The 57139-nt window shown below is 64.2% G+C and carries 55 protein-coding genes, 1 tRNA gene and 1 pseudogene (2 of these 57 cut by a window edge); 27 read left to right on the top strand and 30 right to left on the bottom strand.

Annotated elements, in window-relative coordinates; translation table 11 throughout:
- On the bottom strand, positions 1–1079 hold the 5' portion of the coding sequence (locus tag GH660_RS16490) for an MFS transporter (RefSeq protein ID WP_153147856.1). 223 nt of this gene lie to the left of the window's left edge; the window shows 1079 of its 1302 coding nt (coding positions 1–1079); it begins with the start codon at positions 1077–1079; its stop codon lies beyond the left edge, outside the window.
- Positions 1080–1324: 245 nt separating this feature from the next.
- On the opposite strand from GH660_RS16490, the gene GH660_RS16485 reads away from it, so the two are divergent.
- The gene (locus GH660_RS16485) at positions 1325–2248 is read left to right on the top strand and encodes a LysR family transcriptional regulator (protein ID WP_153147855.1); all 924 of its coding nucleotides are present in this window, start codon (positions 1325–1327) and stop codon (positions 2246–2248) included.
- 2 nt (positions 2249–2250) lie between these two features.
- Here GH660_RS16485 and GH660_RS16480 read toward each other — a convergent pair whose 3' ends face one another.
- Positions 2251–3165, bottom strand: a complete 915-nt coding sequence (locus GH660_RS16480; protein ID WP_153147854.1) for a LysR family transcriptional regulator — start codon at positions 3163–3165, stop codon at positions 2251–2253.
- Between the two features lie 99 nt (positions 3166–3264).
- Here GH660_RS16480 and GH660_RS16475 point away from each other — a divergent pair, with 99 nt between their 5' ends.
- The 8 genes from GH660_RS16475 to GH660_RS16440 all read left to right on the top strand — a co-directional run bounded on the left by GH660_RS16475 (position 3265) and on the right by GH660_RS16440 (position 7849).
- Positions 3265–4356: a tartrate dehydrogenase gene (locus GH660_RS16475; RefSeq protein ID WP_153147853.1), complete on the top strand. Its 1092-nt coding sequence runs from the start codon at positions 3265–3267 to the stop codon at positions 4354–4356.
- A gap of 24 nt (positions 4357–4380) precedes the next feature.
- Positions 4381–5154, top strand: coding sequence for a sulfite exporter TauE/SafE family protein (locus GH660_RS16470; protein ID WP_153147852.1), 774 nt, complete (start codon positions 4381–4383; stop codon positions 5152–5154).
- Between the two features lie 224 nt (positions 5155–5378).
- The gene (locus GH660_RS16465) at positions 5379–5723 is read left to right on the top strand and encodes an arsenate reductase (protein ID WP_153147851.1); all 345 of its coding nucleotides are present in this window, start codon (positions 5379–5381) and stop codon (positions 5721–5723) included.
- Positions 5720–6598 (top strand): Hsp33 family molecular chaperone HslO, encoded by an 879-nt coding sequence (locus tag GH660_RS16460; protein WP_153147850.1) that lies wholly within the window; start codon positions 5720–5722, stop codon positions 6596–6598. The genes GH660_RS16465 and GH660_RS16460 overlap by 4 nt, the downstream gene beginning before the upstream one ends.
- Positions 6523–6915, top strand: coding sequence for a YkgJ family cysteine cluster protein (locus GH660_RS16455; RefSeq protein ID WP_368666124.1), 393 nt, complete (start codon positions 6523–6525; stop codon positions 6913–6915). Before GH660_RS16460 ends, GH660_RS16455 begins: the two co-directional genes overlap by 76 nt.
- A complete protein-coding gene (locus GH660_RS16450) occupies positions 6912–7109 on the top strand; it encodes a hypothetical protein (RefSeq protein WP_153147848.1) in 198 nt (65 codons plus the stop codon). Before GH660_RS16455 ends, GH660_RS16450 begins: the two co-directional genes overlap by 4 nt.
- 19 nt (positions 7110–7128) lie before the next feature.
- Positions 7129–7383: a hypothetical protein gene (locus GH660_RS16445; protein ID WP_153147847.1), complete on the top strand. Its 255-nt coding sequence runs from the start codon at positions 7129–7131 to the stop codon at positions 7381–7383.
- Positions 7384–7411: 28 nt separating this feature from the next.
- Complete coding sequence (locus GH660_RS16440) at positions 7412–7849, top strand: hypothetical protein (protein WP_153147846.1); 438 nt, start codon at positions 7412–7414, stop codon at positions 7847–7849.
- A 13-nt stretch (positions 7850–7862) separates the two neighbouring features.
- Here GH660_RS16440 and GH660_RS16435 read toward each other — a convergent pair whose 3' ends face one another.
- The 4 genes from GH660_RS16435 to ccoG form a co-directional block, all read right to left on the bottom strand.
- Positions 7863–9257: an FAD-binding oxidoreductase gene (locus GH660_RS16435; RefSeq protein ID WP_153147845.1), complete on the bottom strand. Its 1395-nt coding sequence runs from the start codon at positions 9255–9257 to the stop codon at positions 7863–7865.
- Between the two features lie 7 nt (positions 9258–9264).
- Positions 9265–10134 (bottom strand): patatin-like phospholipase family protein, encoded by an 870-nt coding sequence (locus GH660_RS16430; RefSeq protein ID WP_153147844.1) that lies wholly within the window; start codon positions 10132–10134, stop codon positions 9265–9267.
- 7 nt (positions 10135–10141) lie between these two features.
- A complete protein-coding gene (gene rimO / locus GH660_RS16425; protein ID WP_153147843.1) occupies positions 10142–11473 on the bottom strand; it encodes a 30S ribosomal protein S12 methylthiotransferase RimO in 1332 nt (443 codons plus the stop codon).
- Between the two features lie 190 nt (positions 11474–11663).
- Positions 11664–13076, bottom strand: coding sequence for a cytochrome c oxidase accessory protein CcoG (gene ccoG / locus GH660_RS16420; protein WP_153147842.1), 1413 nt, complete (start codon positions 13074–13076; stop codon positions 11664–11666).
- Positions 13077–13416: 340 nt separating this feature from the next.
- Here ccoG and GH660_RS16415 point away from each other — a divergent pair, with 340 nt between their 5' ends.
- A complete protein-coding gene (locus tag GH660_RS16415; RefSeq protein WP_153147841.1) occupies positions 13417–14727 on the top strand; it encodes a sigma-54-dependent Fis family transcriptional regulator in 1311 nt (436 codons plus the stop codon).
- A gap of 42 nt (positions 14728–14769) precedes the next feature.
- Here the strand turns inward: GH660_RS16415 and GH660_RS16410 are convergent.
- The 12 genes from GH660_RS16410 to acs form a co-directional block, all read right to left on the bottom strand.
- A tRNA-Ser gene (locus GH660_RS16410) sits at positions 14770–14860 on the bottom strand.
- A 35-nt stretch (positions 14861–14895) separates the two neighbouring features.
- Positions 14896–15165 (bottom strand): hypothetical protein, encoded by a 270-nt coding sequence (locus GH660_RS16405; protein ID WP_153147840.1) that lies wholly within the window; start codon positions 15163–15165, stop codon positions 14896–14898.
- A gap of 9 nt (positions 15166–15174) precedes the next feature.
- Positions 15175–15420, bottom strand: coding sequence for a DUF4212 domain-containing protein (locus GH660_RS16400; RefSeq protein ID WP_153147839.1), 246 nt, complete (start codon positions 15418–15420; stop codon positions 15175–15177).
- Positions 15420–17462, bottom strand: coding sequence for a sodium:solute symporter family protein (locus GH660_RS16395; protein ID WP_153147838.1), 2043 nt, complete (start codon positions 17460–17462; stop codon positions 15420–15422). The genes GH660_RS16400 and GH660_RS16395 overlap by 1 nt, the downstream gene beginning before the upstream one ends.
- A gap of 9 nt (positions 17463–17471) precedes the next feature.
- Positions 17472–18143: a hypothetical protein gene (locus GH660_RS16390; RefSeq protein ID WP_153147837.1), complete on the bottom strand. Its 672-nt coding sequence runs from the start codon at positions 18141–18143 to the stop codon at positions 17472–17474.
- Entirely contained in the window at positions 18143–20062 is a 1920-nt protein-coding gene (locus tag GH660_RS16385) for a DUF294 nucleotidyltransferase-like domain-containing protein (RefSeq protein ID WP_153147902.1), read from the bottom strand. The genes GH660_RS16390 and GH660_RS16385 overlap by 1 nt, the downstream gene beginning before the upstream one ends.
- A gap of 52 nt (positions 20063–20114) precedes the next feature.
- Entirely contained in the window at positions 20115–21176 is a 1062-nt protein-coding gene (locus tag GH660_RS16380) for a DUF294 nucleotidyltransferase-like domain-containing protein (RefSeq protein ID WP_153147836.1), read from the bottom strand.
- A gap of 1 nt (position 21177) precedes the next feature.
- The gene (locus GH660_RS16375; protein ID WP_153147835.1) at positions 21178–23337 is read right to left on the bottom strand and encodes an exonuclease domain-containing protein; all 2160 of its coding nucleotides are present in this window, start codon (positions 23335–23337) and stop codon (positions 21178–21180) included.
- A gap of 61 nt (positions 23338–23398) precedes the next feature.
- Positions 23399–23767, bottom strand: coding sequence for a response regulator transcription factor (locus GH660_RS16370; RefSeq protein ID WP_153147834.1), 369 nt, complete (start codon positions 23765–23767; stop codon positions 23399–23401).
- Positions 23768–23784: 17 nt separating this feature from the next.
- A complete protein-coding gene (locus tag GH660_RS16365; RefSeq protein ID WP_228276537.1) occupies positions 23785–26496 on the bottom strand; it encodes a sensor histidine kinase in 2712 nt (903 codons plus the stop codon).
- Positions 26497–26691, bottom strand: coding sequence for a hypothetical protein (locus tag GH660_RS16360; protein WP_153147833.1), 195 nt, complete (start codon positions 26689–26691; stop codon positions 26497–26499). It lies immediately after the preceding gene.
- Positions 26692–26897: 206 nt separating this feature from the next.
- Positions 26898–28862, bottom strand: a complete 1965-nt coding sequence (gene acs / locus GH660_RS16355) for an acetate--CoA ligase (RefSeq protein WP_153147832.1) — start codon at positions 28860–28862, stop codon at positions 26898–26900.
- Between the two features lie 252 nt (positions 28863–29114).
- Between acs and GH660_RS16350 the strand changes: the two genes are divergently transcribed.
- Entirely contained in the window at positions 29115–29651 is a 537-nt protein-coding gene (locus GH660_RS16350) for a TIGR00645 family protein (RefSeq protein ID WP_153147831.1), read from the top strand.
- Between the two features lie 13 nt (positions 29652–29664).
- The gene (locus tag GH660_RS16345) at positions 29665–31185 is read left to right on the top strand and encodes a fumarate hydratase (RefSeq protein ID WP_153147830.1); all 1521 of its coding nucleotides are present in this window, start codon (positions 29665–29667) and stop codon (positions 31183–31185) included.
- Between the two features lie 117 nt (positions 31186–31302).
- Here GH660_RS16345 and GH660_RS16340 read toward each other — a convergent pair whose 3' ends face one another.
- Positions 31303–31737 carry a glycine zipper 2TM domain-containing protein gene (locus GH660_RS16340; protein WP_153147829.1) on the bottom strand — a complete coding sequence of 145 codons (435 nt, stop codon included), beginning with the start codon at positions 31735–31737 and terminating at the stop codon, positions 31303–31305.
- Positions 31738–31903: 166 nt separating this feature from the next.
- On the opposite strand from GH660_RS16340, the gene GH660_RS16335 reads away from it, so the two are divergent.
- On the top strand, positions 31904–32680 hold the full coding sequence (locus GH660_RS16335; protein ID WP_153147828.1) for a hypothetical protein: 777 nt from the start codon (positions 31904–31906) through the stop codon (positions 32678–32680).
- A 41-nt stretch (positions 32681–32721) separates the two neighbouring features.
- On the opposite strand, the gene GH660_RS16330 is transcribed toward GH660_RS16335, so the two are convergent.
- A complete protein-coding gene (locus GH660_RS16330) occupies positions 32722–33327 on the bottom strand; it encodes a hypothetical protein (protein WP_153147827.1) in 606 nt (201 codons plus the stop codon).
- A gap of 252 nt (positions 33328–33579) precedes the next feature.
- On the opposite strand from GH660_RS16330, the gene GH660_RS16325 reads away from it, so the two are divergent.
- From GH660_RS16325 to GH660_RS16280, 10 genes are all read left to right on the top strand, one after another.
- Positions 33580–33846, top strand: coding sequence for a hypothetical protein (locus GH660_RS16325; RefSeq protein ID WP_153147826.1), 267 nt, complete (start codon positions 33580–33582; stop codon positions 33844–33846).
- A 233-nt stretch (positions 33847–34079) separates the two neighbouring features.
- Positions 34080–35255 (top strand): PQQ-dependent sugar dehydrogenase, encoded by a 1176-nt coding sequence (locus GH660_RS16320; RefSeq protein ID WP_153147825.1) that lies wholly within the window; start codon positions 34080–34082, stop codon positions 35253–35255.
- 294 nt (positions 35256–35549) lie between these two features.
- Positions 35550–37220, top strand: a complete 1671-nt coding sequence (ilvB, locus tag GH660_RS16315) for an acetolactate synthase large subunit (protein ID WP_153147824.1) — start codon at positions 35550–35552, stop codon at positions 37218–37220.
- 2 nt (positions 37221–37222) lie between these two features.
- A complete protein-coding gene (gene ilvN, locus GH660_RS16310; protein ID WP_153147823.1) occupies positions 37223–37534 on the top strand; it encodes an acetolactate synthase small subunit in 312 nt (103 codons plus the stop codon).
- A 111-nt stretch (positions 37535–37645) separates the two neighbouring features.
- Complete coding sequence (locus tag GH660_RS16305) at positions 37646–39070, top strand: nodulation protein NfeD (protein WP_153147822.1); 1425 nt, start codon at positions 37646–37648, stop codon at positions 39068–39070.
- Positions 39067–39843, top strand: coding sequence for a slipin family protein (locus GH660_RS16300; RefSeq protein WP_153147821.1), 777 nt, complete (start codon positions 39067–39069; stop codon positions 39841–39843). The genes GH660_RS16305 and GH660_RS16300 overlap by 4 nt, the downstream gene beginning before the upstream one ends.
- Before the next feature lie 94 nt (positions 39844–39937).
- Positions 39938–40765 carry a 1,4-dihydroxy-2-naphthoyl-CoA synthase gene (gene menB / locus GH660_RS16295; RefSeq protein ID WP_153147820.1) on the top strand — a complete coding sequence of 276 codons (828 nt, stop codon included), beginning with the start codon at positions 39938–39940 and terminating at the stop codon, positions 40763–40765.
- Positions 40762–41721, top strand: a complete 960-nt coding sequence (locus tag GH660_RS16290; protein WP_228276536.1) for an o-succinylbenzoate synthase — start codon at positions 40762–40764, stop codon at positions 41719–41721. The genes menB and GH660_RS16290 overlap by 4 nt, the downstream gene beginning before the upstream one ends.
- A 207-nt stretch (positions 41722–41928) precedes the next feature.
- Positions 41929–42312, top strand: coding sequence for a hypothetical protein (locus GH660_RS16285; protein WP_153147818.1), 384 nt, complete (start codon positions 41929–41931; stop codon positions 42310–42312).
- 163 nt (positions 42313–42475) lie between these two features.
- Positions 42476–42721 carry a hypothetical protein gene (locus tag GH660_RS16280; RefSeq protein ID WP_153147817.1) on the top strand — a complete coding sequence of 82 codons (246 nt, stop codon included), beginning with the start codon at positions 42476–42478 and terminating at the stop codon, positions 42719–42721.
- Positions 42722–42833: 112 nt separating this feature from the next.
- Here the strand turns inward: GH660_RS16280 and GH660_RS16275 are convergent, their stop codons facing one another.
- The 5 genes from GH660_RS16275 to GH660_RS16255 all read right to left on the bottom strand — a co-directional run bounded on the left by GH660_RS16275 (position 42834) and on the right by GH660_RS16255 (position 47925).
- Entirely contained in the window at positions 42834–43199 is a 366-nt protein-coding gene (locus GH660_RS16275; RefSeq protein WP_153147816.1) for a hypothetical protein, read from the bottom strand.
- Complete coding sequence (locus GH660_RS16270) at positions 43196–43903, bottom strand: SDR family oxidoreductase (RefSeq protein ID WP_153147815.1); 708 nt, start codon at positions 43901–43903, stop codon at positions 43196–43198. Before GH660_RS16270 ends, GH660_RS16275 begins: the two co-directional genes overlap by 4 nt.
- Before the next feature lie 178 nt (positions 43904–44081).
- A complete protein-coding gene (locus tag GH660_RS16265; protein ID WP_153147814.1) occupies positions 44082–44510 on the bottom strand; it encodes a hypothetical protein in 429 nt (142 codons plus the stop codon).
- A gap of 189 nt (positions 44511–44699) precedes the next feature.
- Positions 44700–45320 (bottom strand): response regulator transcription factor, encoded by a 621-nt coding sequence (locus GH660_RS16260; RefSeq protein ID WP_255478848.1) that lies wholly within the window; start codon positions 45318–45320, stop codon positions 44700–44702.
- Positions 45310–47925, bottom strand: a complete 2616-nt coding sequence (locus tag GH660_RS16255; protein WP_153147812.1) for a PAS domain S-box protein — start codon at positions 47923–47925, stop codon at positions 45310–45312. Before GH660_RS16255 ends, GH660_RS16260 begins: the two co-directional genes overlap by 11 nt.
- A gap of 103 nt (positions 47926–48028) precedes the next feature.
- Here GH660_RS16255 and GH660_RS16250 point away from each other — a divergent pair, with 103 nt between their 5' ends.
- The 4 genes from GH660_RS16250 to ppk1 all read left to right on the top strand — a co-directional run bounded on the left by GH660_RS16250 (position 48029) and on the right by ppk1 (position 53222).
- The gene (locus GH660_RS16250) at positions 48029–48253 is read left to right on the top strand and encodes a hypothetical protein (protein ID WP_153147811.1); all 225 of its coding nucleotides are present in this window, start codon (positions 48029–48031) and stop codon (positions 48251–48253) included.
- Between the two features lie 202 nt (positions 48254–48455).
- A complete protein-coding gene (locus tag GH660_RS16245) occupies positions 48456–49721 on the top strand; it encodes an AMP-binding protein (RefSeq protein ID WP_153147810.1) in 1266 nt (421 codons plus the stop codon).
- On the top strand, positions 49718–51052 hold the full coding sequence (locus GH660_RS16240) for an isochorismate synthase MenF (RefSeq protein ID WP_153147809.1): 1335 nt from the start codon (positions 49718–49720) through the stop codon (positions 51050–51052). Before GH660_RS16245 ends, GH660_RS16240 begins: the two co-directional genes overlap by 4 nt.
- Positions 51053–51137: 85 nt before the next feature.
- Complete coding sequence (gene ppk1, locus GH660_RS16235; protein WP_153147808.1) at positions 51138–53222, top strand: polyphosphate kinase 1; 2085 nt, start codon at positions 51138–51140, stop codon at positions 53220–53222.
- An 85-nt stretch (positions 53223–53307) separates the two neighbouring features.
- Here ppk1 and GH660_RS16230 read toward each other — a convergent pair whose 3' ends face one another.
- The 5 genes and pseudogenes from GH660_RS16230 to GH660_RS16210 all read right to left on the bottom strand — a co-directional run.
- The gene (locus GH660_RS16230) at positions 53308–53904 is read right to left on the bottom strand and encodes a GNAT family N-acetyltransferase (protein WP_153147807.1); all 597 of its coding nucleotides are present in this window, start codon (positions 53902–53904) and stop codon (positions 53308–53310) included.
- 70 nt (positions 53905–53974) lie between these two features.
- Positions 53975–54219, bottom strand: a pseudogene (locus GH660_RS18075) (transposase); the annotation flags it as partial.
- Positions 54220–54318: 99 nt separating this feature from the next.
- Positions 54319–55386, bottom strand: a complete 1068-nt coding sequence (locus GH660_RS16220) for an ATP-grasp domain-containing protein (RefSeq protein WP_153147805.1) — start codon at positions 55384–55386, stop codon at positions 54319–54321.
- 241 nt (positions 55387–55627) lie between these two features.
- Complete coding sequence (locus GH660_RS16215) at positions 55628–56761, bottom strand: sugar-transfer associated ATP-grasp domain-containing protein (protein WP_153147804.1); 1134 nt, start codon at positions 56759–56761, stop codon at positions 55628–55630.
- A gap of 56 nt (positions 56762–56817) precedes the next feature.
- Positions 56818–57139, bottom strand: partial view of a GNAT family N-acetyltransferase gene (locus GH660_RS16210; RefSeq protein WP_153147803.1) — the 3' portion only. The gene runs 617 nt beyond the window's last position; only the last 322 of its 939 coding nucleotides appear in the window; the start codon falls outside the window, past its right edge — the gene reads right to left on this strand; the stop codon is at positions 56818–56820.

The raw sequence follows: 57139 nt of genomic DNA, 5'->3' as shown, positions 1-57139 counted from the left end.
GACAGGAACATGGTCGGCATGCTCCACAGGGGCGGCTTGGCGCAGCTGATACCGACATTGACGATGGTCAGGGCGGCAATCAGGCCGATGATGCTGTTGGCAGCTGCGGCCACCACGAGGCCGGTCGCCGCGGCAACACAAGCCAGGACAACGTGCCAGGTACGCTCGCCGGTACGGTCCGAATGACGTGACCACAGGACCATGGCGATGACCGAGACAATCGGCGGGATCGCATTCAGGAAGCCGACCGTCATCGATGACACGCCCAACTGCTTGATGATCTGCGGCGCCCAGATGCCGAGGGTGTAAAGGCCGGCCGAGGTGCCGAAGTAGATCATCGCCAGCGCCAGCACACGGGGATTGGCCAGGCCGCTCAGGATGCTGTGCTTGGCGTTGCTTCCCTTGCTGGCGACTTCCTTGTTCATTGCATTGACCAGCCAGGTACGCTCATCGTCCTTGAGCCACTTGGCCTGTTCCGGCTTGTCGGTCATGTAGAAGAAGACGACCACGCCGAGGATCAGGGCCGGAATCGCTTCGAGAATGAACATCCACTGCCAGCCGGCCATGCCCATGACCCCGTTCATCTCGAGCAGCGCGGCGGAAATCGGCGAACCGAGCGCGGTGGAAATCGGTGCCGCCGCCATGAAGAAGGCGGTCACGCCGGCACGGTGACGGGCCGGGAACCAATAGCTGAGATACAGGATGATGCCGGGGAAGAAGCCAGCCTCGGCCGCCCCGAGCAGGAAGCGCATCACGTAGAAGCTGGTCGGTCCCTCGACGAAGGCCATGCCGGCTGAAATGATGCCCCAGGTCACCATCACCCTGGCAATCCAGAGGCGCGCCCCGACCTTGTGCAGGATGATGTTGGAGGGCACCTCGAACAGGAAGTAACCCCAGAAAAAGATGCCTGCACCGAACCCGAGTATCGACGCGGTGAAGCCCAGATCTTCCTTCATCGTCAGGGCGGCAAAGCCGATATTGACCCGGTCGATGTAGGCAATGAAGTACAACAGCATGATGAAGGGCACGATGCGCCAGGTGATACGGCGCAAGGTGCGTTTTTCAATATCCAGTTCCATTGAGCGTCTCCTCTCTTTTGACGATTACCAACCGATGCCGGTAGCGCCGATGTCTCTACCGCCACTCGACCCGGCCCGGCGGGCCTTGGCCATTTCCACCGTCTTCTGCGGCTCTTTCGCTTTTTCGATCCTTCGTCCCGAAAAGCGCTGTTCTCCATGGGGGTGTAGCGTGGAGCGGAGGTTAAAACCTTTGGAAAAAATATGAATCGATGTAAAGTTAAAACATCATTGCAAAAAACTTACTAATGAACACCGACTCGGAACTCGCCTTCTTCTGTCTTCTGGTCAAACAGGGGAGCCTCGCAGCCACCGCGCGGGAACTGAACCTGACCCCGCCGGCGGTTTCCCGGCGCCTGTCACAACTGGAGGAACGTCTCGGCGTGCGGCTCCTCAATCGGACAACCCGCCGGATCAGCCTCACCAGCGAAGGCGAGGTCTATTTCGCGAATGCGTTGCGCATCCTGAGCGACATCGACGAAATGGAGCGTCTGGTATCAAGCAGCCGCGCTGCCCCGAAAGGGTTGTTGCGGGTCAATGCGCCGCTTGGCTTTGGTCGTTCCTACATCGGCCCGGCCATCTCGGCGTTCACGAAAACCTACCCGGACGTCGAGGTACAACTCCACCTTACCGACCGTCCGGTCAGCCTCCCGGATGAAGCGATCGACGTTTCGATCCGCTTTGGCGACATGCCCGACTCACGGCTGATTGCCAAGAAGATCGCCGCCAACCGGCGGCTCCTGTGCGCATCGCCGACATACCTGCGCACGGCCGGCCATCCCGCCCATCCCCATGAGCTCACGCAACATCAGTGCATCGTGCTGCGACAAAATGAAGCCGCCTATGGCAATTGGCGACTGAGCCGCGGGAAGCAAACGGAAACCGTCAAGGTGCATGGAAAGTTGAGCACCAATGACGGGGAAGTCGCCCTCAACTGGGCTTTGGAGGGGCATGGCATCCTGATGCGCGCCGAGTGGGATGTCGCCAAGTATCTGCGGAGTGGCCGACTGGTGCAGGTTCTGGCGGATTACGACACGCCGCCCGCCGATGTCTATGCGGTATACCTGGAACGACTGAACCTTTCCGCCAAGGTTGCCTATTTTGTCGAACACCTGCGCAACTATCTGAGCCAGCATGCGGACAGTCCGAGCCAGAACCGCTCGAACTGGTAGCGCTACAGGCGTTCGTTCATCCCGGTCTGGTCGAACCATTGCTCAAGAAATTCGACGCAGACCTTGACCTTGGCGGATACCGATAGCCGGGAAGGATAGACAGCCCAGACGTCCGCCTGCTGGAAGTACTGCGGCAATACCGGCAGCAGCGCACCGGCCTCGATCTCACGGGAGATGTCCCAGGTCGAGCGCAGAATGATGCCGTGACCGTCGATGGCCCACTGGCGGACAATTTCCCCGTTGTTGGCCGAGAGCGGCCCGCTGACCTTGATGGCGACGAGGCCTTCCGGCCCCTCCAGTTCCCAACGTCCGAAATCCTGGTCGCGCTCGCGGATCGGAATGCAGCGATGCGCCTTCAGGTCCTCCAGCGATTGCGGCATCCCGAATCGTTCGACATAGGACGGCGCGGCACACAGCACCCGCCGATTGCGGGCAATCCGGCGCTTGATGACGTTCCCCTCGTGCACATGGCCGATCCGGATGTCGAGTTGAAAGCCTTCATCGACGAGATCGACGAGGCGGTCGAACAGTTCGACTTGGATCTCGAGTTGCGGGAATTGCCGCGCCAACGCGGAGAGGGCAGGTGCCAGACGACTGCGCCCAAAGCCGGTGCTGCTGCAAATCCGCAGGAGTCCGCTCGGCGCCGCCTTTTCCCGGGAGATCGCTTCTCCCATCAGGTCGACGTCCTCGAGGATGCGTTGCGCCCATTGATGGACGATCTCGCCCTGCGCCGTCAGAAAGACGTTGCGCGTCGTCCGATGGAACAGCCTTTCCTGGACCGCCGCCTCAAGCAACGCAATCCGCTTGCTGACCACGGCCTTGGAAACCCCAAGTTCGCGGGCGGTTTCGGCAAAACTGCGGTTGCGTGCAACGACACAAAACAGGCGGAGATCGTCGAGTTGGGGCCGAATATTCACGAATCGTATCCACGGAATTCACATTTGAATGGATTGTAAATATTTTCGTGACCGCTAAGCTAGCCGAACCAACATTCGCGCATTGCAGGGGAGATCGACATGAAGCACAAAATCGCGGTGATCGCCGGCGACGGGATCGGCAAGGAAGTCATGCCCGAGGGTCTGCGCGTCCTTGACGTGGCGATGCGCAAATTCGACCTTGATCTGGAATTCACGACCTTCGCGTGGGCGAATTGCGATTACTACCTCGAACACGGCAGGATGATGCCGGACGACTGGTTCGAGCAGCTAAGGCGCTTTGACGCCATCTACTTCGGCGCCGTCGGCTGGCCCGCCACCGTGCCGGACCACGTCTCGCTCTGGGGCTCGCTACTCAAGTTCCGCCGCGATTTCGACCAGTACGCCAATGTGCGCCCGGTTCGCCTGATGCCGGGCGTTCCCTGCCCGCTGGCCAACCGCAAGGTGGGCGACATCGACTTCTTCGTCATCCGCGAAAACACGGAAGGGGAATACTCCTCGGTCGGCGGCCGGATTTTCGAAGGGACGGACCGCGAAACGGTGATTCAGGAGTCGATCTTCACGCGCAAGGGAACCGATCGCATCCTGAAATTTGCCTTCGATCTGGCCCGACAGCGGCCGAAAAAGCACCTGACGGCGGCGACCAAGTCAAACGGCATCGCGATCAGCATGCCCTACTGGGACGAGCGTCTGGCCGCCATGGCCGAGCACTACCCCGACGTCCGCTGGGACAAGTACCACATCGACATCCTGAGCGCCCGCTTCGTGCTCAGCCCGGAGCGCTTCGATGTCGTCGTGGCCTCCAATCTCTTCGGCGACATCCTTTCCGACCTGGGGCCTGCCTGCACTGGCACGATCGGCATTGCCCCATCCGCCAATCTCAATCCCGAGCGCACCTTCCCTTCCCTCTTCGAACCGGTGCATGGCTCGGCACCGGACATTTACGGCCAAGGCATCGCCAATCCCATCGCCATGATCTGGTCCGGGGCCATGATGCTCGACTTCCTCGGGAATGGCGATGCCAGATACAAGGCAGCCCATGATGCGATGATGAAAGCGATCGAGGAAGTGCTCATCAACGGCCCGCGAACACCCGACATGGGCGGGAGCGCCACGACAAGCGAGTCGGGAAAGGCGATTGCCAAGGCGCTGGAATCGCTTGCTCCCCAGTAAACGTCGCATCCGGAAAGCCTGACAATGCATCTGCCGGCGATCGTCGATCTTCTGACCATGCTCATGCTGGGCGCCGCACTGGGCTTTTTTGGCGGCCTGTTCGGTATTGGCGGCGGGATTATTGCAATCCCCTTTCTCGGGCTTGTTCTCGGGATGGAGCAAGCGCTGGCGCAGGGAACCTCGCTGGCCATGATGGTTCCCATCCTGGTCGTCGGCTGGTGGCGATACACTCGTCGGCATCCCGTTCCCTGGCGAACCGCCATCCAGATCGGACTGCTTGCCTCGGTAACGACCTTGTTGGTGGCCTACCTGGCCACGAGCTTGAATCCAAATGTATTGCGTACCGTGTTCAGCATATTTCTCCTCGGTCTGGCGCTCCGCATGCTGGCTGGGCGGAAGAAGCCCGTTTCGGAGGAAACGGCCAGCCGCCTGAGCCCTCGACTGATGCCTGCTGTCGGCATTCTGGGTGGCGCCTGCATGGGGCTTCTGGGGGTTGGCGGTGGGCTGGTGGCAACGCCCATCTTCACGAGTCTTTTCGGTCAACGGCAAACCGTCGCTCAAAGTCTTTCTCTGGCGCTGGTCACGCCTTGCTCGCTTGTCGCCCTGATTACCTACGGCAGCGCCCGGCACGTAGACTGGTCCGTTGGCCTCCCCTTGGCGATCGGAGGGCTTCTTACCGTCTCAGCTGGCGTGGCATTGGCTCACCGACTGCCGGAACGAACCATGAAGACCACCTTCGCGTGGATGATCCTGGGCACGTCCATCTGGCTGCTACTGAAACCGATTCTCCAAAAATAGCACCCGCTCATGCGCGTTCGCAGGGCAGGATATTGGCACTGGAGGCATTCAACTGTAGGCAACGCGATGCGCTCCTGTGCTGTGCGGTCATAGTGGTTCCGGAGAGCGGCAGTTTGCTCAAAAAAAGCCGCATTCCTGGAACACGCCGTCAAGCCGCTGAGGGCACAACCGTGTCCCCGGCTACAATAACCTCTTCCAGCAAGAACCATCCAATCACTACCAAAATGACCAAACTCTACGGCATCAAGAACTGCGACACGATGAAGAAGGCCATGACCTGGCTCAGCGACAACGGCGTCGCCTACGAATTCGTCGATTACAAGAAGGCCGGTGTCGCCGAGGCCAACCTGCCCGACTGGGCGGCACGCGCCGGCTGGGAGAAGCTGCTCAACACGCGCGGCCTGATGTGGAAGAAGCTGAGCGATGAGGAGCGTTCTGCGGTCGACGCGCCAAAAGCCCTCAAATTGATGGCGCAGTATCCGGCGCTGATCAAGCGGCCGGTGCTCGACACCGGCAGCAAGCTGCTGGTCGGCTTCGCCCCCGAAACCTACGCCGCCGAACTCAAATGAGCGGCAGCAGCGTCCGCCGTTTCCTCTTCGAGCACCTCGACATCCGCGGCGCCATCGTTCACCTCGGCGATTCCTGGCAGCAAATGCAGGTCGACCGCAACTACCAGCCGACGGTCGCCCAACTGCTCGGCGAGACTGCCGCCGTCACCGCGCTGATCGCCGCCCAGCTCAAGCAACCCGGGCGCCTGACGCTGCAGTTGCGTGGCAACGGCCCGATCCAGCTGCTGGTCATGGACTGCAACGAGCAGCTGCAGATGCGCGGCATGGCGCGCAGCAACCCGGTCGTCCTGCCGGCGCCGGTGCCGGCGCTGCTCGGCGCCGACCAGGGCGGCCAGCTGATGCTCAGCCTCGACCAGCCGAACGCCCGCCACCCCTACCAGAGCTTCGTCCCGCTGGTCGGTGACAGCATCGCGGCGATTTTCGAACACTACCTCGAACAGTCCGAACAACAGCCCTCGCGCCTGTTCGTGAGCGCCGGCCCGAGGGCCGCCGCCTGCCTGTTCCTGCAGAAGATGCCGGAGGCCGACGCCCGCGACGCCGATGGCTGGCACCGCATCACCCAGCTCGCCGCCACCGTCAAGCCGGGCGAACTGCTCGAGCTCGACGCCGAGGCCCTGCTCGGCCGCCTCTTCCATGAGGACATGGCGAGCCACGGCGTGCGCGTCTACGACCCGGCGCCGGTGGTCTACCACTGCCCGGAGGACTGGACCAAGGTGCGCGACATGATCCGCAGCCTGGGCCGCGAGGATGCCGAGACGATCCTGCGTGAGCACGGCGAGATCCTGATCCGCGACGACATCTGCAACCACGAATACCGCTTCAGCGCCGAGGACGTCGCCGAGCTGTTTTCCGACGCCGGCCGGACGCTGCACTGAAACCGCACCCGAACGCGGCTGACCCCGCCGCCGGCAACGATGCGGCGGTTTCCTGCGACACCTGCGCCGCCTGCTGCTGCCGCCTGGAAGTCATGCTGACCGGCGACGACGACGTTCCTGCCCGCTTCACTGCCGAGGATCGCTGGGGCGGCTGGGTGCTGCGGCGGCTCGCCGACGGCTGGTGCGCGGCGCTCGATCGCAATACCATGCGGTGCACCATCTACGCGCGCCGCCCCTTCATCTGCCGCGACTACCGGATGGGTGGCGACGACTGCCGCGCCGAACGGACCCTCTACCTTGCCGGACCGACTCCATGACCTACGAAGAGCACCTCGACGAAGTGACCACGCTGATCACCGAGAAGTACGACGCTACCGACCAGGCGGCCATCGCCATGGTGATGCGCGCCCAGGCCGACGATTTCTTCAGCGGGCACGACGACGATCCTTCGATCTGCACGCTGGAGCGCGCCCATCAGGATGCGCGGGCGGTGTTCCGGCAATACCGCTAGGCGCCGGGAGGAAGAAATCATGCGTTCGACCCGTGCCACGGCGGCGGTCGCCCGGCTCAACAAGCGCAGCGAGGGGCGAAATTACCTGATGGTGATGACCGGCAGCGGTCTGTTCCTGCTGCGCGAGCGGGTGGATGGCAGCGACCGCGAAGTCTCGCCGGCGCTGCCGCTCGACGAATTCGTGGCCTTCGTCGACGCCCAGGGTCCGCAGCCGGCGCCCCGCATCACAAAAAACGACGCGGCCTTCGCCCGGCAGCTGGCCCGCAAGCGCTGAATCGCCGACACCCGACCCGGAGGCCACGATGCAATTCGAATATTTCCAGCAGATCCTGGTGGCGCTGATTCCCCTCTGCATCACGGTGATTCTGCATGGCTTCGGCATGGATGTCGTGCGCCGCAGCTTCAAGCGCTTCGGGCTGCCGATGCTTGAGGCGAAGGCGCACCCGGCGGCGCGCTCGGCGCTGATGGTCGGGATCGTCGCCATCATGCTGGTCACTCATTTCGCGGAAGTCATTGTCTGGGCGGCGTTCTACGTTCAGGCCGGCATGATTGGCAGCGTCCGCGAAGCCATGTTCTACTCGATGGAGTACTACACCACGCTGGCGGTCAACGTGCATAGCCTGTCCGGCCACTGGACGGGCTTCGGCGGCTTCGAGGCGATGACCGGCATGCTGATGTTCGGCTGGTCGACGGCGGTGCTTGCCGCCGTGGTCCAGCGGATGCATTCCATCGACCACTGACGGCCAGCCGCGACTAGAGGATCTTGCCCGGATTCATCAGCCCGCGCGGGTCGAGCGCCTGCTTGAGGGTGCGCATCAGGGCGATCTCGACCGGACTCTTGTAACGCAGCAATTCCTCGCGCTTGAGCTGGCCGATGCCATGCTCGGCGGAAATCGACCCGCCCAGGGCGTCGACCGCGTCATGCACCAGGCGATTGACCGCCGGCTGCGCGGCGATGAAGGCGGCGTTGTCCTGCGCATCGGGTTTCGACAGGTTGTAATGCAGGTTGCCGTCGCCGACATGGCCGAAGGCGACGACGCGGATGCCGGAAAAGGCGGCCGCCAGCGCCGCGTCGGCGCGCGCCAGGAACTCGGGAATGCGCGACACCGGCACCGCGATGTCGTGCTTGATGCTGATGCCCTCGATCTTCTGCGCTTCCGAAATGTTCTCGCGCAGCGACCACAGCTTCGCGGCCTGGGCCTGCGAGCGGGCGACGACGCCGTCATCCGCCTCGCCGCGTTCCAGCCGCTCCGTCAGCCAGCCCTCGACGGCGGTTGGGTCGGCCGCGGAGAACTCGGCCAGCACGTACCACGGGCTGGCGGCGCCCGGCCGCGCGGCGCCGGGGATGTGCCGGAGCACCAGCCCGAGCGCGGTTTCGGAGACCAGCTCGAAGGCGGTGAGATGCGCGTCGAACGCGGTTTTTGCCCGATTCAGGAGGTCGACCGCAGCTGCCGGCGTCGCGACGTTGAGCCAGCAGGTGGTCTGCGTTTTCGGCAGCGGGAAGAGCTTCAACACCGCCGCGGTGATGATGCCGAGCGTGCCTTCGGCGCCGATGAACAGCTGCTTGAGGTCGTAGCCGGTGTTGTCCTTGCGCAGGCCGCGCAGGCCGTTCCAGACTTCGCCGTCGGGCAGGACGACTTCGAGGCCGAGCGTCAGGTCGCGCGTGTTGCCGTAGCGCAGCACCTGGACGCCGCCGGCGTTGGTCGACAGATTGCCGCCGATCTGGCACGTGCCTTCGGAGGCGAGCGCCAGCGGGAACAGGCGGTCGGCGGCACGCGCGGCGTCCTGCACCGCCGCCAGCGTGCACCCGGCCTCGACGGAAATGGTGTCGTTTTGTGCGTCGACCGCAACGATGCGGTTCAGGCGCCCGAGGCTGACGATGACGGCGCCGCCGCCGGCGTCCGGTGTCGCCGCGCCGCACAGGCTGGAGTTGCCGCCCTGCGGGACGATGGGCGCACCGGCCGCCGCGCAGGCCCGGACGACCGCCGCCACTTCGGCGGTCCCGGCCGGACGCACCACGCAGCGCGCAGCGCCCCGGTAGCGGCCGCGCCAGTCGGTGACGAAGGGCGCGAGGTCGGCGGCGGCAGTCAGCACGTGGGCCGGACCGACGATGGCGGAGAGCGTGGCGATCAGCGGATCGGCGTTCATCGACGGCTCATTCGAGCAGCGAATGGAGCAACGGCAACATGTGCTCGGTCGCCTTGCGCCCGGCGGTGATGGCATCGACGCCGCGCTGGTAGTCGAGCAGCCCCATCTGCCCGAGGCGCGGGGCGACCAGCACGTCGGCCGGCTCGCCGGCCATGCGCGAGCGCGAGATGCGCCCCTGCATGATGGCGACGCTGTTGGTCACGACGTCGGTCAGCGCCGGTCGCGGCGTGCCGTCGCCGTTGCCGTTGCGCACCAGCCAGCGCCCGACCTTGTGGCGCCAGCCTTGCGCCCCGGCCTCGCCGCCCGGCTTGCGCAGGCGCAGGTTGATGGTGTCCATGCCGAGATCGACGGCGACGACGACATCGGCATCGAGCGCCCGGCACAACGAAACGGGCACCGGATTGACCAGCCCGCCATCGACCAGGAAGCGCCCGCCGATCTGGTGCGGGGCGAACAGGCCGGGCAAAGCGATCGAGGCACGCACGGCGCTGATGAGCCCGCCCTCCTTGAGCCAGACCTCGCGGCCGTTGGCGAGGTCGGTGGCGACGCAGGCGAACGGCCGGTCGAGGTCGGCGAAATCGCCGGCGAGAAAGCGCTGGGCGACGAAGTTGAGCAGGCGGTCGCCCTTGATCAGGCCGCCGCCGAGGCCGACGTCGAAGAAGCCGAGCACGTCGCGCCGCGTCAGGCTGGCGACCCAGTCCTCCAGCTCGTCGAGCTTGCCCGAGGTAAAAGCAGCGCCGACGAAGGCGCCGATCGAGGTGCCGCAGACCAGGTCCGGCTCGATGCCGGCATGCTGCAGCGCGCGCAGCACGCCGATGTGCGCCCAGCCGCGCGCCGAGCCGGAACCGAGGGCGATGCCGAGACGCGGACTGCCCATCGCGCCCTCAGTCCTGCCGCACGAACTCGGCGTAGAGGTCGTGGTGGTCGGCATCGACGACCCTGACCTGGAGGAAGTCGCCCGGCGCGGCATCGAAATGGCCGTCGATGTAGACCAGGCCGTCGATTTCCGGGGCATCGGCCTTGGAGCGGGCGATAGTGCCCTCCTCGTCCACGGCATCAACCAGCACCTGGATCGTGCTGTCGATCTTCGCTTCCAGCTTGGCGGCGCTGATGTCCTCCTGGACCTGCATCAGCCAGCGGCGGCGATCCTCGCGCACATCCTCCGGCGGCAGGCCGGGGAGCTCGTTGGCCCTGGCCCCATCAACCGGCGAGTAGGCGAAGGCACCGACGCGGTCGAGCTTGGCGTCTTCGAGGAACTGGATCAGCTGGTCGAAATCCTCTTCGGTCTCGCCGGGGAAGCCGGTGATGAAGGTCGAGCGGATGACGATTTCCGGGCAGATCTCGCGCCATTTGGCGATCCGTTCCAGCGTGTTCTCGGCCGAGGCCGGACGCTTCATCGCCTTGAGGATCCTCGGGCTGGCGTGCTGGAAGGGCACGTCCAGATACGGCAGGATCTTGCCCTCGGCCATCAGCGGGATGACGTCGTCGACCGACGGATAGGGATAGACGTAGTGCAGACGGACCCAGATGCCGAAGCTGGCCAGCGCATCGCACAATTCCTTCAGGCGCGACTTGACCGGCTTGCCGCCCCAGAAGCCGGTGCGGTACTTGAGATCGACGCCGTAGGCGCTGGTGTCCTGCGAGATAACGAGGATTTCCTTGACGCCGGCGCGGGCGAGGCTTTCCGCCTCGGCCAGCACGTCGCCGACCGGCCGCGACACCAGCGGCCCGCGCAGGCTCGGGATGATGCAGAAGGTGCAGCTGTGGTTGCAGCCTTCGGAAATCTTCAGGTAGGCGAAATGGTCCGGCGTCAGGCGCACGCCCTGCGGCGGCACGAGGTCGGTGTACGGGTCGTGCGGCTTGGGCAGGTGGTCATGGACGTAACCCATTACCTCGTCGGCGGCATGCGGGCCGGTGACGGCGAGGACTGCGGGATGCGTGGTCTGGACGATGTCGCCCTTGGCGCCGAGGCAGCCGGTGACGATGACCTTGCCGTTCTCGTTGAGCGCCTCGCCGATGGCGTCGAGCGATTCCTCGACCGCGGCGTCGATGAAGCCGCAAGTGTTGACGATGACGAGGTCGGAATCGTCGTAGCTCGGCGAAATCTCGTAGCCTTCGGCGCGCAGCCTGGTCAGGATGCGCTCGGCATCGGAGCTGGCTTTCGGACAGCCGAGGGAGACGAAACCGACGGTCGGCACTTTTGTGTTCAAGTTCATTACCTCAGGTGCTGCAAAACAAAAAAGCCCCGATTCGGGATCAGGGCTTGGCGAATCATGCCGATGCGTTGCGCAACGCATTCAGCGGAAAGGATTTTCCAGCGTGACGGGGTTTTAGTCAAACGCCGCGGCGGACGAAAAAAAGGCGGGAGACCGGCTCCCGCCCAAGCGGAGTCTGCCCGGACCGGCGTCAGGGCAGGAGGAAGGAGGCTTTTTCGCGGACCTTGATGTCGGCGTTCTCGCTGGCGACGATCTCGAAATGGATCGGATTGGCGCCCTGCCTGCCGGCATCCGGCGCCACCCTGACGACGGTATTGAAGGCCTGCAGCGTCGCGGCGGGGACATCGACCTCGCGCTCGCCGGCGATTTCCGCCCCCGGCAGGCCGTCGACCGCAACCGTGTAGCGGTGCGGCCGCTCCTCGGTGTTCATGATCTGCAGGGTATAGACGTTCTCGATGCGCCCGTCGTCGGCTTCGCGCGCCAGGGTCGAGCGGTCGCGGATGATGTCGACCTTGAGCGGGATGCGGTGCGCCAGGAACCAGCCGGCGGCGCCAACGATGAGCACCAGGATGGCGGTGTAGACGAGGATGCGCGGCCGGACGACGTGGCCGATGATCTCCTGGCGCGTCAGGTGGCGGGCCATGGCGTTCTCGGTCGAATAGCGGACCAGGCCGCGCGGCAGACCGACCTTGTCCATGACCTGGTCGCAGACGTCCACGCAGGCGGCACAGCCGATGCATTCGTACTGCAGGCCGTTGCGGATGTCGATGCCGGTCGGGCAGACCTGCACGCAGAGCCCGCAATCGACGCAGTCGCCCAGGCCGGCGGCCTTGGCATCGACGCCCTTGCGGCGCGCGCCGCGCGTTTCGCCGCGTTCCGGATCGTAGGTGATGATCAGCGTGTCGGGGTCGAACATCACGCTCTGGAAACGGGCGTAGGGACACATGTACTTGCACACCTGCTCGCGCATGAAGCCGGCCATCAGGTAGGTGAAGCCGCCGTAGAAGAAGATCCAGAAGGTTTCCCAGCCGCTCAGGTCGTTGGACTTGACCGCCGCGATCAGTTCGTTGACCGGCGTGAAGTAGGCGACCAGCGTGAAGCCGGTCCACAGCGAGACCAGCAGCCACAGCAGGTGCTTGGTGCCCTTGATGCGGATCTTGCGCGCATCGAGCGGCGCCTTGTCGAGCTTGATGCGGGCGTTGCGCTCGCCCTCGATCCAGTTCTCGATCCACATGAACATCTGGGTATACACCGTCTGCGGACAGGCGTAGCCGCAGAACAGGCGGCCGGCGATGGCGGTGACGAGGAAGAGCGCGTAGGCCGAGATGATCAGCAGCGCCGCCAGGTAGATGACGTCCTGCGGCCAGAAGACCAGGCCGAAGATGTAGAACTTGCGCTCGACCAGATGCAGCAGCACCGCCTGGCGGTCGTTCCAGACCAGCCACGGCGTGACGTAGAAGAGGATCTGGGTGAAGATCACCAGCGCGATGCGCCAGTTGTCGAAGAATCCGCGCACGCCCTTGGCGTAGATTTTCTTGCGCTTCTCGTAGAACGAAACCTGGCTGGGCGTTTCCTGGGACGTGCTGGTCTGGGGCTGGCTCATTGATGATCGTGGCGACTGGTCGATAGGGTCGGAAACCGGGACGACGGCAACCGCGAAGGTCCGGCTGCAACAAGCGAGCCTGCGGGGCGAACAAGGGGGAAATGCCGCCGGACCGTTCCACGGTTGACCGGGCCGTTCCCTGAAGGGCAGGAGGACGCGCTGCAGGGAATGGGTCACCGGTTTCCGGTAAAGCCATTAACAAGATGCGTGCCTGCCCGGTGTATTTTGATTTCCGCTTGTCAATCAGCAGCTTAGACACCTTCGTTCGGGCTAGCACTTTTGCACGAGGCCACGCTGTGCCATTATTGGCGAACAACATTGTCAATTTTGACAAAATTCCATGACCGCCCATTTTCTCAGCGAACTGATCTCCTTCCTCGACGGCCTGCCCGAACCGCGCATCGTGATGGATGCCGACTACCGCATCGTCGCCGCCAACGCCGCCTATGCGCGGGAATTCGGCAGCGGGCAGCCGGTCGCCGGGCGCACCTGCTACGAGGTGTCGCATCGCTTCAGCGTGCCCTGCGACCAGGCCGGCGAATCCTGCCCGCTCAAGCAGAGCCTCGAAGCCGGCACGCCACAGCGCGTGCTCCACCTCCACCACACGCCGCGCGGCGAGGAACACGTCGATGTCGAGACCACCCCGATCCGCGACGACCAGGGGCAGATCGTCTATTTCGTCGAGACCATGCGCGTCGTCCGCCAGGCCAGCAGCCGGGCCGCCGCACAAGGACTGGTCGGCCGCTCGCCGGCCTTCGTGAGCATGCTGGAAAAGGTGATGCGGGTCGCCGGCGCCGACGCCAGCGTACTCCTGCTCGGCGAAACCGGCACCGGCAAGGAACTGGTCGCGCACGCCATCCACGAGGCCGGCGACCGCAACGAAGGGCCGTTCGTTGCGGTCGACTGCGCCGGAATGACCGAAACGCTGTTCGAGAGCGAACTCTTCGGCTACGAAAAAGGCGCCTTCACCGGCGCCACGCACCGCAAGCAGGGGCTGGTCGAAGCGGCAGCCGGCGGCACGCTGTTCCTCGACGAAATCGGCGAACTGCCGCTCGCCCTTCAGGTCAAGCTGCTACGCCTGCTGGAAACCGGCACCTACCGCCGGGTCGGCGGCCTCGACTGGCTGCCCGCCGACTTCCGCCTGATCACCGCCACCCACCGCGACCTGCGCGCCATGGTCCACGCCGAGACCTTCCGCCGCGACCTCTATTTCCGCATCAACACCTTCCCGATCCACACGCCGGCACTGCACGAGCGCACCGAAGACATTCCGCTGCTGGCCATTTCGCTGCTCGAACGCGTCGACCGCAAGCGCACGCGCAGCTTCACCCCGGCCGCCCTCGCCTGGCTGGCCGGCCGCCGCTTCAGCGGCAACATCCGCGAACTGCGCAACCTGATCGAACGCGCCACCCTGCTCGCCGACGGCGACGTGATCGATGTGCGCCACCTGGCGGAAATGGCCGACGACATACCCGAAGCGCCGGACGCGGCGAACGCTTCGTTCCAGATGCACGAAATCGTCGACCTGGCGACACTGGAAAGACGTTACCTGGAATGGGTCAGGACGAACTCCCGCAACGACCTGCCGACGCTGGCCGGCAAACTCGGCATCAGCCCGCGAACCCTTTACCGCAAGCTGCGCAATCTCTGAAAAACAAAAAAGCGCCCAAAAGGCGCTTTGCTGTGTTTTTCCTGGCGGAGAGGGGGGGATTCGAACCCCCGATAGGCTATTAACCTATACACGCTTTCCAGGCGTGCGACTTAAACCACTCATCCACCTCTCCGGGAGGCGCGCATTGTAGCAGAGGGGCGCCGTTCGTCAAAGGAACTTTCTCAGCCACGCCAGCCCGATCCAGAGGGCGAAAAGGAGGAAAAACGCGAGCAGGCCGGCGGCACTTTGCGAACTGTGCCTGGGCAGAAGCCTGGCGGCCACGCGTCGCGGTGGACCGGTCACCAGGTCGAAAAACCGGTAAATGACGTTCTGCCGGCGCCGCTCGCCGGCCAGCAGGTAGAGCGCACCCTGCCCGATCAGGCACAAGCCAACCATCTCGACGACGGCGCGCAGGGCGCCGATCAGGAACGCCAGCACGCGCGCGCCCTACTCGTCATCGATGCCGAATTCCTCATCGAGTCGTCGCATCCGCCGGTTGTAGTACCAGATGATGACCAGATAGACGACCAGCGATCCCTGGGCCGCCATGTAGAAACCGAGCGGGAATCCGAACAGGCTGAAGGCATTGAGCTCCGGCGCATACCAGGTCAGCACGAAGGTGACGAAGACCCAGATGACGAGCAGGCCGAAGGTCAGGCGCCGCGTCTTTCGCCAGTAGAGGCCGTGCGCCATCACGTATCCTGCCGGCGGCGGGAGCGGCGAATGGCATCGACGAAGCCATCGGCCGCCGATTCCGGCGCCCTGGTGAACAGGCTGACGACGATGATGGTGACGAATCCGGCCAGCACGCCGAAGACGCCGGCCGACGTGGATTGCACCTGGAACCAGGGCTCCATGCGCAGGCCGCTGACGCCGAGCCAGGCGACGCTGTCGAACTCGACGCGGAAGATGTAGTAGATCGCGATCGACAGGCCGACCACCATGCCGGCCAGCGCCCCGGCGCGCGTCGCCCGGCGCCAGAAGATGCCGAGCACCAGCGCGGGAAAGAAGGCCGAACCGGCGATCGAGAAAGCCCAGGCGACCATCGACAGGATGGTGCCCGGCTTCTGCGCGGCGACGGTGGCGGCCAGCACCGCCACCACGAGCAGCAGCGATTTGGAGATGACGAGGCGGAACTGGGTCGAGGACTGGGGACGGAAGACCCGGTAGTAGACGTCGTGCGACAGGGCGCTGGTGATCGTCAGCAACAGCCCGTCGGCGGTGGACAGCGCTGCCGCCAGGCCGCCGGCGGCGACCAGCCCGGAGACGACGTAGGGCATGCCGGCAATCTCCGGCGTGGCCAGCACGATCACGTCCGGGTTGAGCGAAAGCTCGGCCAGTTGCAGGATGCCGTCGCGGTTGATGTCCTCGATGCTGACCAGCCCGATCTTGCTCCACGCGGCGACCCAGCCCGGCAGCTTGTCGATCGGGATGGCGACCAGGTGCGTGAAGACTTCGTACTTGACGAACACCGCGTAGGCCGGCGCCGTGATGTAGAGCAGCAGGATGAACAACAGCGACCAGAACACCGATTCCCGCGCCTGGCGAACGCTCGGCGTCGTGTAGTAGCGCATCAGCACGTGCGGCAGCGCCGCGGTACCCACGGTGAGGCAGAAGACCAGCGCCAGGAAGTTGATGCGCTGCGCCCGGGCGGCATCGGCGTCGTCGCCGGGAAATGCCGCCGCGTGCGGAATCGGCGGCGCCGCACGCTCGGCCGCCGCATACATCGCCGTTTCCCAGCGCAGCCGCGCCTGTTCCGGATCGTGCGGCAGTTCCCGGCGCTGCTTTTCGAGCGCCACGATGTCCTTCATCTGCGCGTCGCTGGCCTTGAGCTCGTTGATCTTCGCCGTCAGCTGCTCGCGTTCGAGGACCAGCGAATTCGGCAGCTGCATGATCTTCTGGGCATACTCGTCGGCCCGCTCGCGATAGAGACGACGGGCGTCGACCTCGGCCGGGCTGTCGAACAGCCTGCCCTCCATCTGCTGGACCTGCTGCAGCACCTGACCATAGACGACCTGCGGCACCGGGTTTCCGGTCACCGACCAGGAGAGGATGGCGACCGGCGTGATGTAGGCGATGATCAGGATCACGTATTGCGCGACCTGCGTCCACGTCACCGCGCGCATGCCGCCGAGGAAGGAGCAGACGAGGATGCCGGCGAGGCCGACGAAGACGCCGATCTCGAACTGCAGGCTGACAAAGCGGCTGGTGATGACGCCGACCCCGTAGATCTGCGCCACGACATAGACGAACGAAGCCAGGATCGCCGCGCCGACGGCGACCATGCGGATCGCGTTGCCGCCGTAGCGGGCGCTCAGGAAATCAGGAATCGTGTATTCGCCGAAGCGCCGCAGGTACGGCGCCAGCAGCAACGCGACCAGGACGAAGCCGCCGGTCCAGCCGAGGACGAAGGCCAGTCCCTGGTAGCCGGAAAGATAGAGCGTGCCGGCCAGGCCGATGAACGACGCGGCGCTCATCCAGTCGGCGCCGGTCGCCATGCCGTTGAAGAAGGCCGGCACCCTGCGCCCGGCGACGTAGAACTCGGAGACATCCGAGGTGCGGCTCATGATGCCGATCACCGCGTACATCGAGATGGTGAAGATCAGGAAGGAATAGCCGATCCAGCGCGGCGGCATGCCGTGATCCTCGAGGATGGCGAGCGCCACCACGAAGAGGATGAACCCGCCGGTGTAGAGCAGGTAGTAGCGTTGCAGCCTGGTCAGCGAGCCCGGCATTGCCGCATGTCAGTGGTGGCGGCGCAGAAAGGTCGCGGCCTGCGATTCCTCGACGAGCTTGCCGGCAGTGGCGATTTCCTTGCCGGTGGCGCGCACCAGCAGCATCTGGAACAGGCGCGCGAGGACCAGCGTGTTGGCCATCGTGTCGCGCCGCCCGCTGCTACCGAGCCCGAACATCTCCAGCCAGTCGTCAAGCGCCACGACCTTCATCGACTTCTCTGGGAACAGCGAGGGCAGTAGCCAGGCCAGGTCGATCCACTGCGGCTGAAAATCGACGCCGAGGCGTTCCTTGTAGGCGCGCTGCAGGAAGCCGCTGACGAACGGGCTGTGGTAGGTCACCAGCGGGGCCTTGGCGGCGTAGGTCAAAAAGGCCATCAGCTGGCGGTCGACCGCAGCATCGGCGGCCACATCGGCGGCAAGGTCGAGCGCGAAGGCGTCGGCCGGCAGGATCGAACCGGCCTGCACGCCGACCGCCGAGATGCCGAGCAATTCGTCTTCCGCCGCGCGCGAACCCGAGGTGGCGACATCGACCACCACGTAGCGCGTATGGAAATGCGGCCCGTCGAGGGCCGGCGCCGTGCTGGCGCGCCAGGCCTCGAGCGCCAGCCGGACATCTTCCGGCAGGCTGGCCGGTGAGCGGGTGCCGCCCTTGAGCAGGAAATTCTTCAGTCCGAAAACCATCAATGCACCTGGTAATCGAGTTTGAGGCGGGTCTGGATCTTGCGCGCCTGGCGGAAGGATTCCTTGAGGATGCGGCGATCGAGCTCGTTCAGGTTGTCCGGATTGATCAGGTTGTCGCCCTGGCGGCCCGGCTCGCCTTCGAGGTACTGGTGGCGCAGGCGCAGCAGCTGGATGAAGTCCAGCCCTTCGAGGACGGCGTTGATTTCTTCGTCGCGGATCGACAGGCGTTTCGACGCCAGGCGCAGGCGCTGCACCGAGTTGGTGTTATGAACGCCGGTCGCCAGCGCATAGATGCGGGCGACATCGACGAAGATGCGCGAGCCGTATTTCTTGAGGTCGATCTTGCCCGGCTGGTCGGGTTCGAGGTCGGTCAGGAAGTCGCGGATTTTGCCCAGCGGCGGCTCGACATCCAGAGCATTGTGCGCCATGGCACGCAGGAACATCGGGTTGGACGAGGTCTGGACCAGTAGGTGGCGGCGCATCGCGTCGGCCAGCTCGGCCTTGCCGAACAGGGCGCGGAAGTCGAAGAAGATGGTCGCGTTGAGCAGCGCCTCGGGCTGCGGCACGCGGATCCACTGCGAGAACTGCTCTTTCCATTCGTCCAGCGACAGGCACCACTGCGGGTTGCTGGCCATGATGTTGCCCTTGCACAGCGGGAAGCCGCAACGGTCGAGATCCTTGTTGACATCGAGGGCGAAGGCGAGAAAGCGCTGCCGCAGGCCGTCGACCGCAGCCGCCTCGGGCGCGGCGAAGACGATGCCGTTGTCCTGGTCGGTGCTGAAGGTCTGTTCGTCGCGCCCTTCCGAGCCGAAGGCCAGCCACGCCCATTCGATGCCGTCGAAATTGTGGTTGTTCAGGTTGAGCTGGATGACGCGGCGGGTCAGCGCATCGTTGAGCGCCGAGATGAACTGCGTCAGCTGCTCGGCGCCGATGCCCTGGGCCAGCATGTTGAACGACAGCTGGCGGACGTCGGCCGCCGATTGCTGCAGCGCCTCGACGTTCTCGGCCGATTCGATGGTCTGGCGGATCTGGCGCAGGCCGACGCGCTGCAGGGCGAACAGGTCGCGCTCGGAAACAACGCCGGTCAGGCGCCCCTCGGCATCGGTCACCAGCACGTGGCGGATGCCGTTGGTCGCCATCGCCAACATCGCATCGTAGGCGGTGGCGTGCTCTTCGAGCATGAAGGGGGTCGGCGACATCGCTGCACTGATCGGCGCGTCATGCGGCAGATCGGCGAGCACGACGCGGTCGAGCAGGTCGGAGCGGGTGAACACGCCGACCGGCTTGCGATCCTCGCCGGCAATCACCAGGGAGCCGACGTGCGCCTTCGACATGCCTTCCAGCGCGGTGCGCAGCGGCGTTTCCGGCGCCACGGTAACCGGCGAGCGCGAGCCGATGCCGGCCAGCGGCGAATTGAGCGTCTGCTGTTCGCTGGCGCGCTGGGCAAACTGCTGCTGCAACTGCAGGCGCGACTGGTTGAGCAGGCTGGCGATGTATTGCGTGCAGAACAGGTTGAACTCGCGGCTGGTCGCCATCAGCGTCAGGAAGTCCTCGGCCGGCAGCTGGTAGCAGAAGGTGTCCTCGACGGCGGTATAGACGTTGGTCGACGGCCGCCCGGCGGTCACCGCACCGATCGGGAAGCTCTCGCCCGGGTTGAGGCTGAGGACCGAATATTCGGTCACCGTGACTTCGCCGGCCTGGCGGGCCTGCACCTTGCCGCTCTCGATCAGGTAGAAGTAGCGCACGTTGCCGGCGTCGGGGCCGATGATCTCGCTGCCGGCCGCATAGAAGGTCAGCTTCGCCTTGTCGGCGAAGAACTGCAGCGCTTCCGCCGCCATCTTGTTGAACGGGGCGTGCAGCTTCAGGAAACCCTGGGTGCTCCCCGCGACACGCCGGCTGCCCTGCTGCCGCAATGCCATTTCTGCCTGGCCGATGGCCTGTTGTTCGGTGCTCACGACAACCTCATTTTTTTCAAAGACCGTAGTTTAACTTGAGACGCTGCTGCAGTCGCCTGGCCTGCTTGAGCGACTCCTTGAGGATCGCCCGGTCGACGTCGTGCAGCCCGGCCAGCGGAACGGCGTTGCCGGCCTCGGGACCGGCGGCGAGCTGGTGGGCCAGGCGCAGCCGTAAAATGTGCGAAAAAGCGGCGTCGACCGCAACGATCTCGTCCGCCAGCAGGCCGTTGGCCGGGCCGGCGTCGTGCAGGCGGGCGCTGCTATTCACCGCGCGCGCGCCGGCCGCCAGCGCGAAGATGCGCGCCGCGTCGACGAAGATGCGGCTGCCGAACTTCTTCAGGTCGACCGTCTCGCCGGCCGCCCCGCTCTCCCCCGCCACCTCGCCGAGGAAATTGAGCGGCACCGCCGCCTGCAGCGCGTTGCTCGCCATCAGGTGCAGGAAGGCCGGGGTTTCGGCGGTGAGCGCCAGGAGCAGGCTGCGCAGCGATTCGCCGAGGTTGGCGTCGCCGTACAGCGGCGTGAGGTCGAAGAAGATGCTGGCATTGAGCAGCGCCTGCGGCTCCGGGCGGCGCACCCATTCGACGAACTGCTGCCGCCACTCGTCGAGCGACAGGCACCACGCCGGGTTGCCGGCCATGATGCCGCCGCTGCACAGCTTGAAGCCGCAGTCGGCGAGACGCCGGTTAACGTCCTGTGCAAAGGGCAGGAACAGCTCGCGCAGCGCGTCGGCCTCGTGGCCGTCGGTGGCGCTGAAGATCAGGCCGTTGTCCTGATCGCTGACGAAGGTCTGTTCGTGCCGGCCCTCCGAGCCGAGCGCCAGCCAGCACCAGCTCACCGCCGGCAGGCGGTGGCGACGCGCCGTCAGTTCGATGACGCGCAGCGACAGGCGGTCGTTGAAGGCCGAAATCAGGCGCGTCAGCAGGCGGCCGCCGAGGTCGCGGGCGGCAAGATCGGCGAGGAATTCGTCGAGCCGCTCGGCGAGGCGCGGCGCCTCCTCCAGCGCGCTCAGCGCGTTGAGATCGTTTTCCAGTGCCAGCTGCCGGCGGCAGGGCAGGACGCCTTCGAGGGACCAGGGCACGTCAGTATTTCACGCGGGCGAAATAGGTTTTTTCGGAAGCTTCCAGCGCCTGGCGGACGGTGACGATGCCCTTTTCCTCGAGCAGCGGCACCAGCTTGAGGAAGACTTCGGCGGTCGCCAGCGCGTCTTCCAGCGCGTTGTGGCGGCTTTCGATGTGGATGCCGAGGCGCTCCAGGATGACGTCCAGCTTGTGCGATTCCTGGTTGGGATGGACGACCGCCGAAAGCAGCAGGGTGTCGAGCACCGGCTGCGCGAACCTGACCCCGGTCCGTTCCTCCTTGAGCTGCAGGAAGCGCATGTCGAAGGCGGCGTTGTGGGCGATCAGCACGGTGTCCTCGCAGAACTCGTGGAAGGCCGGCAGGACGATGTCGATGTTCGGCTGGCCGCGCACCATGTCTTCGCTGATGCCGTGGATGGGAATCGACTCCGGCTTCAGCGGACACTCGGGATCGACCAGCTGGTTGAAGATTTCCTGGCGCAGCAACCGGTTGTTGACGATGCGCGCGGCGCCGATCTGGATGATTTCATCGCCGTTCGACGGCTCCAGCCCGGTGGTCTCGGTATCGAACACGGTATAGGTAAGATCGCTCAGCCTGCGGTCGAGGTCGATCGACTTGTCGGCGAAATTGAAGAGGTCGAAATCGTAGTACTCGGGGCGCCCGCTGCCGCGCGCGCGCTCGTCGTCGTGCACGACCTCCGGCGTGGCGACCGGCAGCACGAAGCGGAAATAGGCGCGGTGCGCCGCCTTTTCGCGCTGGTACCAGACTTCGCCGCCGTGCCGGTCGATGACGTCGCGCAGGGTCAGCGGCGTCGTTTCGCCGCCGGCGTGCATCGATTCCATTTCCCAGGTGTAGAAGGTTTCCGACGACATCGCCGGCCCCGCCCAGATCAGGTCAAGATAGGCGAGCTTGCCTTCGGAGGTCAGGCGGAAGCGCAATTCGCGCGGCCCGTAGTGATCCTGCAGGCGGGATGCGAGAAAGACCAGCGCGAAAACCAGCGAGAAGCTGTCGGCCTTGACCCACAGGGCGTCGTCGAGCTCCTCGGTCTTGGTCGGCAGCCTGAGCTTGTCCTCGATGCGGCGCTGGGCGGCGGCGATGACGTCGATGCCGAGGATGTCTTCCAGCGGCCAGCGCGCCTTGAGCGAATCGGAGAACTTGGCCATCGTCTGGTCGATGCTCTGGCCGCGCTTGGCGACCTCGTCCTCGATGACGCGGAGAAAACGCTCGCGCAGCTCGGGCTCCATGTCGGGGTAATCGAGCAGGTTGGTGACGGCGGCGCGGATGTTGCCGATGGCGGAGCGGCTGCCCTCGGTCATCAGGTGCAGGACCTGATCGCGCTGCGCTTCCTGCTCGATACTGCGGGTGATGTTCTCGACCGTCAGCACGTAGCCGGTCATCGCGGCTTCGGCGCCCTCGGCCCCGGCCGCCATGACCGGCACCATCTGGACGCGCAGCAGCTGGCCGCCGCGTGTCGTCGTGATGAAATTGGCGATCGCCGCCTTGCCGCCGGCCAGGCGCTGGCGGATGACTTCCTCGGCGTGCTGCACCTGGTTCTTTTCGAGAATCGAGAAGATCGAGCGGCCGAGACCGATCAGCGCGCCGCCGGAAACCGAGGTCGGCCCCTGGGCCAGCGCCTTGAACTGCAGGCGGGCGCGGTTGTTGTAGAGCAGGATCCGGCCGTCGAGATTGCAGACGACGACGGCCTGCGCCAGTTCGGACATCAACGCCGCCAGGCGGTTCTTCTCTTCCTCGACCGAGGCCTTGGCGGCGGCGATCTGCGTCTCGACGTCGTCCATCAGCGCATCGCGCTGCTGCGCCAGATCGTTGGCGGCGCGCGCCAACTGCTGCACTTCCGGCGGCCCTTCCGGCGTCACGCGGAAATTGCGGTTGGCGCCGAGCATCAGGCGCAGGGTTTCGGCCATACGCAGCAGGCCCTCGACGTAGTGCTTGAACAGACGGTGCAGGACCAGCACGCCGATGACGAAGCCGAACAGCGTCATGATCGTGCCGACCGGCAGGCGCGAAAGCAGCAGCTCGGTCAGCATCTGGCGCTCGGCATCCTTCATGTCGAGCCAGACCAGCAGGGAAGTGACGACGAAGGGGCCGGTCATCAGCAGACCCAGCACCACCACGGCGAGGATGAAACGATGTTTTGCCTTCATGGCGACCATCCGGATTGGATTTCGGGCTTTTGCGGCCGTCGACCGCAACAGGGGAGCGGGATCAGCGGGCCAGCATTTCCTTGACCTTCGCGACCAGATCCTTGGTCGAGAAGGGTTTGGTGACATAGGCATCGGCGCCCAGTGCCAGTCCCTTGGCGACCTCGGTGTCGCGCCCCTTGGCAGTCAGCATGACGATCTGCAGGCCGGCGCGCTGCGGATCGGCGCGCAACGCCTCGCAGACTTCGAAACCCGATTTCTTGGGCATCATCACGTCGAGCAGCATCAGGTCGGGCGCGAAGCTGGCGGCCTTGGCCAGCGCTTCCTCGCCGTCATTGGCGACGGCGACCTCGAAACCTTCCTTCTTCATCAGGAATTCGAGCGAAATGACGATATTGGGTTCGTCGTCCACGATGAGGATTTTGTACGCCATCTTTCCAGTCTCCCTTGTTATTTTTCCGTTGCCGGCAACGGCACGGTGAAGATGAATTTTGCGCCGGCGCCCGGCCGGCTTTCAACCCACAGATTACCACCAAAGTATTCGACAATCTGCCGGCTGATCGGCAGCCCGAGCCCGGTGCCCTGCGGCTTGTCGGTCATGGTGTTTCCACCCTGGCGGAATTTCTCGAAAATGACAACGCATTCCTCGGCGGTGAGGCCGGGGCCGTTGTCCGCGACCTCGACGCGCACCTCGTAGGCATCGGCGGTCACCCGCACCTGGACCAGCCCGGTTTCGCCGGGAACGAACTTCACCGCGTTCGACAACAGGTTGATCATGACCTGCGTCAGGCGGTCGCGGTCGGCCAGCACCACCGGCCCCTGTGGCGGAATGTCGCCTTCCAGCGTGACCCCGCGCTCGCGGAACAACTGGCCGAGCGATTCCATCGTCTCGCGCGCCACCTCGCCGATGTCGACCTCGCTGGTCGTCCATTCGGCACGCCCGGATTCGAGCTTGGCCATGTCGAGAATCTGGTTGATCAGGCGCGTCAGGCGCTCGGCCTCGCTGACGATGATGCCGACGAAACGCTTGCGGTCGGCGAGCTCCATTTTCGGGTCGTCGTGCAGCATTTCCGACAGCGCGCGAATCGACGTCAGCGGTGTGCGCAGCTCGTGGGTCACGGTCGAGATGAAGTCGTCCTTCATGCGGTCGAGTTCGCGCAGCCGCTCGTTGGCTGCGCGCAGTTCGGCAGTCGCCGCCTCGAGTTCCAGCGACTTGGTTTCCAGTTCCCGGCTGTAGGCGCGCACCTGGGTCGCTTCGTCGAGGATGTCGAGCACTTCCTCGAGCCCGAGATCCTCCTCCTGGGCGACCGAAGCCACCATCACCCGGGCGCTCGCCGAGCCGATGGCACCCGACAGCTGCCCCTCGGCGAAGCGGACGAACTCGGCGTCGGCCGGCAATTCCCGCCAGTCGGCGACACCGTGCGCCACCGCGTAGGCCGCCAGCTGCTGGCGCGCCCGCGGCGGCCCGAGGAAGCGTTCGAGCAGATTGACCAGTTCGTCGAGCGACGCGCTGCCGCGCCACAGCCTGGCTTCGGTATCGCGCCCACCATGCCGGAAGACGTCGACGAAACGCTCGGCCTGCCCGGCCTCGACGGCGTCCGGCCGCGAATTCAGCGATACCAGCACGTACAGCCCGATATTGGCGAACAGGCTCCACCACAGGCTGTGCGAGATTTCATCGAGCCCGGAAAGGCCGAACAGAGCCTGCGCCCTGAGCGCCTCGATGCCCCACAGCCCCTGGTCGACGAAGCCGCGGTCGATCCAGCCCGACTTGGCGAACGACGGCAGCAGCAAGGTGTACAGCCACACCGCGAAGCCGCCGAGCAGCCCGGCCACGGCGCCGGCCCGCGTCCCCTGCTTCCAGTACATGCCGCCGAACATGGCTGGGGCGAACTGGGCGACGGCGGCGAAGGAGATCAGCCCGATGCCGACCAGCGCGTAGGCTTCGCCGGCTGCCCGGAAATAGATGTAGCCGAGCAGCAGGATGAGCACGATGGCGGCCCGCCGGATGCCGAGCAGGAGGCCGGAGAGATCCTTGCGCTCGCCGACGCCCAGCCACTGCGAGCGCAACAGCCAGGGCATGACGAGATCGTTGCAGACCATGGTCGACAGGGCGATGGTCTCGACGATGACCATGCCGGTCGCCGCCGACAGGCCGCCGATGAAGACAAGCAGCGCCAGCGACTCGGCACCGCGTGCCAGCGGCAGGGTGAGCACGAAGGTGTCGGGATTGAAATCCTGCCCCGAGAAATGCAGCAGGCCGCCGAGCGCCAGCGGCAGGACGAAGATGTTGATCAGCACGAGATAGAGCGGAAACAGCCAGACGGCGCGCTTGAGGTGCGACTCGTCGACGTTCTCGACGACGATGATCTGGAACTGGCGCGGCAGGAAGATGATGGCCAGGCCGGAAAGGATGATCAGCGCGGTCCACGTCCCGGCGCGGCTCGAATCGAGCTGCAGCAGGCGTGCCGCCTCGGGCAGCGCCGCCGCCCGCTGGAAAAGATCCGACAGGCCGCCGAACATGCCGTAGGTGACGAACACGCCGACCGCCAGGAAGGCCGCCAGCTTGACCACCGACTCGAAGGCGATGGCCGCCACCATGCCCTCGTGGCGCTCGGTGGCATCGAGATGGCGCGTACCGAACAGGATGGTGAACAGGGCGAGCAGCGCCGCGATGATGAAGGTCGAATCGATCATCCCCGGCAGGAAGCCGCCGCCCGAGGTATGGAAAAGAACTTCCAGGCTCGCCGCCACCGCCTTCAGCTGCAGGGCGATGTAGGGCACGACGCCGACCACGGCGATGACGGTGACCAGCCCGGCCAGCAACTGGCTCTTGCCGTAGCGCGAGGCGATGAAATCGGCGATCGAAGTGATCCGTTGCGCCTTGCTGATGCGGACCATCTTGACGATGACGCCGACGAACAGCAGCATCAGCGTCGGACCGAGGTAGATGGTCAGGAACGACAGGCCGCCCGACGTCGCCCGGCCGACACTGCCGTAGAAGGTCCACGACGTGCAGTAGACCGCCAGCGACATGGCGTAGACGTTGGCCGTGATGATCGACCTGCCGGCGTCCGCCCGCGCGTCGCCGAAGCGCGCGACAGCGAACAGCAGCCCCATGTAGGCCGCCGACAGGAACAGGACGAAACCTGCCGTGAGCACCTATTTCCCCCGCCGTTCGGCAACCACCGCCGCCACCAGGACGATCAGCGCCCACACGCCGAACAGGTAGAGGTAGGCCGCGGGAACCCCGCCGACATCCCCGCCGGGCAGGCTGAGCAGCGGGAAGGTCAGCAGCGGGACACCCAGCAGGCCAAGCGCCGCCAGCCGCTGCCGCAACGGATTTGCGCGTTTCATGCGCCATCCCCCGAAATGAAAACGGCCGGCACGCCAAGCGTGCCAGCCGTTGTTGGCATGCAGTCCGATGTGACCACACGGAAGGTCACCTTATGGGCGACCATTGTCTCCTCCTTGCCTTTGTTGGTTGGAGGCGGCGCGGCAAGCTCGCCGCCTCCTTGACCGGCCGGGAATCAGCGCTTGCGCCGTTCCCGAATCCCCCCTCTTTAACCCTTCAGTTGCTCCAGGATCGCCGGGTTCTCGAGCGTGGAGGTGTCTTGCGTCAGTTCCTCGCCCTTGGCCAGGCCGCGCAGCAGGCGGCGCATGATCTTGCCGGAACGGGTCTTCGGCAGGTTGTCGCCGAAACGGATATCCTTCGGCTTGGCGATGGGCCCGATTTCGTGGCCAACCCAGTCGGAAAGCTCCTTGACGATCTTCTTGGTGGCTTCCGGATCGGTCGGGCGCGCGCCCTTCAGCACCACGAAGGCGACGATGGCTTCGCCGGTCAGGTCGTCCGGGCGGCCGACGACGGCAGCTTCGGCGACCAGCGGGTTGGCGACCAGCGCGGATTCGATTTCCATGGTGCCCATGCGGTGGCCGGAAACGTTCAGCACGTCGTCGATACGGCCGGTGATGGTGAAGTAGCCGGTTTCGGCATCACGGATGGCGCCGTCGCCCGCCAGGTACAGCTTGCCCTGGAAGTCGGCCGGGTAGTAGGACTTGACGAAGCGCTCGTTGTCGTTCCAGATCGTGCGGATCATCGACGGCCACGGCTTCTTGCAGACCAGGATGCCGCCCTGGCCCCACGGCAGCTCGGCGCCGGTCTCGTCGACCACGGCGAACTGGATGCCCGGGAACGGCAGGGTGCAGGAACCCGGCACCAGCGGGGTGGCGCCCGGCATCGGGGTGATCATGTGGCCGCCGGTTTCGGTCTGCCAGAAGGTATCGACGATCGGGCAACGGCCGCCGCCGACGTTCTCGTAGTACCACTCCCAGGCCGCCGGGTTGATCGGCTCACCAACCGAACCGAGGATGCGCAGGGAAGACAGGTCGTAGCTCTTCGGATGCACGGCGGCGTTGGTGTCGGCAGCCTTGATCAGCGAACGGATCGCGGTCGGGGCGGTGTAGAAGATGGTGGCCTTGTGGTCCTGGATCATCTTCCAGAAACGGCCGGCGTCCGGATAGGTCGGCACGCCTTCGAAGACGATTTCGGTGGCGCCGCAGGCGAGCGGGCCGTAGGTGATGTAGGTGTGGCCGGTCACCCAGCCGATGTCGGCGGTACACCAGAAGACATCGCTATCCTTGATGTCGAAGGTGTACTTCATGGTCAGGATAGCGTGCAGCAGGTAGCCGCCGGTGGAGTGCTGGACACCCTTCGGCTTGCCGGTCGAACCGGAGGTATAGAGCAGGAACAGCGGGTGTTCGGCTTCGACCCATTCCGGTTCGCACACGTCGGACTGGTTGGCAACGACGTCGTGCAGCCACTGGTCGCGGCCGGCAACCATGTTGACTTCGGCGCCGGTGCGCTTGAAGACGATGACGTTCTTGACCGATTCGCAACCGCCCATGGCGAAGGCTTCGTCAGCGATCGGCTTGAGCGGGATAGCCTTGCCGCCGCGGTACTGGCCGTCGGAGGTGATCAGGGCCACGGCGCCGGCGTCGTTGATGCGGTCGCGCAGAGACTGGGCGGAGAAGCCGCCGAAGACGATGGAGTGGATCGCGCCGATACGGGCGCAAGCCTGCATCGCGCAGATGCCTTCTACGGTCATCGGCATGTAGATGACGACGCGATCGCCCTTCTTGACGCCCATGCCGCGCAGGGCGTTGGCGAACTTGGCAACCTTGGAGAGAAGTTCCTTGTAGGTAACCTTGGTTACCTGGCCGTCGTCGGCTTCGAAAATCAGCGCGACCTTGTCGCCCTTGCCGGCTTCGACCTGGCGGTCGAGGCAGTTGTAGGAAACATTCAGCTTGCCGTCGGCAAACCACTTGAAGAAGGGGGCGTTGGATTCATCCAGCACCTGGGTGAAAGGCTGCTTCCAGGTGATCATCTCGCGAGCGCGCTTGGCCCAGAAGCCTTCGTAGTCGGCTTCAGCTTCAGCGCACAGTGCCCGATAGCCATCCATCCCGGACACGGCCGCGTTCTTGACCATTTCCTCGGACGGATAATAGAGCTTAACGGACTCATTCGACATATTCTTCTCCTCTGCGGTACTTCGCAATTATGTTGAAACAACCGATCGGATCTCGGGTCTGCACCCGGGACAGTAATAGCCGCACCTGCTGGAGAAACAACCCCTCCCCTCGCCGGCGTTGAGGCGGCATTAGACGTCGATAATCTTACAAAGCGCTTACGAAATCACGCTGCGGCGCAGCAATCCGGGGCATCCCGGCGGCCGGGCGCTCCGTGATAAACTTTCGCCTCCCCAAAACCCCGTCCACCCACAATGAATTCTCCCGTAAAGACTCTCGAAACCGTCATCTTCGCCAGCCGCTGGATACAGGCGCCGCTCTATGTCGGCCTGATCATCGCCCAGGCCGTGTATTGCTGGCTGTTCATGGTCGAACTGAGCCACCTGGTGCACAACGCGATCGACGCCGCCCACATCAGTGAGACCGACGTCATGCTGGCCGTCCTCGGCCTGATCGACGTGGTGATGATCGCCAACCTGCTGATCATGGTCATCGTCGGCGGCTACGAAACCTTCGTCTCGCGCCTCGATCTCGAAGGCCACCCGGACCAGCCGGAATGGCTCTCGCACGTCAATGCCGGCGTCCTCAAGATCAAGCTGTCGACCGCGATCATCGGCATTTCGTCGATCCACCTGCTGAAGAGCTTCATCAATGCCGCCAACCTGGAACAGCACACGCTGCAGTGGCAGGTGATCATCCATGTCGTATTCCTTTTCTCCGCCCTGGCCATGGCCATTGTCGACAAGACCATGACCCAGACCCTCGCCCTTCAACACGCAAAACACCACTGACCCGGAGCCGCGCATGACCGCCATCAAACAGGAAGACCTGATCCAGTCCGTCGCCGATGCCTTCCAGTACATCAGCTACTACCACCCGCTGGACTACATCAAGGCGCTGGGCGAAGCCTACGAGCGCGAGGAAAGCCCCGCCGCCAAGGACGCCATCGCCCAGATCCTGACCAACTCCCGCATGGCCGCCGAAGGCCATCGTCCGATCTGCCAGGACACCGGCATCGGCATGGTTTTCATCAAGGTCGGCATGCAGGTCACCTGGCCGGATGCGACCATGAGCATCCAGAAGATGATCGACGAGGGCGTGCGCCGCGCCTACGCAAACCCGGACAACCCGCTGCGCGCCTCCGTTCTGGCCGACCCGGCCGGCAGCCGCAAGAACACCAAGGACAACACGCCGGCCGTCGTGCATTTCGAGATCGTCGAAGGCGACCACGTCGAGGTCATCTGCGCGGCCAAGGGTGGCGGCTCGGAAGCCAAATCCAAGTTCGCCATGCTCAACCCGTCCGACGACCTGGTCGACTGGGTGCTGAAGAAGATCCCGGAAATGGGCGCCGGCTGGTGTCCGCCCGGCATCATCGGCATCGGCATCGGCGGCACGCCGGAAAAGGCCATGCTGCTGGCCAAGGAATCGATCATGGCGCCGGTGGACATCCACGAACTGAAGGCGCGCGGCCCGCAGAACCGTGCCGAGGAACTGCGCCTCGAACTGTTCGAGAAGGTCAACGCGCTGGGCGTCGGCGCCCAGGGGCTCGGCGGCCTGACCACCGTGCTCGACGTCAAGGTGCTCGATTACCCCTGCCACGCCGCCAACCTGCCGGTCGCGCTGGTGCCGAACTGTGCCGCGACCCGCCACTGCCATTTCCATCTCGACGGTTCCGGCCCGGCCAAGATCGAGCCGCCGAAGCTGGAAGACTGGCCGGCCGTGACCTGGACGCCGGACCTCAAGGCCGCGACGCAAGTCGACCTCAACACCCTGACCAAGGAACAGGTCGCTTCCTGGAAACCGGGCCAGAAGCTGCTGCTGAACGGCAAGATGCTGACCGGCCGCGACGCCGCGCACAAGCGCATCGCCGACATGCTGGCCAAGGGCGAGAAGCTGCCGGTCGACTTCACCAACCGTGTCATCTACTACGTCGGCCCGGTCGATCCGGTGCGCGACGAAGTCGTCGGCCCGGCCGGCCCGACCACCGCCACCCGCATGGACAAATTCACCCGCATGATGCTGGAGCAGACCGGCCTGATCTCCATGGTCGGCAAATCCGAGCGCGGCCCGACCGCAATCCAGGCGATCAAGGACAACAAGTCGGCCTACCTGATGGCCGTCGGTGGCGCCGCCTACCTGGTGGCCAAGGCGATCAAGTCGGCCAAGGTCGTCGGCTTCGCCGATCTCGGCATGGAAGCCATCTACGAGTTCGACGTCGAGAACATGCCGGTCACCGTGGCCGTCGATTCGGCCGGCACCTCGGTGCACGAAACCGGGCCGAAGGAATGGCAGGTCAAGATCGGCAAGATCCCGGTCGCCGCCTGATTCCAGGCCCTGACCTGGAATCGCCGAGCCCCCGCCAGCCGGGGGCTTTTTCATGCCTGGAAATTGCCGCCCGTTGCGGTCGACCCGCAAAAAACGGCAAAAATCACCATAGGCAGATCAGCGAATACGTTCCAGGCTGCCATTCCTGACACGAACGCGTTCACCGGCCCATACCGGGGGCTGTGAATCCTGCTCGATATTGGCGTTCGTGCCATCATCGAATCGCACATTGACGACCCACACCGTCGTGGTGCCGCTGGTCAGGCGGTTGCCCACGACGCCCCCGGCGGCGGCGCCGCCTACGGTAGCCAGTGTGCGCCCCCGGCCTTGCCCGACCTGATTGCCGAGTACGCCGCCGACAACCGCGCCACCAACGGTACCGGCAGTGGTACCGGAAGTCGGCACCGCCTGCGTGCGAACGGATTCAACGGTGCCGACCCGGCCTTCGAACTGGGCTGCGGAACTGCCGGTTTGCGCGTGCACGGTTGCGGCCAGCGGTGCTGCCAGGCTCACGCCGAGCACCAGCGCGCGAATCAAGCTTTTGTTTTTCATCGTTTTTTTCCTCAAGTCAAAGTGGATTTATAGGCAGTCGGATTTGAGTGGCATATTCTAGCCCGCTGACAGGCGCTTTCCGTAAAATCCTGTGGCTCGCGGCCAACCAAAAAAAAAAAGCGAACCGTTTGCAAGACCCGCTCACGATAACCCTTTGCTGCAGCCCATGTTCCGAAAATTCCGCATCCTGATCCTGCTGCTCATCCTCGCCACCGTCGCCCTTGGCGCGTGGCGGGCCAACAGCCGGCTGACGGCCTGGGAACACACCGTCCACGTCGCCATCTACCCGATCGCCGCCGACGACTCCCCGGCGACGGCCCGCTTCGTCGCCGAACTGAGCGATGACGATTTCGCCGACATCGCCCGCTGGCTACAGGAACAGAGCGACCGCTACGGCCGTTCGCTCCTGCAGCCGGTCGCGCTGCGCGTCGCGCCGCCGCTCGCCGTCCGGCCGCCGTTGCCGCGTGCCCGTCCCGGCCCGCTCGACGCCATCGTCTGGAGTCTGGAGCTGCGCTGGTGGGCGTCGCGCCACGACGATATCGCCGGGCCGCGACCGCAGGTCCGGATATTCGTGCTCTTCCACGACCCCGAACGCGCCAGCGCCCTGCCCCACTCCATCGGCCTGAGCAAGGGCGGGATCGGCGTCATCCACGCCTTCGCCAGCCGGCCACAACGGCGGCAGAACGCCGTAGTCATCGCCCACGAACTGCTGCATACCTTCGGCGCCAGCGACAAGTACGACCTCGCCACGCTGCAGCCGATCCACCCGGCGGGCTACGCCGAACCCGACCGGAATCCCCGCCTGCCGCAGGACAAGGCGGAAATCATGGGCGGCCGCACACCGATCGACGAGCAGCGCGCCGACATTCCCAGCAGCCTCGCCGATACCGTCATCGGCAGCGAAACCGCCCGGGAAATCGGCCTGCTGCGGTCGACGCCGTAAAACTGCCAAATTTCAGAAGCAGATGCGCCAAGCTGGTACCGTCACGACACAGAACTGCCGGATCCGCTTGCGATTTCTGCCCCGGAGCGGCACACAGGCACGCTCAGAACCACGGAAAGCAACTCCGTCTGCTTCGACGTCATGGTCTTCTGCATCGCGGCCTGCAGTTGGCTACGGACCGTTGCAACACTGATATTCAAGGCCTCCGCACATTTTTGCGCTGATTCGACCTGACAGCGCGCCAGGCAGGTTCGCGCTTCGGCCGAGGTCAGGCCGAACAGAACCATCAATTGCTCCGGGCTCGGCAGTTGATGCCAACCACGTTCCTGCACCATGAGCATGGCGCCGCCGCGACGACCGAGAATGCTCGGGCAGTCACTGGCCGCCCGCAGAGGCAGGACCTGGATCAGCAATTTGCCGCATGGACTGCTCCAGATTTCGCGCACGCTCCCGATCTCCTGAATCACCCGCGCCAAGCCACCGCGCAAGCGGTATTGCATGCCACCTTCTGCTGCCGCGAAGTCACGTACCACAAGTGAATACAGGCTCAGGAGTTCTCTGGCGCATTCGTTCGCATACATGAGCTCGCCGCTCCTGCGCGAAAAGGCAATCCCCGTGCAGACCAGATCCAGTGCTCCTTCGAGCATGGCAACATTCCATGGATCCTTTGGCGAGCCGACGCTATTCATTCTTGATGGTGGCTTACGCGATTTGACAGGGTTTGGAGTTGGTCGCCGGTTCGGAAGTTCATCCATTCTGATGATGACAAATGCGGAGTAACCGGAACAGACTCCACTTCAACGATGCGCTCGCTGCAATCTCAACCTGCTCCATGAGCCGGGTTGTTCGAGCGGCATCGTCAACCAGGCAAATTTTCTACCAATGGAAGGGAGAAAATCATGTCACCCAAAGTCATTGCCGCAGCTATCCTCGCCCTGGGCGTGGCCAGTCAAGTTCCTGCCGCCCCAGTCAAGGTCACCCCCAATCATCAAACCGGCGCAGTTCATAAGGTCACGTACCACCAAACCGGCATCAAATCCCGGCACGTCAGCAAGGACGCCATTTCGGTCCAGTATGCGGCGCTCCATGAATCCAGTGCGGTACCCCACGAAATCAGAATCCAGAGCGCAGAGGAAGCATTCACGCGCAATTCCTGCTGCCCCTGATTTCGCGTCGAGTTAAGCAAAATCACCCATATGCCCGGCCGCCGCTGCCAACTTCCCCGGCCCCGGGCTAAAGGTGGCGTCTTGTTGCTCTCCACGACCCTGAGCGAAATCCCCACCCGCCTCGCCAGCGCCATCATCAAAACAAAAGCCACGCGAGAAATCGGCCTGCTGCGGTCGACGCCGTAAACCGGGCGATTTCCGGCGCGGGCCGGGAAAGGCATAAGATTGGCGCCATGCGATCGAACCGCCACCCGTTGCATGCCAGCCTCTGCCGCCTTGCGGCAGGCGTCCTCTTTCTGCTGACGGCCGCCCTGTTCCCGCTGGCGGCCGCGGCCCAAGTCTTTTCGAGCGAAGTCCAGCAGTTCCGCGCCATCACCCTCACCGAAAACCTCGAACACCCGTGGGGCCTCGCCTTCCTGCCCGACGGGCGGATGCTGGTGAGCGAGCGACCCGGCCGCTTGCGCCTGGTCGGTGCCGACGGCAGGCTCGATCCGCAGCCGGTGAGCGGCCTGCCGGCGATCGCCGCGGTCGGCCAGGGCGGGCTGCTCGACGTCGCGCTGCATCCCGACTACGCGCGGAACGGCTGGCTCTACCTTTCCTACGCCGGCGAGGGCCCCGGCGGCTACGGCACTGAAGTGCTGCGCGCGAAGCTCGACGGCCATGCGCTGCGCGACGTGCAGGTGATTTTCCGCATGCAGCCCAAATCGAAGCCCGGCCATCATTTCGGCTCACGTCTCGTCTTCGACCGTCAGGGCTACCTCTATATCACCCTCGGCGACCGCGGCGAGATGGAGCGCGCCCAACGCATCGACGACCACGCCGGCTCGGTCATTCGCCTGCACGACGACGGCCGGGTGCCGGCCGACAATCCCTTCGTCGACAGGCCGGGGGCGAAGCCGGAGAAATTCACCCTCGGCAACCGCAATGTCCAGGGTGCCGCGCTGCATCCGCAAACTGGCGAGGTGTGGGCGCACGAGCACGGCCCGCAGGGCGGCGACGAGGTCAATATCCTCCGCGCCGGCGTCAATTACGGCTGGCCGGTCATCACCTACGGCCGCAACTACGTCACCGGCACCAGGATCGGCGAAGGCACGGCCAGGCCCGGGATGGCGCAGCCGCTGCTGCAATGGACGCCGTCGATCGCGCCCTCGGGGATGGCCTTCTACACCGGCGAGCGCTTTCCGCGGTGGCGCGGCAACCTATTCGTCGGCGCGCTCAAGTTCCAGATGCTGGTCCGCCTGCAGCTGGATGGCGAACGCGTCGTCCACGAGGAGCGCCTGCTCGACGGCGCGCTCGGCCGCATCCGCGACGTTCGCCAAGGCCCCGACGGGCTGCTCTACCTGCTGACCGACAGCCCGCGGGGCCGCATCGTCCGCCTCGAACCGCTGCCGGCCGCCGGCGCGAAATAACCCCACGATTCAAGGGCTTGATTTTCCCGGCCAGGTCGGCGATAGTTCGCGCTCGTTTTCATTTTCACGCATCCCCATCCGCATGAACGCACACCGTACCTTCCGCTCCGCCGCTGCCCGCGCAGTGTCGCAGGTCATCGTACGCGTCGTCATCGTAGGCGTCATTACGCACGCGCCGTCGCGGATCGGGTAAGCAAGCAAGACAGCAGATTTCCCAAACCCCCGCCGGCGCAAACGGCGGGGGTTTTTGTTTGCAGCTCCGCCGGAATCGCCAGAACCCGAAAGGAGCCTTGCATGACCGAAACCCTCACCGGCGCCCAGATCGCCATCCGCCTGCTAGAACGCCAGGGCGTGCGTACCGTCGCCGGCATTCCCGGCGGCGCCATCCTGCCGATCTACGACGCCCTCGGGCAATCGGCGCTGATCCACCACGTCCTCGCCCGCCACGAACAGGGCGCCGGCTTCATGGCCCAAGGCATGGCGCGCGCCAGCGGCCAGCCGGCGGTCTGCCTCGCCTCCTCCGGCCCCGGCGCGACCAACCTGCTGACGGCCATCGCCGACGCCAAGCTCGATTCGATCCCGCTCGTCGCCATCACCGGCCAGGTGCCGAAGGCGATGATCGGCACCGACGCCTTCCAGGAAGTCGACACCTACGGCCTGTCGATCCCGATCACCAAGCATAATTTCCTCGTCACCTCGGCCGAGGAACTGCTCGACGTGATTCCGCGCGCCTTCGGCATCGCCGCCTCCGGCCGCCCCGGCCCGGTGCTGGTCGACATCCCGAAGGATGTGCAGACGCAGGCCATCGAGGTCGCCGACTGGCCGGCGCCGGGCGCCCGCGAACTGCCGCCGGCGGCCGATGCCTGGGCGATTTCCGAAGCGGCGGCGATGATCAACGGGGCCAAACGCCCCATCCTCTACCTCGGCGGCGGCGTTGTGCATGCCGGTGCCTCGTCGGTTGCGGTCGACCTCGCGGAAAAGGCCAATTTGCCCACGGTAATGACGCTGATGGCGCTCGGCGCGATGCCGGTCGACCATCGCCTGTCGCTCGGCATGCTGGGCATGCACGGCGCCCGCTGTACCAACCTGGCGCTCGACGAGTGCGACCTGCTGATCGCCGTCGGCGCCCGCTTCGACGACCGCGCCACCGGCAAGGTCGCCGCCTTCTGCCCGCAGGCCAGGATCATCCACATCGACATCGACGCCGCCGAACTCGACAAGATCAAGACCGCCCACGTCGGCATCGCCGCCGACGTGCACGAGGCGCTCGTCCGCCTGCTGCCGCTGGTCAGTGAAAACGACCGCAAAGCCTGGGTCGACCGTACCGATGCCCTGAAGCGCGATTTCCCGCAGCACATGCCCGACCTCGACCAGCCGCTGTCGCACTTCGGCCTGATCCGCACCGTCGCCGCCTGCCTCGACGACGAGGCCATCATCGCCACCGACGTCGGCCAGCACCAGATGTGGGTCGCCCAGGGCTACCCGCTGCGCCGCCCACGCCAGTGGCTGACCTCCGGCGGGCTCGGCACGATGGGTTTCGGCGTGCCGGCCGCCATCGGCGCCGCGCTGGCCGAACCGCAGCGCACCGTCGTCTGCTTCACCGGCGACGGCTCGATCCTGATGAACATCCAGGAACTGGTCACCGCCGCCGAGGAGAACGTCAACGTCAAGATCGTGCTCATGGACAACGCCTCGCTCGGCCTGGTGCATCAGCAGCAGACGCTGTTCTATGGCGAGCGGTTGTTCGCCTCGCAGTTCAAGGCGACGCCGGATTTCGTCAAGGTCGCGCAAGGCTTCGGCATCGCCGCGGTCGACCTCGACACCGCCGCCAATCCCTGCGCCGCGCTGATGGACGCCATCGCCCGCCCCGGCCCCTGCCTGATCCACGCCAGCATCGACGTCGAGCAGAAAGTCTTCCCGATGGTGCCCCCCGGCGCCGCCAACCACGAAATGATCGGAAACTGAACATGAATGCCATCAACCGCAACGAACTGCAGGCCCTCTCCCGCGCCGTTCTCGAAATCGACGTCAACAACCACCCCGGCGTCATGTCGCATGTCATCGGCCTCTTTTCCCGGCGCACCTACAACGTCGAGGGCATCCTCTGCCTGCCGGTCGGCGACGGCGCGTGCAGCCGCATCTGGCTGCTGGTCAACGAGGACCAGCGCCTGCCTCAGATGATCAGGCAGGCGGAAAAGCTGGAGGACGTCATCGCCATCCGCCGCCACAACGCCGACCACGCGGTGTTCAGCGAACTGGAGGCCTTCTTCCGGCCCTGACGGTGGCGCCGCGCCGACGCCGATGATCCGGACGCTGTCGCGTCTTCGCGGGAAACAAGGAGGGCGCGGCGTCTGTCAAACGCTTGGTCGGGTTTCAACGGAGATTCGCGCATGCCGTCTTGCAGGTTTGGCTGGTTCAGGCATTTGGCCGGATGGCCGCTCCTGCTGGCGGCGCTGGTCTTGGGCGCTGGCGGACTGGCGGCGCCGGGCGCCGGCAGCGTGCTCGTCCTGCGGCTGGAGGGCGCGATCGGCCCGGCCACCGTCGACTACATCCGCGGCGGCCTGACGCGCGCCGCCGCATCGGGCGCCGGGCTGGTCGTCATCGAGATGGATACGCCGGGCGGCCTCGACACCTCGATGCGCGCGATCATCAAGGACATCCTCGCTGCGCCGGTTCCCGTCGCCACCTTCGTTTCCCCTGAAGGCGCCCGGGCGGCGAGTGCCGGTGCCTACATCCTGTATGCCAGCCATGTCGCCGCGATGGCGCCGGCGACCAATCTCGGCGCGGCCACGCCGGTCGCCATCGGCATCGGCGGCGAGCAGCCCGGCGCCAAGCCGGCGGCCGGCAGCGGCAAGAAGGAAGCCGAATCGCCTGAATCGACTGCCAAGCCGCTCGCCGGTAGCGACGCGATGACGGCCAAGTCGGTGTCCGATGCCTCCGCCTACATCCGCAGCCTGGCGCAGTTGCGCGGTCGCAATGCCGAATTCGCCGAACGCGCGGTGCGCGAGGCGGCCAGCCTGTCGGCGGCCGAGGCGCTGGAAAACAAGGTGATCGACCTCGTCGCCGTCGACCTGCCGGACCTGCTCGCCCGCCTCGACGGTCGCCAGGTCGTGCTGGGCAGCGGCACGGTGACCCTGGCGACCGCCAAGGCCACCATCGAGCGTCTTGACCCGGACTGGCGCAACCGCATCCTTGCCGTGATCACCACGCCGCAAATCGCGCTGATTCTGATGATGATCGGCATCTACGGCCTGTTTTTCGAGGCCACCTCGCCCGGCTCCATCGCCCCCGGGGTGGTCGGCACCATCTCGCTGCTTATCGCGCTCTACGCCTTCCAGCTGCTGCCGGTGAACTGGGCCGGCGTGGCGCTGCTGGCGATCGGGGCCGGACTGATGCTGGCCGAGGCCTTCGTGCCGAGCTTCGGGGTGCTCGGGGTCGGCGGCTTCGTCGCCTTCGTCGTTGGCGGGCTGTTCCTGATGGATGCCGAGGCGCCCGGTTTCGGCATTCCGCTCGCCCTGATCGGCGGGCTGGCGCTCGCCAGCCTGGCAACCCTGCTGATGATCGGCAACTTCGCGGTGCGCAGTCACAAGCGACCGGTGGTCAGCGGGCGCGAGGAAATGACTGGCGCCCTCGGCACAGTCAGCGGCCCGGCCGACGGCGGCGACTGGTGGGTGACCGTGCATGGCGAGAACTGGCGCGCCCGCTCGGCGGCGCCGCTCGCCACCGGCTACCGGGTGCGCGTCGACCACCTCGACGGCCTCACCCTGGACGTTTCGCCGGTCGGCGATTCCTCAACATTCGGGAGTACATCATGATCGACCTGCAACTCGGCTTCCTTCCCCTGCTGCTGGCGCTCGCCTTCCTCGCCTTCAGCTCGATCAAGATCCTGCGCGAATACGAGCGCGGCGTGATCTTCATGCTGGGCCGCTTCTGGAAGGTGAAGGGGCCGGGCCTGGTAATCGTAGTCCCCGGCATCCAGCAGATCGTCAAGGTAGACCTGCGCGTGGTGACCATGGACGTCCCGCCGCAGGACGTCATCTCGCGCGACAACGTCTCGGTCAAGGTCAATGCCATCGTCTTCTTCCGCGTCGTCGATCCCGAGAAGGCGATCATCCAGGTGGAAAACTTCCTCGTCGCCACCAGCCAGCTCGCGCAAACCACGCTGCGGGCGGTGCTGGGCAAGCATGAACTCGACGAAATGCTCGCCGAACGCGAGCGCCTCAACCTCGACGTGCAGCAGATCCTCGATGCCCAGACCGATTCCTGGGGAATCAAGGTGACCAACGTCGAGATCAAGCACATCGACCTCAACGAGAGCATGGTGCGCGCCATCGCCCGCCAGGCCGAAGCCGAACGCGAACGGCGCGCCAAGGTGATCCACGCCGAAGGCGAGAAGCAGGCGGCGCAGGCCCTGCGCGAGGCGGCCGAAATGCTCTCGCGCGAACCGGCGGCGATGCAGTTGCGCTACCTGCAGACGCTGACCCAGATCGCCGGCGACAAGAGCTCGACGCTGGTCTTCCCGGTGCCAGTGGATATCCTGCGCAATCTGTTCGAGCGCGCCACGAAAGGCGCGCCTTCGCAGTCCTGATTCGCCCTGCTTTCCGGCCCGACCGGCGCGACATCAAATCAGCGGGCGGTGCGGACAGCTATACTCGCTGCCTGTCCATCACCCCACGTTCGACATGTCCAGCAATCTCCCCGCCTGGCAGCCCCAGGCCACCTATTCCGACATCCTTTACGAAGCCGCCGAAGGCATCGCCAGGATCACCATCAACCGGCCCGAGCGGCGCAACGCCTTCCGCCCGGAAACGGTGAAGCAGCTGATCGACGCTTTCCACCGCGCCCACCACGACAACGCCATCGGCGCCATCATCCTGACCGGCGCCGGCAGCGAAGCCTTCTGCTCGGGCGGCGACCAGACGGTGCGTGGTGCCGAAGGCTACATCGACGAAGGCGGGACGCCGCACCTCAACGTGCTCGACCTGCAGATGCAGATCCGCCGCTGCCCGAAGCCGGTGGTGGCGATGGTCGCCGGTTTCGCCATCGGCGGCGGCCATGTGCTGCACCTGGTCTGCGACCTCACCATTGCCGCCGACAACGCCCGCTTCGGCCAGACCGGGCCGCGCGTCGGCAGCTTCGACGCCGGCCTCGGCGCCGGGCTGATGGCGCGCACCATCGGCCTCAAGCGCGCCAAGGAAATCTGGCTGCTGTGCCGCCAATACGACGCCGCGACCGCCCTGGACTGGGGGCTGGTCAACGCCGTCGTGCCGGTAGAAAAATTGGAAGAGGAAACCGTGAACTGGTGCCGCGACATGCTCAAGCTCTCGCCGATGGCGCTGCGCATGATCAAGGCCGGTTTCAACGCCGACACTGACGGCCTCGCCGGCATCCAGGAACTCGCCGGCAACGCCACCGGCCTCTTCTACATGAGCGAGGAAGGCCAGGAAGGCCGCAACGCCTGGCTCGAACGCCGCCCGCCCGACTTCGGCAAATACCGCAAGCGCCCGTGAAGGTCGTCGCCGCCGACTGGCTGCCCTACTGCCTGCCGTTGCGCTGGCCATGGCAGACCAGCCGCGGCACGCTGAACGAACGCCGCGGCCGCCTGCGCCGCCTGACCACCGATGACGGCCGCACCGGCTGGGGAGACTGCGCCCCGCTGCCGGAATTCGGCATCGACGAAGCCGCCGCCACCGCCTTCGCCGAGGAGAGCGCCACCCTCGACCTCGCCGCGCAACGCGCCGGCCTGTCGCTCAACGCCTGGCTCAGCGGCCGCGCCCCGCTGGCGTCGGTTGCGGTCAACGCCAGTTTCGGGCCGATTTTCACGGTCGACCGCGACAGCCTCGACCAAGCCGCCAGCGCCGGCTACACCGTCGCCAAACTGAAAGTCGGCGTCGCCCCGGTCGACGACGAAATCGCCGCCCTGCAACGCCTCGCCGCCACCCTGCCGCCCACAATGCGCCTGCGCCTCGACGCCAACCGCGCATGGACCTTCGCCGAAGCGCAACGCTTCATCGCCGCCTGCGCCGGCCTCCCGGTCGACGGCCTCGAAGAACCGCTGGCCGCCCCCGACGCGGCCCGGCTCGCCAGCCTGCAAATGGCTGCCGCCTTCCCGCTCGCCATCGACGAATCGATTCATCTCCTCGACACTGCCTTCTTCCACCACGCGCCGGTGCGCCGCCTCGTACTCAAGCCAGCCCGCCACGGCGGCCTGCTCGCCAGCACCGAACTCGCCCTGCGCGCCCGTGCCAGCGGCATGGAAGTCATCGTCACCGCGGCCCTCGAAAGCGCCTGCGGCATCGCCACCCTCGCCCACCTCGCCGCCGCCGTGGCACCCGACGCCGTGCACGGGCTGGCGACCGGCGAATGGCTGGCCAGCGATGTCGGCCTGTCACCGCCCATCATCGACGGGAGAATGCAATTGCCGAAAGGCGACGGGATCGGCTTCGCGATGGCCGGAGCCCGTTGAATCGCCCGGGAACGCAAGTCATGGCTGCCGCGCTATTGGGTGGCAGCCGGGGACGCCGCAAGAAAGTAGGGGAACCCTGACAGAGATCGCAGTGTTGCCTGACACCGATCAAGCGATCCGCCGCTATTGCCCGAACAGGGAAGCAGCCAAGATTCGGCTCATCGCCCGGAAAGCGGTTGTCACCGTGGGCTTAACAGACGAGGCCATATGAATCAGCACTTCGATTTCATTTCACAAAGCGTCAATCTTTTCCGCGAGGTGAGCACGGCGCTGCTATCGGGTTCGGAGCAGATGTTCTCCCTGCAACTCGATGGTGCACAGTCCTGCGTTGCCCGTGGCAGTGACCATTGGCGGCTGGTTTGTTCCGGCCTGAATGCCATGCAGGGGCCAGGGCCGTCTGCGGACATGGTGCAGTCGGGAATACGCAATGCCATCGCGATGACCCGTGACAATGTGCTGGCGGCTTCGGACTATCAATTGGCCGCGTTGCATCTACTGCGACGTCAGGGCACCGAGTTGCAGAAAGCCATCGCCGCATCGTTCAACCGCCATCTTGCCAATATCGGGCGGGAACACGTTCCTGGCAAGTGAACCGTCAGGGTGGCGCGGATTTCCCTGAAATACGCTGCCTGGATCAAGGGAGACACCACCCGGATAACCCGCTGATCAACCATCCTAACCGCAATAGAGCCATCCGGACCCAAGTAAAGACAGCAACCGACAAGCGTTGCAGAGCGACCAAAGGAGATTTCGCATGATTGATGACAACACTGCAGAAGAAGCCGACGAAACCCATGAGCATTTCGTCAAGCGCGCCGGCGATGTGTTTCCGGTGAGTTATGTCCGGTCTTGGTCGCGGGTCGAACGGGCTGTTTTCAACCACCTCGTCGCGCAACTCATCAATAACTATCGCTACGCTGCCATTACCAATGAAATGCTCAGACGGTGCCGGGACGACATGGAGGAGATCGTCCGGCGACTTCTGGCTCGGGCAGCCTGAATTCGTTGCCACCGTGCATGTTCGTTATCTTCGATAAACCAATATTTGGCAGCGAGGTGTTCCTGTGGCAATTACCGCAAACGTTGGTGCCCTGCCCGACGGATTTGTTGCATCACTGAGCGATGGTCACAGCATCGAGGCCAGCGGTCTGGGCGAACTGGCCAAATCGGTCTTCGGCGTGGGCGTGGCTGCTGGTGATGTCCAATACGATTGGCGTGCCGGGCAGCGGATGCTCACCGCAGGTCAACAAGCAGCCTTCGCTGCCGAGATGCGCCGGCTTGGGCAAATCGCGTCTTCTTCCGCACGCGTGCAACATTACGAATACCTGCTGGCTCAGCGGCAGCCTGAACTGATGAAATGACGCATCGCGGTCGATGGCGGCAACTGCGGCACACTTCGCGACCGCATCGCCAACGCTTGCTGCGGCGAGAATCAGGCAATCAATACCGGATTTGAACGGACGGTGCGCGCCGATCACCAGGGGATAGGCTTGCGGTCACGGAAGAAGCCGCCAGTGGGCCCGTCATCGGGCAGCGTGGCGAGCCAGATCACCGTGTCGATACCCTCCGCGAGCGTACGCGGGGCATCGGGGCCACCGAGGTCGGTCCGGCACCAGCCCGGACAGACCGAATTGACCTTGATCCCGCTGCCTGCCAGCTCGGCGGCGAGAATCCGTGTCACGGCATTCACGGCGGTTTTTGAGATGCGATACGCTGGCGCACCTGCCTGCATGTCCGATAACTGGCCCATCCCGGAAGCGAGATTGACCACTCGGCCGGCATCGCTCGCACGCATTAACGGGATCAGCGCCTGAGTCACCCGCAGCACCCCGTAGAGGTTGGTTTCCAGGGTCGCACGCAGGATTTCCAGCGGGAGATCGAGCAGACTCGCGCTGTAACGGTCGAGCGAAATGCCGGCATTGTTGATCAACACATCAACGCGACCGAAGCGCTCTCCAAGCCACGCTGCCAGCGTGACCACCGAATCGTCGTCGCTGACGTCGAGCGGGTGGCACGCGATCCGGTGACCTGCCGACCGGAGTTCTGATCGCAAGCTTTCAAGATCCTCCGGACGGCGCGCCGTGGCAACGACCATGTGCCCTTCGACAGCCAGATGCCTCGCTGCCGCACGTCCGAGACCGCGACTGGCGCCGGTGACAACGCTGATGCGTTGACCGGTCATGCCGGATCTTCCTGCCAGCGCCAGCGGAACGCCCCTGGCGTCAACTCCGGGGCGATCTCAGCGCGCCACACGTCCGCTCCCGAAATTCAGGGTGATCTTCTCGCGCTGCCGATGACAAGATCTTCCGGGAATACGCTGCTCGCGCGCCGCCCAAACTACTCATGGGGCCAGCTCAAATCTATGCGGCTTGCCGCTGGGAATGGACGCTTGCCGTCCTGTTGCCTTTCTTGTCAGCGGAACGAACCAGCTTGACCCTTGGAGACTGCGCACCCAGGGATTCGGTAAACAACTGTCGTGCTTCGGCGGCCTGTCTCTGGAATATGCGCAAGCCTTCCATCTGGCAGTCCGAAGCGGCGAGCACACAATCGCGCGCGACCTGGAGCGCATTGCGCATGCCAGCCGGCACGATTTCCGACCAATGCTCGGGGTCTTGTGCGGCGCTGGCTTCGGACAGCACCATTCTCAACTGCTGGCTGCCAAGGGCGATGAATGCCTGCGCACTGTCCAGTTGCCAGAAAATCATTTCCTCGGAACCCGAGAGGGTTACTGTGCCGAGGTCACGGAAAAGGCTCATGCTTTGGGAAAACTGCTCGAATTGCTCATTCATGTGACAACACCTCGCGAACGCAATGTCAGGGATCACGACATCCATGCTGGGAAACATTCCCCACCATGGACGCTGCAAAATCAAATATTCGCACCCGCCACACGAGGAAAATATCGGCGTATTTCGTGACCGATGTCGGAGACGGTCGCGATCGCTGTAGGGATTGACCTACGAAGAGCGGTGAACCGGCTACTGCCCCAACTTGTGTTTCAGAACGTAGCGCGTAATGTCAGTGTTGTGCTGCAGGCCCAGTTTTTCCATGACCCGTGCGCGATAGGTGCTGACAGTCTTGGGACTGAGGTGGAGTCGTTCGGCGATTTCGACCAGCGGCGTTCCCCGGCTGAGCATCTGCATTACGTCGAACTCCCGGGCGGACAATGCATCATGCGGCAGTTTCCGGGATGTTGGCAGCGATCCGCAGAGCAGTTTCTCGGCCAGGTTCGGGCTCAGGTAGCGCTCGTCCGAACTGGCGCGACGGATCGCGACCAGGATTTCCTCCGGACTGCAATCCTTCGGCAGATAGCCGATGGCGCCCGCTTCCAGCGCGGTCATCGCGTAATCGTCCTCGGCATACATGCTGAACACCAGGACCGGCAAGTCGGGCTGGCTCCGCTTGATCTGCTTCAGCACCTCGATCCCGTTCATGTCGGGCAATCCGATATCGAGAAGTACCAGATCCCATTTTCCGGTCTCGACCATTGCCAACCCTTCGGCGCCGGTGCGGGCCTGCCCGGCGATTTCGAATCCGCCGACGTTGCCGAGAAACTGCTTCAGTCCACCGCCAACGATGGCGTGGTCGTCAACGATCAATATCCTGATCATGCCGTTGCTCCTTTGCATCTTTGCTGGCCATTGCGCCTTCAGTGGGTTCAGAAATGTTGCCGCGCGGGACTGCCACGGATGCGAGCTGTTGCCGGAACACCCTGGCGTGCTCCGATAATTGCCTGCCAAGCGGGGCCAGGAGTATGACGACGGTTCCGGCATCGGGCGAACTGATGACCGACAGGTGGCCTCCCGCCATGCCGAGTCGGCGTTCAATGTTCAGGAGGCCGGAACCTTCCTGCTCGGCGGTCGTATCGAAGCCACCTCCCCGGTCGCGGACGGTAATGCGCAGCATGTGGTCAGGCGCATGCTCCAGAACCACTTCGACGAACGGAGTGCCGGCATGCTTGACCACGTTCATGAGCAGTTCGCGCACCGCCTTGAAGCACAGCAGGCGAATCGTCATGCTGACAGGTTCGGCATCCGGTGCTGCAACCAGATCCACCTCGAGCCCATAATTCGCGCGTACCCAGCGGCAAAGCGACTCCAGCGCAGGCACCAGTCCGCGCTCGCGGATCAGCGGCGGGTTCAACTCGACGCTGAGCGTGCGCGCAGTCTGGATGACCTGCGATATGTGTTCCTTGGCCTCGGCGATGCTTTCCAGTATTTCAGCGCGCGAAGTACGCCCGTCGAGTCCACTCAGGCGGAGCCGTGCGGCGACCAGCCCCGGCTGGACGCTATCGTGAAGCAATTCGTAAAGGCGATCACGCTCCCGTTGTTCCGCATGCGTCAGCTCGCCGGCCAGTTCGCTCAGGTGCGCCGCCTGCTCGGCCGCTATCGCAGCAAGCCGCTCGTTGGCCTGATGGAGATGGTCCTTGACCAGGCGAGGCTCGGTAACGTCCTGGGTAATGCCGAAGCCACCCACCACATCCCCTCGCTCGTCGAACTCCAGTTCCGCCTTCTCCTTTACCCATTTCACCTTCCCGTCAATCAGCAGGCGATGCTCGATATCGTAAAGTTCACCGGCAAGCCCCGCCTTCCACATGCGGTCCACATACTCCCGGTCATCGGGATGCACCCGCGAGAGAAAGGTCTCGTAACTCAGCGGCGTGCCTTCGGAAATCTCGAATATGCGGTAATTCTCGGCCGACCAGGTCAGCTCGTTGCGCCGCACATCGAGGCGCCAGCTACCGATTTTGCCGACGGCCTGCGCGCGAACGAGGTCGTCCTCGCTGGCCCGCAATGCCAGTTCAACCAGTCTGGCGTGCGTAACGTCCTCCGCCAATATGATGATGCCACCGACGGCGCCGCTCTCGTCAGTCCAGGGATGTACTGCCCAGCGCAACCAATGCTTTGATCCGTCGGCCTTGACCCACATATCCATGTCATTTTTGATGGCGACGCCGGCCAGCGCTTCGCGATGGACCCGTTTCCACTCCTCCGAGAGGTCCGGATTGACCTCGTAGTGGTTGCGACCGACCAGACTGCTGAATCCGCGGCCATAGTCGGCGAGCCAGCGATGGCTGGTCGCAAGGTAGTTCAGGTCGCGATCGAACATGGCAATGCTGACCGGTGCCTGCTCGACGAATGTCGTTAATTGCCTGCGGCTGTTGATCAGCGCCTGCTCGGTCTTTCGGCGCTCGCTGATGTCGCGCAGGATGATCGTGAAGACCGGCTCTCCGGACACGTCGGTCCGGGAAATCGAGGCTTCGATGGGAAATTCGGTGCCGTCACGACGAAGCCCGTTCAAGTTGCCCTGCGATGCAATTTTCCGGTTGGGCTCCCCGGCTTCGGCAAATCGTCGCATATGGCCGACATGGATTTGGCGGTGGCTGGCCGGGATCAGGTCATCGATCGAGCGCCCCAGCATCTCGTTGGCGGGATAACCGAAAATCTGTTCGGCTGCAGGATTGAAAAGGAAAATGCGTTGTCGGGCATCCACGGAAATGATGCCATCCATCGCCGAATCAATGATGCCGTTCAGCCGGACGTTGCTCTCCGCCGAGGCCGCCTCGAGCTGCTTGCGGCGCATGATTTCATCCTGCAAGCGGCGCCGCTCCAGTACCGCCTGGCGCTGGAAATAATGTATGACCCCGAGAATCGCCAAGGCCGATGCCACAAAAAATCCGATTCGCGGCAATATCGGCAGGAGTTCCGCGAAATCCCAGCGAGGTGCAATCAAGCTGACGGCGCCGGCCGGCGCAGCCAGCGCTACAAACAGCAACCCCGGACCGAAGCCGCACAGAAACACGGTGATCGCCAGGCCTGGAAAGAAGGTCGAATAGGCCAGCCCCGCGTCAATGGGCTGAATTGCCATGCGTATTGCCAGCGTGACGGCCAGAATCGCCAGCGCCAGCAGGTATCTCGCCCACGCAGGCAATTTCAGGTAGCGACTGGTCGGATCATCCACGGGATTGTTGTGATCTGCACGACATTCTGGATAAAGTGGCAACCGGAACAGGACGATCGCCGCCAATCCGGACACTGCCATGTTTTTCGGAAAAGATAGCAGAAACAATCTCCCTTTGGCATCAGGTTTCCCTGTCATGGTGGCCGGCGAATCCATGACACCGACTTTCACCACGAAGGACGCTTGCGGGATTCCTGAGGCCCGGCGCTGTAACAGATCAATGCCACATACCGGTTGAAACATAGCGCTCTCCGGTGTCACCGAGTACCGTAACCAAGGCACTTCTTCCCCCGCTCGCCGCCTGGCGCAATGCCGCCTCGACAAAGGCACCGAAGGAAGGCCCGCCATGGAGCCCGATCCCGGCCAAGCGGCGGCACATTGCCGCCGCCAGATCGAGGGTGACCGGACAACGCCGGTCGATCAGGGTCTCGTCGAGGAGCGGCGGCACGATGTCCCCCGGGTGGCCCAGGGTGGCTCAAGCCGACCGATTCCGCCCTACGAACCCATCACCATCTTTCCCGTCCAGGTGGAAAGCGGCTTGGCCCGGGTAAGGGAGGATCGTTTCGACTGACGCGGAGCGCGGCTTTTCAGATAGCTGCGTAAATGATTTCCACAGCTTCGCCGATTAACGGAAACCCTGCCTACCAAGGACCCTCGACCCGATTCCCGGCAAATTCACGCCCCCCGTTCTCCCCTGCAAGGCCCCGCCGCCCCCAGTTTTCTTGATCTGCCTCGCCGCCGCCCCGCGCCGGGCTCCTTATAATCCAAGGCTTATGAAGCCCAACGGATCGCTCGCCCGTCACCTCGCCACCGCCGCCCGGCGCCGGCCGGCGGCGCTCGCCCTGAGCTGCGCCGGGCAGAACTGGAGTTTCGCCGAACTGCTGGCCGATACCGGCGCGCTGGGCGCGACGCTGGCGGGCGGCGCGGCGCCGCTCGTCGTTTCCGGCAGCAGCCTCGAACTCGCCCGCCATGCCTATGCGTGCAGCCTCGAAAATCGGCCTTTCTGGCCGGTCGACCGCAACCGTTCGGTGCACTGGACCGGCGAGCTGCCGACCCGCATCGCGCTGGTGATTTCGACCAGCGGCAGCGAGGGCGAGCCGCGCGGGGTGCTGTTGAGCGACGCCAGCCTCGACGCCGCGGCGGCCGCCGCCAACCGCCATCTGCCGCTGCGACCGGGCGACCTGTGGCTGGATTGCCTGCCGCTGCACCACATCGGCGGCCTCGCCATTCTCTGGCGTTGTGCGCGCGCCGGGGCGGCGGTGCTGCTGCACGACGGTTTCAACGCCGACGCGGTGGCCGCTGACCTGGCGCGCCAGCCGGTCACCCATCTCTCGCTGGTGCCGGCCATGCTGGCCCACCTGCTGGAAACCGGCGTCGCGCCGCCGGCCAGCCTGCACCACGTGATGATCGGCGGTGCCGCGCTGGCGCCGAGCCTTTATGACAAGGCGAGCAGCGCGGGCTGGCCGCTCAACCCGAGTTACGGGATGAGCGAGACGGCGGCCCAGATCGCCACGTGGACGCCGGCCGACGGGCCGTGGCACAAAGGTCTGGTCGGCCGCCCGCTCGGCAAGAACGAAATCGCGCTTGCCGCCGACGGGCGCATCCGCATCCGCGGGCCGCAGCTCATGACCGGCTACCTCGATGGCGGCGGGATCGATGCCGACGGCTGGCTGACCACCGGCGACCTCGGCGAAATCGACGCTGCCGGGCGGTTGACCGTCACCGGCCGCGCCGACGACATGCTGATCAGCGGCGGGCGCAACGTGCATCCGCTGGAAGTCGAATCCTGTCTCGCCGCCTGCCCCGGCGTCCGCGACGTGGCGGTCACCGGCCTGCCCGACCCGGTGTGGGGCGACCTCATCGTCGCGCTGGTGGTCGGTGACGCCGAACCGGCGCGCCTGCGCGCCTGGAGCGCCGCGCGCCTGCCCGGTCCGGCCCGCCCACGGCGCATCGTCCGCCTGCCCGGCCTGCCACGCAACGCCGCCGGCAAGCTCGAACGCGCCGCCCTGCGCCGTCTCGCCCGCGAGGCCGGCGCATGATCGCCGCCCTGCGCCGGCACCTGGCCGACCCCACCCTGCCCGCGCGACTGCGCACGCTGGCCGCCGACGTGCCGGCCGCGACGCCGCTCAGCATCACCATCGACCTCGGTCCGACAGCTGCCGACTGGCTGGCCGCCCTGCCGGCCGCCGGACCCTTCTGGTACCAGGCGCGCCCGGCCGCCGGCCTCTACCGGCTCGGCATCGGCCATGCCTTCCAGATCGCCAGCGCCGGCCCGCAGCGTTTCGCTGCGCTCGACAACGCCTTCGCCGGGCTGGCCCGCCACTGGCGCCACGACGGCGCGCCACTGGCCTTCTGCGGCTTCGCTTTCGATGAGCACAACATCGCGCCGCTGCCCAACATCCTCCTCGCCATTCCCGCCGTACTGCTCGAAAGCCGCGCCGGCCGCAGCCGGGCGATCCTCAGCACGCCGGCCGGCCGCATCGCCGGCGCCCCCGATCTTTGGCGGCAACTGCTGGCCCGTCCCGCCCCCCGGCCGCCGCTGCGGCTGGCGCCCGCCGCCGACCCGACGCTGGCCGACCGCGCCTGGATCGCCCGCGTCAACGCCGCGCTGCGCGCCATCGCCGGCGGCGAGGTCGACAAGATCGTGCTCGCCCGCCACCGCCAACTGGCCGGCGACGGCCTGGCGGCCGCCGGCCGTGTGCTCGCCGCCCTCGGCGCACAGCAGCCCGATAGCCTGGTCTATGCCCACGGCACCGGCACTGCCATCTTCCTCGGCGCCACGCCCGAGCGCCTGATCCGCCTCGCCGGGCACCAGCTCGCCGCCGATGCGCTGGCCGGCACCGCGTGGAGCGGCTCGCTCGATCTCGACGCGCCCAAGAACCGGCGCGAGCAGTCGCTGGTCGTCCGCGCCATCCTCGCTGCGCTGGCCGGCCACTGCAGCCTGCCGCCGCAGGCCGGGCCGGTCAGCGTCCGCCAGGCCGGCGCGATCGCCCATCTGCACAGTCGGATCGCCGGCACGGCGGCCTCCGGCGTGACGCTGTTCGATCTCGTGCGCGCTCTGCATCCGACCCCGGCCGTCGGCGGCTTTCCCGGCCCGGCGGCGCTCGACTGGCTGGCGCGCCACGGCGAACGGCGCAGCGCCTGGTACAGCGGCGGCTTCGGCAGCCTCGCTCCGAATGGCGACGGGGAATTCGCGGTCGCGCTACGTTCCGCGCTGCTGACCGCCGACGGCATCGAGCTACATGCCGGCGCCGGCATCGTCGCCGGGTCCGATCCGCACCAGGAACTGGCCGAGACCGAGGCCAAGTTCGGCACCCTGCTCGCCGCCCTCGCCGGGCACCGGGACGACCTCCGGAGCGCCCACGCCTGAGCCGGCCGCTGTCACACGGCGGAAACACAAGTGCAACAAAATGACGGGCTTGAAGCATATACTTCAAGGAAAAGAGGAGATTTCGATGACCCGTCAACACATCAAACCGCGCTTTCCTGCCGAGGACTATCTCAACCGGGAACTGAGCATGCTGGCCTTCAACCGGCGCGTCCTGGCCCAGGCTCAGGACGAGCGCGTGCCCCTGCTCGAACGGCTGCGCTTCCTGTGCATCGTCTCCAGCAACCTCGACGAATTCTTCGAAATCCGCATGGCCGGCCTCAAGGAGCAGATCAAGGCCCACGTGCCGGCCATCACCACCGACGGCAAGACGCCGCAGGAGTCGTTCCGCCTGGTTTCCGCCGAGGCGCACGCCATCGTCGCCGAGCAGTATCGCCACCTCAACGACGTCATCCTGCCGCTGATGGCGGAACAGGGCATCCGTTTCCTGCGCCGCTCGAAATGGACCGAGGCGCAGCGCGAATGGATCCGCGATTATTTCGTGCGCGAGATGGTGCCGGTGCTGACGCCGATCGGACTCGACCCCTCGCACCCCTTCCCGAAGGTGCTCAACAAGAGCCTCAACTTCGCTGTCGAACTGGAAGGCAAGGATGCCTTCGGCCGCAGTTCGAACGCCGCCATCGTCCAGGCGCCGCGCGTGCTGCCGCGCGTCACCCGCCTGCCGGAGGAGCTGGCCGGCTGCGAGTACGGCTTCGTCTTCCTGTCGTCGATCCTGCACGAATTCGTCGACGAACTGTTCACCGGCATGACGGTGCTCGGCTGCTACCAGTTCCGCGTCACGCGCAATTCCGACCTCTTCGTCGACGAGGAGGAAGTCACCAACCTGCGCACCAAGCTGCAGGGCGAGCTGCCGCACCGCCACTTCGGCGACGCCGTGCGCCTCGAGGTGGCCGAGAACTGTTCCGAGTCAATGACCGAGTTCCTGCTCGCCCAGTTCGGCCTCGGCAGCAACGACCTCTACCGCGTCGAAGGCCCGGTCAACCTGGTGCGCCTGATGCAGGTGCCGGACTGGGTCGACCGCCCCGACCTCAAGTTTTCCGCCTTCGTGCCCGGCCTGCCCAAGGCCGTCGGCAAGGGCGCCAACATCTTCGACAGCATCCGCCGCAGCGACATCCTGCTGCACCATCCCTACCAGTCCTTCGCGCCGGTCATCGAATTCCTCAACCAGGCCGCGCTCGATCCGCAGGTGGTGGCGATCAAGATGACCGTCTACCGCACCGGCACCGACTCGGTGCTGATGCAGTCGCTGATCCGCGCCGCCCAGAACGGCAAGGAAGTCACCGTCGTCGTCGAACTGATGGCGCGCTTCGACGAGGAGGCCAACATCGGCTGGGCGACCAAGCTGGAGGAAGTCGGCGCCCATGTCGTCTATGGCGTCGTCGGCTACAAGACGCACGCCAAGGCGCTGCTCATCGTGCGCCGCGAGGAAGGCGGCCTCAAGCGTTACGCCCACCTCGGCACCGGCAACTACCACCCGCGCACCGCCCGCCTCTATTCCGATTTCGGCCTGATGACGGCCAACGAGGAAATCACCCACGACGTCAGCGAAGTCTTCAAGCAGCTGACCGGCCTCGGCAAGGCGCGCACACTGCGCCACCTGTGGCAGGCGCCGTTCACGCTGCAGCCCAACGTCGTCGCGGCGATCCAAGCCGAGACCGCGACGGCGCGTGCCGGCGGCAAGGCGATGGTGGTCGCCAAGATGAACTCCCTGCTCGAACCGGAAACCATCCACGCGCTGTACGAGGCCTCGCAGGCCGGCGTCTCGATCGACCTCATCGTGCGCGGCGTCTGCGCCCTGCGTCCCGGGGTGCCCGGCCTTTCGGACAACATCCGTGTCCGCTCGATTATCGGCCGCTTCCTCGAACATCACCGCGTCTTCTACTTCTACGCCGGCGGCGAGGAAAAGGTCTATCTCTCCAGCGCCGACTGGATGGAGCGCAACTTCTTCCGCCGCATCGAACTGGCCTTTCCCATCCTCGACCCCAAGCTGAAGAAGCGCGTCATCACCGAAGGCCTCAAGTTCTACCTGGCCGACAACCAGCAAAGCTGGGAGATGAACGGCGAAGGCACCTACCAGCGCCGGCGCAGCACCCGCGCCAAACCGCACAATGCGCAGGGGGAACTGATGGCGACGCTGGGCAGCGGCGCCTAGCCGCCTGCTGCGGTCGACCATCCGAAACAGGCAAATTCTTCGGGCAGGGCTACGGAGCCAGACGCAGGCTCAGATACGTCCGGGCTTATGCCGGGTTGCGTGCAGACGTCGACCCAAGGCGCCACTGGAATCGGAAGGGGCGCGAACGCAATGGCGTCTTCAACTCGACGACGAGCGCAACTGCCTTCCAGCCGGCCTTTTCGCTGACGCGAATTGATGGCCAGTTATTCCACCAGATCCGGCTATACACCCGGACGAAGCCCCTTGCCGCGAGTTGCCGCGCGCTGAACTGCTTGAGGCAAGTCGCCAGACCCAAACCCCGGTGTTCGGGGGCCGTGACAAGTTCCACCGACTTGGCCTCGTTTCGCTCAAGCGGCCAGAAGTTCCGCCTGCGGCGATAGCCCTCACCGAACCAAATCCACTGAAGCGCCACCAACTCAGACCCAAAAAACACGCCAAAGCCCAGCGCGTCCTCTCCGGAATACCAAGCCTCACTTTGTATCGTCGGTTGCCTCGCCTCACGAACCTCGTCACCGGTGACTTCGGCACAACGATAGCCCTGGGGAAGCGTAGGGGGCTCTGGTAGGGAGTCCAGATCCAGAGAAAATACGCGAAAACAGCAATACTCAACGCCAAGAGTACGAATCAATGCTTTGCCAAGCGCCGCAACAGCCGTCTTCATGTGTTCAGCGTCGAAACACCCGGTTCGAGCGCCCGCTCGCCATACCGGAAGTAATATTCTGACGTCGCATGTCCAATGCCATCAGGAAAATAGCCAAAAACCACTTGGTCAGGAGCAGACTGGTCGAGTGAAACAACGCGCACACCATCAACGGGGCTTGGTAATGGCAGCTCGAACATTCTTGGCTATGGTCGTGGCCGCAACGCGGATAGCGAAATCCTTCCGGCCATTGCTGGCGGGCAAGGCCTCCCTGCACGTCTCTTCCGTTCCAAAGCGGATCTGCCATGCCAGAAAATCAATCGCCAAGGATTTCATGATTCAACTCCGCATCACATTGATCACAATGCGTTCAGCAGAAAAAACTGGAAACGAATTAGCAGCATAATATATTTTTTCGGCTGTTTTATTTCAGGTTTAATACTTTCCAAAAGACTCCCTGAAGATTTTTGTCAACTGCATGACCGGGTCAGACACAACCTCGAGGGCACCACGCAATGACGGATAGTTGAGTTTCCAGACGCTCATCGGGTTAATCAGCATTTTTAATGATTTTTTTGGAAAAACGTAGGTTCCTGTAATTTTCGCCGTATTTCCCGCTTCAACGGGAGAAACCCTGTTCGATATCCCAACCTCAATATGATTCAATCCAAGGAAGCGATCTGCCTGAATCGTGTACCACACCCTGGGGTTGCATTCAATAAAATAAACACCATCTTTTGAAACCATCAAATCAAAATTTGCCAACCCTGAATATTTCAGATCACTTATCAGCTTGGAAATGGCGCTGCATATATCGAATCGATCCATAAACAATATGGTATCTTCATCCAGTTTTTTATAGACACTCCAGGAACAGATAACACCGTTCACCGCACATATATTCAATCCAAAAATTTCGCCAACGATAAATTCCTGAATTTGAACGGGATCGTTCCTGCCATGGGACACCTCACCTGCAATATAACGGTCGAATTCCTCCCTGGAGTTAATAAAGCTAACACCACGTCCGCATTCTCCATACAGATCTTTTGCAACAAGTGGAAAGCCTATTTCTTCCAGAGTCTTATCACTCTCCGAAAATGGCGGAAACAACAAGACGGATTTTGGACATTTTATTCCATGGCTTTCCAATAGCGAAACAAAGCTATTCTTGTTATCCAAGGCATCCAGCAACTCGCCAGAGCTACATGGAAAAAATGGCAAATTCGGTTCGAGCAGGGACAATTCATATAGCTGCCCGGCGGAATCAATGTCCGCTGGGAATATAATATCGGCGCGATATGAACGAATCTTCTCCAGAAGGGCATGATTCGATATCTCTGCGGGGAGCAAACAAAAAGAACTAACACAACGACAATGCTTCAAAGCAACGGATTCTTTTTTGGTCAAAACACTAACCTTGTAACCGGAGTTTTTCAGCGCATAAATTCCCTTTAAAGCCAGGACTTCATCGTCCACTAAAACCAATGCCTTTTTCTTCACTTATAAATCCTCGACGGAAAAATGGAGCGCATGATCGCCACCAATTTTTGCGTTATAAATAATTAGCGCCAAAAACGAAGGAACTTCCTTATCGTTCTCCTGAACCCAGATCATGCATTCATCATCTAACGAATGCCCTATAAATTTCCCTATTAATATGACCAACAACCGCAATTTTTTATTTCATTTCCCAACATTATGAAATACCGAATTCGGACGCCTGTCGGTCGCCACCAACAAACTACGAACTGACCCTGGCACGCTCCGCCCGCAAGTAACGAACTACCCGCTGCATCTCTGAAGAATCCTCGTTGTGCGGATCCCAGTAACGGTTGGCTTCGATCAGGACCGGCCCGACGGAGGTCACTGCGATGTCCCACCCGAGGCATCGCGACGGAAGAAAGGCCAATGCCGCCTTCTTGCCGAGGTCCATGATCTCATTCCACATCGGCGGTTGCACGCCCCTCAAACTCAGGCCAGTGGTCGGATGCTTCTCGATCTCATGCAATCCAAAGCCAAAGGGGTGGCGACTTTTCATGAAACATCTCCGCACCGTTCCATCAATCGGATCAATCAAACAAAAAACATTGTTATTTGCTGTCCCGCCGAAGTTAGAGTATTCCGCCTCGAATTCAGCCTTTGCATCAGCCAGACGCCAGCCCACAAGCAATATTCTTACGTCACCAGCGTCGGCGACATACGTAACCAGACGCACCGTCTGCAACGCCGGCGAAGGACTGATCCGGGTCACCTCCTTGTGATTGACCAGCTTCGGCTGAACCAGCCATGAGTCGAAATCGCCATGCCGATCCAGATGCGTCTTCAACGTTTCGCCCACATGCTCCGGGCTGGTATCACCACAGGAAAAAACGAGGACGCCCCGACCGAGGGCACCGTCGCGCGGTTTGATCACATAATCCCCTGGCGGCAATCTTGCTGCGAGGGCATTGATTACGTCCCCGCCTCCAATCTCTTCTCGGTTCATGGAGACGCTGACCCGGGGACTGGTTCTAACTACCGCAACTGTCCTGGCGCTTGGCAAGCCGGCATCTGCACAAAGTCGCTCGAAATCCAGCTTGTTCTCGGTCTGGTTCGTCAGTTCGACGGGATTGAAGCTTTGCTGGAGCTGAATCATATTTTCCTTGCTGATCACTTCAGCAATGTCGCCCCGGGTTTTGGAAACGTTCAGTAGATCCAGTTCAACCATTTCCAATGGTGAGAATCGTCGCGCATACATGTCGAGAAAGCGCAAGCCGGTGGAAATATAGCTGCCACCATAATGCTTGCGGGCTTGCCCGATAATCTCAGCGGCCAACTTGGCCTTTCCGACGGTGGCGCCGAGACGGCCCCAAAAGCTTTGGGTTTGAGAACTCATTTCAGGTTATCTCATCGAGTATTCATTGCAGCTTCGAATCTGTCGCCGAGTGATGATTAGCGGTTGAAACGAAGGATTTTTTTAACTTTGGCCTTGACACCGAATCTTTCCAGCGTATCGCCAAGCCATCCCGAAAAACGTCCTGTCCACCAATGACTATGCGCAAGAATCCTGTTTTTAAATGTATTTTTCAGAAACAGCACATTGGCGCATAACGTTTCGTGCGTGGCAAAAAGGCGCTTGTGGTCGGATTCACCCTCTGTGAAATCGAAATAGCGGAAACGGCCCTCGCCGAACATCTGCTCGACTGCAAGCCATTGCAGTACGGTGCCGACCGACAATTTCATGTAGTCGGGGTCGTACCCTAGATAGGCATAG

The organism is Dechloromonas sp. H13 (assembly GCF_009469615.1).
Lineage (GTDB): Bacteria > Pseudomonadota > Gammaproteobacteria > Burkholderiales > Rhodocyclaceae > Azonexus.
Note: the sequence above shows the minus strand (reverse complement) of the source record. Positions and strands in the feature narration are given on the sequence as shown.

Coding starts and splice junctions, on each gene's coding strand:
- GH660_RS16485 (WP_153147855.1), top strand. CDS start 1,325: ATGAACACCGACTCGGAACTCGCCTTCTTCTGTCTTCTGGTCAAACAG.
- GH660_RS16475 (WP_153147853.1), top strand. CDS start 3,265: ATGAAGCACAAAATCGCGGTGATCGCCGGCGACGGGATCGGCAAGGAA.
- GH660_RS16470 (WP_153147852.1), top strand. CDS start 4,381: ATGCATCTGCCGGCGATCGTCGATCTTCTGACCATGCTCATGCTGGGC.
- GH660_RS16465 (WP_153147851.1), top strand. CDS start 5,379: ATGACCAAACTCTACGGCATCAAGAACTGCGACACGATGAAGAAGGCC.
- GH660_RS16460 (WP_153147850.1), top strand. CDS start 5,720: ATGAGCGGCAGCAGCGTCCGCCGTTTCCTCTTCGAGCACCTCGACATC.
- GH660_RS16450 (WP_153147848.1), top strand. CDS start 6,912: ATGACCTACGAAGAGCACCTCGACGAAGTGACCACGCTGATCACCGAG.
- GH660_RS16445 (WP_153147847.1), top strand. CDS start 7,129: ATGCGTTCGACCCGTGCCACGGCGGCGGTCGCCCGGCTCAACAAGCGC.
- GH660_RS16440 (WP_153147846.1), top strand. CDS start 7,412: ATGCAATTCGAATATTTCCAGCAGATCCTGGTGGCGCTGATTCCCCTC.
- GH660_RS16435 (WP_153147845.1), bottom strand. CDS start 9,257: ATGAACGCCGATCCGCTGATCGCCACGCTCTCCGCCATCGTCGGTCCG.
- GH660_RS16430 (WP_153147844.1), bottom strand. CDS start 10,134: ATGGGCAGTCCGCGTCTCGGCATCGCCCTCGGTTCCGGCTCGGCGCGC.
- rimO (WP_153147843.1), bottom strand. CDS start 11,473: ATGAACTTGAACACAAAAGTGCCGACCGTCGGTTTCGTCTCCCTCGGC.
- ccoG (WP_153147842.1), bottom strand. CDS start 13,076: ATGAGCCAGCCCCAGACCAGCACGTCCCAGGAAACGCCCAGCCAGGTT.
- GH660_RS16415 (WP_153147841.1), top strand. CDS start 13,417: ATGACCGCCCATTTTCTCAGCGAACTGATCTCCTTCCTCGACGGCCTG.
- GH660_RS16400 (WP_153147839.1), bottom strand. CDS start 15,420: ATGGCGCACGGCCTCTACTGGCGAAAGACGCGGCGCCTGACCTTCGGC.
- GH660_RS16395 (WP_153147838.1), bottom strand. CDS start 17,462: ATGCCGGGCTCGCTGACCAGGCTGCAACGCTACTACCTGCTCTACACC.
- GH660_RS16390 (WP_153147837.1), bottom strand. CDS start 18,143: ATGGTTTTCGGACTGAAGAATTTCCTGCTCAAGGGCGGCACCCGCTCA.
- GH660_RS16385 (WP_153147902.1), bottom strand. CDS start 20,062: ATGGCATTGCGGCAGCAGGGCAGCCGGCGTGTCGCGGGGAGCACCCAG.
- GH660_RS16375 (WP_153147835.1), bottom strand. CDS start 23,337: ATGAAGGCAAAACATCGTTTCATCCTCGCCGTGGTGGTGCTGGGTCTG.
- GH660_RS16370 (WP_153147834.1), bottom strand. CDS start 23,767: ATGGCGTACAAAATCCTCATCGTGGACGACGAACCCAATATCGTCATT.
- GH660_RS16360 (WP_153147833.1), bottom strand. CDS start 26,691: ATGAAACGCGCAAATCCGTTGCGGCAGCGGCTGGCGGCGCTTGGCCTG.
- acs (WP_153147832.1), bottom strand. CDS start 28,862: ATGTCGAATGAGTCCGTTAAGCTCTATTATCCGTCCGAGGAAATGGTC.
- GH660_RS16350 (WP_153147831.1), top strand. CDS start 29,115: ATGAATTCTCCCGTAAAGACTCTCGAAACCGTCATCTTCGCCAGCCGC.
- GH660_RS16345 (WP_153147830.1), top strand. CDS start 29,665: ATGACCGCCATCAAACAGGAAGACCTGATCCAGTCCGTCGCCGATGCC.
- GH660_RS16340 (WP_153147829.1), bottom strand. CDS start 31,737: ATGAAAAACAAAAGCTTGATTCGCGCGCTGGTGCTCGGCGTGAGCCTG.
- GH660_RS16335 (WP_153147828.1), top strand. CDS start 31,904: ATGTTCCGAAAATTCCGCATCCTGATCCTGCTGCTCATCCTCGCCACC.
- GH660_RS16330 (WP_153147827.1), bottom strand. CDS start 33,327: ATGCTCGAAGGAGCACTGGATCTGGTCTGCACGGGGATTGCCTTTTCG.
- GH660_RS16325 (WP_153147826.1), top strand. CDS start 33,580: ATGTCACCCAAAGTCATTGCCGCAGCTATCCTCGCCCTGGGCGTGGCC.
- GH660_RS16320 (WP_153147825.1), top strand. CDS start 34,080: ATGCGATCGAACCGCCACCCGTTGCATGCCAGCCTCTGCCGCCTTGCG.
- ilvB (WP_153147824.1), top strand. CDS start 35,550: ATGACCGAAACCCTCACCGGCGCCCAGATCGCCATCCGCCTGCTAGAA.
- ilvN (WP_153147823.1), top strand. CDS start 37,223: ATGAATGCCATCAACCGCAACGAACTGCAGGCCCTCTCCCGCGCCGTT.
- GH660_RS16305 (WP_153147822.1), top strand. CDS start 37,646: ATGCCGTCTTGCAGGTTTGGCTGGTTCAGGCATTTGGCCGGATGGCCG.
- GH660_RS16300 (WP_153147821.1), top strand. CDS start 39,067: ATGATCGACCTGCAACTCGGCTTCCTTCCCCTGCTGCTGGCGCTCGCC.
- menB (WP_153147820.1), top strand. CDS start 39,938: ATGTCCAGCAATCTCCCCGCCTGGCAGCCCCAGGCCACCTATTCCGAC.
- GH660_RS16285 (WP_153147818.1), top strand. CDS start 41,929: ATGAATCAGCACTTCGATTTCATTTCACAAAGCGTCAATCTTTTCCGC.
- GH660_RS16280 (WP_153147817.1), top strand. CDS start 42,476: ATGATTGATGACAACACTGCAGAAGAAGCCGACGAAACCCATGAGCAT.
- GH660_RS16270 (WP_153147815.1), bottom strand. CDS start 43,903: ATGACCGGTCAACGCATCAGCGTTGTCACCGGCGCCAGTCGCGGTCTC.
- GH660_RS16265 (WP_153147814.1), bottom strand. CDS start 44,510: ATGAATGAGCAATTCGAGCAGTTTTCCCAAAGCATGAGCCTTTTCCGT.
- GH660_RS16255 (WP_153147812.1), bottom strand. CDS start 47,925: ATGTTTCAACCGGTATGTGGCATTGATCTGTTACAGCGCCGGGCCTCA.
- GH660_RS16250 (WP_153147811.1), top strand. CDS start 48,029: ATGGAGCCCGATCCCGGCCAAGCGGCGGCACATTGCCGCCGCCAGATC.
- GH660_RS16245 (WP_153147810.1), top strand. CDS start 48,456: ATGAAGCCCAACGGATCGCTCGCCCGTCACCTCGCCACCGCCGCCCGG.
- GH660_RS16240 (WP_153147809.1), top strand. CDS start 49,718: ATGATCGCCGCCCTGCGCCGGCACCTGGCCGACCCCACCCTGCCCGCG.
- ppk1 (WP_153147808.1), top strand. CDS start 51,138: ATGACCCGTCAACACATCAAACCGCGCTTTCCTGCCGAGGACTATCTC.
- GH660_RS16230 (WP_153147807.1), bottom strand. CDS start 53,904: ATGAAGACGGCTGTTGCGGCGCTTGGCAAAGCATTGATTCGTACTCTT.
- GH660_RS16215 (WP_153147804.1), bottom strand. CDS start 56,761: ATGAGTTCTCAAACCCAAAGCTTTTGGGGCCGTCTCGGCGCCACCGTC.